At 32.3% G+C, this 57,671-nt stretch carries 43 protein-coding genes (2 of these 43 only partly in view); 29 read left to right on the top strand and 14 right to left on the bottom strand.

Annotation, left to right across the window (positions count from 1 at the left end; all coding sequences use genetic code 11):
• Positions 1-149, top strand: the end of a protein-coding gene (locus tag ABD715_RS12795; protein WP_344788653.1) for an NAD(P)H-dependent flavin oxidoreductase. Its footprint begins 799 nt before the window's first position; 149 of the gene's 948 nt are visible here — the last part of the coding sequence; its start codon lies off the left edge, out of view; it ends in the stop codon at positions 147-149.
• A gap of 141 nt (positions 150-290) precedes the next feature.
• Positions 291-1,475: an MFS transporter gene (locus tag ABD715_RS12790; RefSeq protein ID WP_344788652.1), complete on the top strand. Its 1,185-nt coding sequence runs from the start codon at positions 291-293 to the stop codon at positions 1,473-1,475.
• A 1-nt stretch (position 1,476) separates the two neighbouring features.
• Here the strand turns inward: ABD715_RS12790 and ABD715_RS12785 are convergent, their stop codons facing one another.
• The 8 genes from ABD715_RS12785 to ABD715_RS12750 form a co-directional block, all read right to left on the bottom strand.
• Positions 1,477-2,136 (bottom strand): 3'-5' exonuclease, encoded by a 660-nt coding sequence (locus tag ABD715_RS12785; RefSeq protein ID WP_344788651.1) that lies wholly within the window; start codon positions 2,134-2,136, stop codon positions 1,477-1,479.
• Position 2,137: 1 nt separating this feature from the next.
• The gene (locus ABD715_RS12780; RefSeq protein ID WP_344788650.1) at positions 2,138-4,054 is read right to left on the bottom strand and encodes a DUF294 nucleotidyltransferase-like domain-containing protein; all 1,917 of its coding nucleotides are present in this window, start codon (positions 4,052-4,054) and stop codon (positions 2,138-2,140) included.
• 49 nt (positions 4,055-4,103) lie between these two features.
• Positions 4,104-4,718 (bottom strand): fumarylacetoacetate hydrolase family protein, encoded by a 615-nt coding sequence (locus ABD715_RS12775; protein WP_344788649.1) that lies wholly within the window; start codon positions 4,716-4,718, stop codon positions 4,104-4,106.
• Positions 4,719-5,077: 359 nt separating this feature from the next.
• Complete coding sequence (locus ABD715_RS12770) at positions 5,078-6,187, bottom strand: alpha/beta fold hydrolase (protein WP_344788648.1); 1,110 nt, start codon at positions 6,185-6,187, stop codon at positions 5,078-5,080.
• Positions 6,188-6,243: 56 nt separating this feature from the next.
• Positions 6,244-7,419 carry a DmpA family aminopeptidase gene (locus ABD715_RS12765; protein WP_344788647.1) on the bottom strand — a complete coding sequence of 392 codons (1,176 nt, stop codon included), beginning with the start codon at positions 7,417-7,419 and terminating at the stop codon, positions 6,244-6,246.
• A gap of 445 nt (positions 7,420-7,864) precedes the next feature.
• On the bottom strand, positions 7,865-8,359 hold the full coding sequence (locus tag ABD715_RS12760) for a hypothetical protein (RefSeq protein WP_344788646.1): 495 nt from the start codon (positions 8,357-8,359) through the stop codon (positions 7,865-7,867).
• Positions 8,352-10,139, bottom strand: coding sequence for a hypothetical protein (locus tag ABD715_RS12755; protein WP_344788645.1), 1,788 nt, complete (start codon positions 10,137-10,139; stop codon positions 8,352-8,354). The genes ABD715_RS12760 and ABD715_RS12755 overlap by 8 nt, the downstream gene beginning before the upstream one ends.
• Before the next feature lie 550 nt (positions 10,140-10,689).
• Positions 10,690-11,604: a LysR family transcriptional regulator gene (locus ABD715_RS12750; RefSeq protein ID WP_344788644.1), complete on the bottom strand. Its 915-nt coding sequence runs from the start codon at positions 11,602-11,604 to the stop codon at positions 10,690-10,692.
• A 92-nt stretch (positions 11,605-11,696) separates the two neighbouring features.
• On the opposite strand from ABD715_RS12750, the gene ABD715_RS12745 reads away from it, so the two are divergent.
• Complete coding sequence (locus tag ABD715_RS12745) at positions 11,697-12,284, top strand: NAD(P)H-dependent oxidoreductase (RefSeq protein ID WP_344788643.1); 588 nt, start codon at positions 11,697-11,699, stop codon at positions 12,282-12,284.
• A gap of 129 nt (positions 12,285-12,413) precedes the next feature.
• Here ABD715_RS12745 and ABD715_RS12740 read toward each other — a convergent pair whose 3' ends face one another.
• Complete coding sequence (locus ABD715_RS12740) at positions 12,414-13,070, bottom strand: YceI family protein (protein ID WP_344788641.1); 657 nt, start codon at positions 13,068-13,070, stop codon at positions 12,414-12,416.
• A 157-nt stretch (positions 13,071-13,227) separates the two neighbouring features.
• Between ABD715_RS12740 and ABD715_RS12735 the strand changes: the two genes are divergently transcribed.
• The 7 genes from ABD715_RS12735 to ABD715_RS12705 all read left to right on the top strand — a co-directional run bounded on the left by ABD715_RS12735 (position 13,228) and on the right by ABD715_RS12705 (position 20,514).
• Positions 13,228-13,776 (top strand): nucleotide exchange factor GrpE, encoded by a 549-nt coding sequence (locus ABD715_RS12735; protein ID WP_344788640.1) that lies wholly within the window; start codon positions 13,228-13,230, stop codon positions 13,774-13,776.
• Positions 13,777-13,831: 55 nt separating this feature from the next.
• Positions 13,832-14,953, top strand: a complete 1,122-nt coding sequence (dnaJ, locus tag ABD715_RS12730) for a molecular chaperone DnaJ (protein WP_344788639.1) — start codon at positions 13,832-13,834, stop codon at positions 14,951-14,953.
• 362 nt (positions 14,954-15,315) lie between these two features.
• Positions 15,316-16,242: an ABC transporter ATP-binding protein gene (locus tag ABD715_RS12725; protein ID WP_344788638.1), complete on the top strand. Its 927-nt coding sequence runs from the start codon at positions 15,316-15,318 to the stop codon at positions 16,240-16,242.
• A gap of 3 nt (positions 16,243-16,245) precedes the next feature.
• Positions 16,246-17,559, top strand: a complete 1,314-nt coding sequence (locus tag ABD715_RS12720; protein WP_344788637.1) for an ABC transporter permease — start codon at positions 16,246-16,248, stop codon at positions 17,557-17,559.
• A 1-nt stretch (position 17,560) separates the two neighbouring features.
• Positions 17,561-18,460 (top strand): mechanosensitive ion channel family protein, encoded by a 900-nt coding sequence (locus ABD715_RS12715; RefSeq protein WP_344788636.1) that lies wholly within the window; start codon positions 17,561-17,563, stop codon positions 18,458-18,460.
• A 1-nt stretch (position 18,461) separates the two neighbouring features.
• Entirely contained in the window at positions 18,462-19,346 is an 885-nt protein-coding gene (locus ABD715_RS12710; protein WP_344788635.1) for a DUF6268 family outer membrane beta-barrel protein, read from the top strand.
• A 4-nt stretch (positions 19,347-19,350) separates the two neighbouring features.
• The gene (locus tag ABD715_RS12705; RefSeq protein ID WP_344788634.1) at positions 19,351-20,514 is read left to right on the top strand and encodes a sigma-54-dependent transcriptional regulator; all 1,164 of its coding nucleotides are present in this window, start codon (positions 19,351-19,353) and stop codon (positions 20,512-20,514) included.
• Between the two features lie 39 nt (positions 20,515-20,553).
• Here the strand turns inward: ABD715_RS12705 and ABD715_RS12700 are convergent, their stop codons facing one another.
• Positions 20,554-21,297, bottom strand: coding sequence for a gluzincin family metallopeptidase (locus tag ABD715_RS12700; protein WP_344788633.1), 744 nt, complete (start codon positions 21,295-21,297; stop codon positions 20,554-20,556).
• Positions 21,298-21,430: 133 nt separating this feature from the next.
• On the opposite strand from ABD715_RS12700, the gene ABD715_RS12695 reads away from it, so the two are divergent.
• Positions 21,431-22,309 (top strand): PPK2 family polyphosphate kinase, encoded by an 879-nt coding sequence (locus tag ABD715_RS12695; protein ID WP_344788632.1) that lies wholly within the window; start codon positions 21,431-21,433, stop codon positions 22,307-22,309.
• 202 nt (positions 22,310-22,511) lie between these two features.
• Complete coding sequence (locus ABD715_RS12690; RefSeq protein WP_344788631.1) at positions 22,512-23,072, top strand: hypothetical protein; 561 nt, start codon at positions 22,512-22,514, stop codon at positions 23,070-23,072.
• Between the two features lie 2 nt (positions 23,073-23,074).
• On the opposite strand, the gene ABD715_RS12685 is transcribed toward ABD715_RS12690, so the two are convergent.
• From ABD715_RS12685 to lysA, 3 genes are all read right to left on the bottom strand, one after another.
• Entirely contained in the window at positions 23,075-24,262 is a 1,188-nt protein-coding gene (locus ABD715_RS12685; protein ID WP_344788630.1) for an acetyltransferase domain-containing protein, read from the bottom strand.
• Between the two features lie 226 nt (positions 24,263-24,488).
• Entirely contained in the window at positions 24,489-25,436 is a 948-nt protein-coding gene (locus tag ABD715_RS12680) for a sterol desaturase family protein (RefSeq protein WP_344788629.1), read from the bottom strand.
• A 133-nt stretch (positions 25,437-25,569) separates the two neighbouring features.
• Positions 25,570-26,805 carry a diaminopimelate decarboxylase gene (lysA, locus tag ABD715_RS12675; protein WP_344788627.1) on the bottom strand — a complete coding sequence of 412 codons (1,236 nt, stop codon included), beginning with the start codon at positions 26,803-26,805 and terminating at the stop codon, positions 25,570-25,572.
• 205 nt (positions 26,806-27,010) lie between these two features.
• Here lysA and sucC point away from each other — a divergent pair, with 205 nt between their 5' ends.
• From sucC to ABD715_RS12660, 3 genes are all read left to right on the top strand, one after another.
• Positions 27,011-28,207: an ADP-forming succinate--CoA ligase subunit beta gene (gene sucC, locus ABD715_RS12670; RefSeq protein ID WP_344788626.1), complete on the top strand. Its 1,197-nt coding sequence runs from the start codon at positions 27,011-27,013 to the stop codon at positions 28,205-28,207.
• Positions 28,208-28,388: 181 nt separating this feature from the next.
• Entirely contained in the window at positions 28,389-29,843 is a 1,455-nt protein-coding gene (locus tag ABD715_RS12665) for an arylsulfatase (RefSeq protein WP_344788625.1), read from the top strand.
• Between the two features lie 74 nt (positions 29,844-29,917).
• A complete protein-coding gene (locus tag ABD715_RS12660; RefSeq protein ID WP_344788623.1) occupies positions 29,918-30,967 on the top strand; it encodes a lactonase family protein in 1,050 nt (349 codons plus the stop codon).
• Between the two features lie 61 nt (positions 30,968-31,028).
• Here the strand turns inward: ABD715_RS12660 and ABD715_RS12655 are convergent, their stop codons facing one another.
• On the bottom strand, positions 31,029-33,182 hold the full coding sequence (locus ABD715_RS12655; protein WP_344788622.1) for a T9SS type A sorting domain-containing protein: 2,154 nt from the start codon (positions 33,180-33,182) through the stop codon (positions 31,029-31,031).
• A 506-nt stretch (positions 33,183-33,688) separates the two neighbouring features.
• Between ABD715_RS12655 and ABD715_RS12650 the strand changes: the two genes are divergently transcribed.
• The 14 genes from ABD715_RS12650 to ABD715_RS12585 form a co-directional block, all read left to right on the top strand.
• A complete protein-coding gene (locus tag ABD715_RS12650) occupies positions 33,689-35,215 on the top strand; it encodes a sulfatase family protein (protein ID WP_344788621.1) in 1,527 nt (508 codons plus the stop codon).
• A gap of 7 nt (positions 35,216-35,222) precedes the next feature.
• Positions 35,223-36,833, top strand: a complete 1,611-nt coding sequence (locus tag ABD715_RS12645; RefSeq protein WP_344788619.1) for a sulfatase-like hydrolase/transferase — start codon at positions 35,223-35,225, stop codon at positions 36,831-36,833.
• Between the two features lie 17 nt (positions 36,834-36,850).
• Positions 36,851-38,713 carry a sulfatase-like hydrolase/transferase gene (locus tag ABD715_RS12640; protein WP_344788618.1) on the top strand — a complete coding sequence of 621 codons (1,863 nt, stop codon included), beginning with the start codon at positions 36,851-36,853 and terminating at the stop codon, positions 38,711-38,713.
• 13 nt (positions 38,714-38,726) lie between these two features.
• Complete coding sequence (locus ABD715_RS12635) at positions 38,727-40,556, top strand: sulfatase-like hydrolase/transferase (protein ID WP_344788617.1); 1,830 nt, start codon at positions 38,727-38,729, stop codon at positions 40,554-40,556.
• Between the two features lie 21 nt (positions 40,557-40,577).
• Positions 40,578-43,190 carry a VPS10 domain-containing protein gene (locus tag ABD715_RS12630; protein ID WP_344788616.1) on the top strand — a complete coding sequence of 871 codons (2,613 nt, stop codon included), beginning with the start codon at positions 40,578-40,580 and terminating at the stop codon, positions 43,188-43,190.
• 31 nt (positions 43,191-43,221) lie between these two features.
• Positions 43,222-45,783 (top strand): WD40/YVTN/BNR-like repeat-containing protein, encoded by a 2,562-nt coding sequence (locus ABD715_RS12625; protein WP_344788615.1) that lies wholly within the window; start codon positions 43,222-43,224, stop codon positions 45,781-45,783.
• A gap of 10 nt (positions 45,784-45,793) precedes the next feature.
• Positions 45,794-46,945: a right-handed parallel beta-helix repeat-containing protein gene (locus tag ABD715_RS12620; RefSeq protein WP_344788614.1), complete on the top strand. Its 1,152-nt coding sequence runs from the start codon at positions 45,794-45,796 to the stop codon at positions 46,943-46,945.
• Between the two features lie 4 nt (positions 46,946-46,949).
• Complete coding sequence (locus tag ABD715_RS12615; protein WP_344788613.1) at positions 46,950-47,744, top strand: polysaccharide deacetylase family protein; 795 nt, start codon at positions 46,950-46,952, stop codon at positions 47,742-47,744.
• Between the two features lie 29 nt (positions 47,745-47,773).
• Positions 47,774-49,444 carry an apiosidase-like domain-containing protein gene (locus ABD715_RS12610; protein ID WP_344788612.1) on the top strand — a complete coding sequence of 557 codons (1,671 nt, stop codon included), beginning with the start codon at positions 47,774-47,776 and terminating at the stop codon, positions 49,442-49,444.
• A gap of 10 nt (positions 49,445-49,454) precedes the next feature.
• Positions 49,455-50,870 (top strand): sialate O-acetylesterase, encoded by a 1,416-nt coding sequence (locus ABD715_RS12605; RefSeq protein WP_344788611.1) that lies wholly within the window; start codon positions 49,455-49,457, stop codon positions 50,868-50,870.
• 12 nt (positions 50,871-50,882) lie between these two features.
• On the top strand, positions 50,883-52,364 hold the full coding sequence (locus tag ABD715_RS12600) for a sulfatase-like hydrolase/transferase (protein WP_344788610.1): 1,482 nt from the start codon (positions 50,883-50,885) through the stop codon (positions 52,362-52,364).
• A gap of 135 nt (positions 52,365-52,499) precedes the next feature.
• Entirely contained in the window at positions 52,500-54,953 is a 2,454-nt protein-coding gene (locus ABD715_RS12595) for a T9SS type A sorting domain-containing protein (protein WP_344788609.1), read from the top strand.
• Positions 54,954-55,106: 153 nt separating this feature from the next.
• Positions 55,107-56,873, top strand: coding sequence for a metallophosphoesterase family protein (locus tag ABD715_RS12590; protein WP_344788608.1), 1,767 nt, complete (start codon positions 55,107-55,109; stop codon positions 56,871-56,873).
• 26 nt (positions 56,874-56,899) lie between these two features.
• A protein-coding gene (locus ABD715_RS12585) for a LamG domain-containing protein (RefSeq protein WP_344788606.1) crosses the window boundary here: on the top strand, positions 56,900-57,671 show its 5' portion. The gene runs 479 nt beyond the window's last position; only the first 772 of its 1,251 coding nucleotides appear in the window; it begins with the start codon at positions 56,900-56,902; the stop codon falls past the right edge of the window.

The following is a 57,671-nucleotide window of genomic DNA, read 5'->3' as shown; positions in this document are numbered from 1 at the left end:
AAATGATTCGTTTTTCTATAGGTATGAATGCTACTAAAAATGCAGCAACCAAGGCAACTTATAAAACCGTTTGGGTAGCTGGGCCTAGTATAGAGTATACAACAGAAATATTGCCTGTAAAAAAAATTGTAGAGAAATTGGTTGGTTAGTTTTATGTAATATAAAAAGGCTACCTAAATTTATAATGTTAAATTGTTAAGAGTATTACATCTTTTTATAAAGAGTAATTTGTTTTATGCTGAATTACAATAATTATGAATATTTTTGATGCATACTTTTAATAACAAGCAATGAAAACCTATAAACGAATTCTTATAATTATTGTGTTTTCTCAGTTTTGTTGCACCACGCTTTGGTTTGCAAGTAATGCAGTTATAAATCAATTAATTAGTAATTTTAATTTAAGCCATAATGCTTTAGGGCATTTAACATCGGCTGTTAACTTTGGTTTTATTATTGGTACTTTGGTGTATGCTATTTTTAATTTTGCAGATCGGTTTTCGCCATCGCGTGTGTTTTTTGTAAGTGCAGTTATAGCGTCGCTTTTTAACTTGGCTTGTATTCTAGATTTTAATACATTGTCTACTTTACTGTCTTATCGCTTTGGCACTGGTTTTTTTCTGGCAGGTATTTATCCTGTGGGCATGAAAATAGCAGCAGATTATAGCGAAGCAGGCTTAGGCAAAGCACTTGGATTTTTAGTTGGTGCTTTGGTATTAGGCACTGCATCTCCTCATATTTTAAACGAATTTAGCAGTGCGTTTTCTTGGAAGTTGGTTTTTATTTTAACATCTATTTTAGCTTTATTAGGTGGGGCTTTAATGCAGTTTTTAGTGCCAAACGGACCCTATAGAAAACCTATTGCAAAAACAGATGTAAAAGCTTTTATAACTGTTTTTAAAAATACAGATTTACGAAAAGCTGCTTTTGGATACTTTGGACATATGTGGGAACTTTTTGGTTTCTGGGCTTTTATTCCTGTTATGTTAGTTTCTTTTAATACAGCTAATCCTGCTGCAGAATTAAATGTACCTGTATTATCTTTTACTATTATAGCTATGGGTACCATAGCTAGTATTGTTGGAGGTTACATATCAGAAAAAAAAGGTGTAAAAAACACAGCGCTTTTTGCTTTGGCAGCTTCTTTTTTATGTTGTTTACTTTCGCCTTTATTTTTTAGGTCGCAATCTGTATTTGCTTTTGTAATCTTTATGTGTTTCTGGGGCATGGTTGTTATTACAGATTCTCCAATGTTTTCTACACTTGTGGCAAACAGTGTATCGGCAAAAAACAAAGGAACAGCTATAACCATAGTAAATTGTATTGGCTTTGCTATAAGTATTATTAGTATTCAAATAACATCATTGCTAATAGATCTTGTTAGCTCTAGTTATGTGTATATGTTTTTAGCACTTGGCCCCTTGTTTGGTCTTTTAGCATTTAAAATAAAGAAGTTGAATAAACAGAAAGTTTAATTTACTTCATTAAATAATTCCAACTTAGTTCGTTCTTTTTGCTTAATCTAGAAGATATTTTTAAAAAAACCATAGCAGTAATAAGAGCGTCTCCGCTAGCGGTATGTCTATCTACCATATTAACATTTAGCTCTTTACATAGCTCGTCTAGCGAGTAGTTTTTTAGGTTTTCTTGGTATATTATATGTTTTGATTTTTTGTAAAGATATCCAGTATCTATAAACTTATTTTTTAATTTGCCTAAACCATGGCGTTGTAACATGGCATTAACCATATTATAATCGAACATGGCATGGTGTGCAATTAAAACATCATTCTTTATATAATTTAAAAAGAGCTTAATGGCTTCTAGCTCTTCTACTTTTTTTAAAGAGCCCGTTTTCATTAACCCATGAATTTTAACCGTTTCAGCCTTAAAAACATCTTGTTTTATATAAAGTTCAAAGCTTTTATTTACATGTATGGTTTTATTTGTTAGCGATACAGCACCAATAGAAAGTATTCTATCTAGTTTTTTATCAAAACCGGTAGTTTCGGTATCAAAAGCAATAAATCTAGAGGCTTCAATAGTGTTTTTTGTTTCGTTTTCAAAACAAGCCAAGTAATCTAACCAAAAATCGGGGTAATTTTTCTTCTTTTTACGAAACCAATTAAACTTCATTTTACATTACATTTTTTAAATCGAAACGAAATTTTAACGATTCTTGAATTTCGTTTATGGGTTTAAAGCAGCGTCTTAGCTTTAGTTTTTCTTCTTTTGTTAAAGAGGCTAGTTCAATAAATTTACCAGAGTTATCGTGCAGTAAGCCTTGTTTGGTTCTAAATTTAAGTAAGGCTTTAAAAGCATAGGCACAAGAGTCGAATAATTCTTTATTATTAGGTTCTAATTCTGCCAGTTTCTCAAAACGCTCGTAAGTACTATTTACACCTTTTATTTGCTTACTTAGTGTTAATAAACGAGCTGCATCTATTAATGGCATTAACGCTTTACTTTTTATGTTAAATAAATCTTTTTGATCGCCATTTTGCTCTACCAAAAATTGTTTAAAAAAGCCTAGAGGTGGCGGACTTTTAAGCGCATCTTTACCTAAAAACCTAAAAAATACTGTTGTATTTTTTACAGATTCGTAAATGGTATCTGTTAGCGTGTCAACAAGAGATTTATCACCATAAATGTAATTATAATCAAAGAAAATAGACGAAAGTAAAATGGCTTTTTCATTAGGGTTAAAAATCCAATCTTTAAATTGGGCTTGCCATTCAGACACAGATTTGCACCACTCTGTATTACTCGCCATCATATCGGCTTCGCAATACTCAAACCCAACCTTATTCAGGGTTTTGGTAACATGTCTGGCTAATTCTAAAAAGTAATCTTTGGTTTTTTTGTAATCAGTTTCATCAACATCATCAAAAATAAGCGCGTTGTCTTGATCTGTAAAAAGCAATTGTTCCTTTCTGCCTTGGCTACCTAAAGACATCCACGAAAAAGCAACAGGAGGCTTTGTGCTCATTTTTTTTATGCCCAAATCTATAGCACGCACATTAACAGCATCGTTAATTTTAGAAATAATGGTTACAACATGCGAAATTGGTATATTTTGTTCTAAATAACTTTTTAATAGTGTATTGGCTTTAAGTCTCGCTTTTCTTAGCGATCTTGTGGTTTTGGCACGTTTTATTTCTTTTAAAATTACAGACGGACTATTACCTAGCGTTACTAAAATATCGTGGTGTGTTAAAATACCAATTAATTTAGAGTTTGGTGTGCCATCTCTAGTAATGCATAAGTGGCCAATACTATGTTGTATCATTACCAATTGTGCATTGGCAACCGTAATATCTTTTTTTTCTGTAATAACAGGCGAAGACATAATATTAGTAACAGCTGTTTCTATAGAGAATTTACCAGTCGCAATTTTATTTTTAATATCACTATTTGTAACAATACCAACGGGATGCTTTTCTGTATTTACAACAATAATACATCCAATTTTATGTTCGCACATTTTTAAAGCAGCATCTTTTAGCGATACATTATCTAAACATGTAATAGGCGATTTTGTGTAGTCGGCTGTCTGAAAATTGCCAATATCTTGTGTTGTATTTGGTAAATAATCAACAAAAATCTTTCCGTTTTCTTCTGCAGTATAAGGGTCGTAAGTATTACTAGCAAAAGCAGTAATTAGGTATTTGTAAACCTTAACGTTATTATGTGTAACCGATTTAAAAATCTCTACCGGAATAGCATAAATTATAGATTCTTCGTTTGCGGTAGCAGTAAGTTTGTAGTTTTCTTGGGCAATAAGAGGTCTTACTCCAAAAATATCGCCAGCATCATTAATACCAACAATATGTTTGGCAGTATTTGTGTTGTGATATAAGTTTACAGCACCATTTCTAACAATATAAAAGTGCTCATGAAATCCGTCTCCTTTATTAAATAGCGCATCACCTTTTTCAAGGTAAATAATGTCAACTTGAGTAGCAATTTTTAATAAGCTTTTAGTTTCTATCATATTAAACGGTGGAAACTGTTTTAAAAAGTCTGCCACACGTTCTGCAATCGAGTTTTTCATAAAAATAAAGTACTTAGCCTATTAAAAATTACCAACCTCAAATATGTATTTATATCATTTTAAAATCTAATAATAATTCACCTTCAATAGATGCTTGTAAGTGGTCGCCTTTAAACGTTTGTCCAGCGCCTACAGCAGGAGTTCCTGTAAAAATTAAGTCGCCAGGTTTTAGGGTCATAAAAGTAGAAACAAAGCTAATAATTTCTGCAAAATTGTAAATAATATAGCTTGTGTTACCCACTTGTTTTTGCTCTCCATTAATAAGTAAATCGAAATTAATATTATTTAAATCAGGAAAAGCAGACACTGGTTTAAAGCTGGAAATAGGCGAAGCTCCATCAAAACCTTTAGCCAAAGCCCATGGTTGTTTCTTTTCTCTGCTTGCAGTAAGTACATCTTTAGCAGTATAATCTATACCAATTCCAATTTCAGATATGTAAGAGTTTGCATCTTCTAGAGCAATATCTTTCCCCGTTTTTCCTATTTTTACAACCAGCTCTACTTCGTAAATTAGTTGGTTGGTAATAGACGGAAACTCAACGTCTTTATTATCTGTAACTAAAGTAGTTTCTGGTTTTGTAAATATAAGCTGCACATCATTTTTCAATCCGCTAATTTCAGCTTTATCGCTTACGTAGTTTTTACCAATGCCAATTACTTTCATAATATTGTTTGTGTTTTAATTTGTTGTTTAGTGACTAATTTTAGATGCTAAAAGTAATGAATAAAGTGCTTTTTAGAGATGTTTTTAGTAATAATATTTGGGCATTACCCGAAAAGGGTCGGGCTTTACATTACTAGTTTTGGCTCGAAGCTGCAGCTCGCCAAAAGCTAACCATTGCAATCCCTAATGCAAAAAAAATAGTAAGTGTTTTATTTAATTTTTGCATGTCTATTTTGGTATATTTAAATTTATCTTTTTTACAAAAGTCAAATCTAAAAAAACGTTAACCTACTAAATGTCCAGATCTTAGTGTTAGTAATGTTTTTCGCTATTTTTAAATACATTGTTGCATTTAGTTGTTATTTTTTTAGTATTTCATTGATATATATTGAGCGATATTTTTCTGGATATTCTACCTGTACACCGTGCGTTCCATTTTCAAATAAAAACCATTTTTTAGATGGTGCAATAATAGAATCAAAATACATCTTTGCTACAGGTGTTTCGGTAAAATGGTCATTGTCTCCTTGTAATATATAAACGGGCACTTTCAATTCTGGTACATCACGCATTAAATTTATGCTGATAGCAGTAGATTCTAAAATTTTAGCTGCAGGGTAGTAGGATTCTGGACTATTTATCATATCAGTAAATTTTTCTTTAAACGTCAACCCATTATCTAAAAACATACTTTTAATAAAGTTAAAGTCGGTTTCTAGTTTTATTGGCGCATACTTCATTACAATTTGGCGTTCTATTTTAAAGGCTTCACTTACTGAGTTTTTTGAGTTTTTAACATAAGGTGGTCTTCCAATTTGTTTTAATTGATTGATTGAAACGGTATCATTATGTTTTTGTGATTCTGACATTGCAAACTCGTAAGACAACTCTTCTGAAAGTGATAGATTCGCCATAAGGCCACTACCAATATAGGCGTGGTATAATTCAGGTTGTTTTTTTACCATATAAGCTGCTACCGCAGTTCCCCACGATAAACCTTCGATGTAAATTTTATCTTTTTTAAAAGTCTTTTTTAAGTAATTCGAAAGTTCTAAACCATCATCTACTATATGGTTTAAGGTAATAGACGAATTTGGTATACTGTCATTATAAGCTAGTCCAGAGCCTCTTTGTTCCCAATAACATACTGTAAATATATCTTCTAAATCAATTCCTGAGAGTTTGTAAACTACAGGCAAAATTGGTGCGCCTGGTCCTCCGTGAACTATTAGTAACACAGGATTGGTTTTGTCTTTTCCTCTAATGGTAATTCTTTGTGGCACTCCATTTAAGGTTATATTCTCGTGTGTAGCTATGCTATTTGCAAGTACATTACCCTTTTTGTCTAAAAATGGTTCTTGGTTTCCAGAACTATTAATTCGTATTATTAGTAATACAATTATAATAAATGTAATAATTGCTCCTAGTAAAACCAAAATCCACTTTCCTATTTTCTTTATTATTTTCATATGTTCTTTAATTGGTTTTGTGGTTCTTTTATTATTACAACTGGTGTTGTATTATGTTATTCTTTTATACGGTTATATTTTTTTAAGGTATTAATAAGTAAATCGTGAGGTAAAGCATAGGCTTTGTTTCCATTAATTCCTTCCATAGTTTCTGCTGCTACCATTGCATTAATAATTGCTTCTTCTACAGCTTGAACAGTTGCTTCAAAAACAGGCATTAACTGGTCGTTAGGTAATGATTTAACTGTTGTGGTTTTATCTCGATTAAAAGCGTTTTTATTAGCAGTTGAGAATGCCAAAAAAATATCGCCAGAACCATTACTTCCTCGTCCGCCAACAATTCCAACACCTAACGGAATTCTTTGAGCTACTCTTTTTAATTGAAGAGGCAAAAGAGGTACATCTGTTGCTATAATTACTATAATTGATCCATCTCCTTCTTGTCTTCTTGATTTTGGTGGCGCATTAAATTTATAGTTTAAAGTGTCTTTTAATTCAGCCCCAATTGGAACTCCGGCTATTGATAAGTTTCTTTTGGCTCCGAAATTGGATTGTACAATTGCTCCAACGGTATATGCCGAATCCTTAATTTTAAAAACTCTAGAAGACGTTCCTGTTCCTCCTTTATAGCCCAAACACATCATTCCTGTTCCTCCACCAACATTTCCTTCAGCAATCTTTCCACTTGATGTGTTTTCTATAGCTTCTAATACGTGCTTTTCTTTGACGTGAAAACCATATATGTCATTTAGAAAACCATCATAAGTTTCTGCTACTACAGGATAGGTATACCACCAGTTTTCTCCATTATACCAATCTGTATCTACATACCATTTTAATACAGCGTCTCGAACAACACCAACACTATTGGTGTTTGTAATCATAATGGGCGTTTCTAAAAAACCAGATTCGGTAACCCAAGTTGTGCCCGTCATTTCTCCATTTCCGTTAAGACTATACCAATTTGCATAAACTGGACTAAATTTTTTAGCCTTTCCTCTCGGAAATATAGCTGTAACTCCTGTTCTTATAGGGCCTTTGCCAATAATATTTTCTCCTTCTCCAGAAATTATAGTGCTATAACCTACTTCAACTCCTTTTACATCTGTAATTGCATTAAATTCTCCTGTTTCACCTATAAAAGGAATACCTAAATCTCTTGCTCTTGGTTTTTGAGCATAAGATTGAGAATAAATTAGGGATACTAAAAAAATAATAAATACTCTTTTCATGTTGCTTGTTTTTAATGTGTTACAACCTTTAAGTATAAGGAAAGTTGAGTGTTTGCGTAACGAGGATTTTCCGCAAGAAAATGAGAAGTAAGCAAAGCAAATTACAAGCGTTAGGATTAAAGCTTAAAAATAGTATTTTTTTTACAAATTACTATAAAGTGGTTTTATTTTTTTAAGATTTTTATTACTTTTTAATATGCGTTTTACTATTTCTTCTATAATTTTCTTTTTTAATTATAGAGTAGAGGCGTGTTTTGTTTTTATTCCGCTAAAATTGCGTACTGATTTTTTTGAGCGATCCCTGCTGTATAACGTGTTGGTATATGAAAAGTAGCAGATTTATGGGTGCCTGTTTTCGGATTTGAAAAATGATAACGGAAAAGGACTAAACTTATGATTTAGCCCTTAACTGCTATTTTTTATATACCGTGTTGTAGGCAGTATTTTATATTTCTATAAACGGTGTGTCACTCAAACGAACTTCATGTGCAACAAATTTTCTTTTTTTCTTTTCTGCAACATCAATTATATAAACAACAATTTTCAAACTCCTGCTATCTAAAACTTTCTTCATTTTATCTCCTTCTAGGTCTTTTGGATAAATAACAATCGCTTTATTTTTTCTTAAAAAACGCCTTGTAATTGTTTTTATATCAGCTTGCTTGTCAATATCCATATCTTCAAATGACACATACCTACTTTTAATAAGTAAAAAACTTCTTTGAATTCTTTTGTTAGGATTATTTTCGTTATATATATGTACATAGCTAGTGTCTTTAGTAACTGAGTTTATAGACATTATTCTTTTTTCTAATTGTTTAGAATAGTCAAAGTAAAAATATACCGTATCTTTTCCTTTTAATGTTTTATAATTTTGCCCATTTAGGGTACAAGCCAAAAAAATAAAGCATACCAATAAGTATTTAGCTTTTTTAATCATTACAATTATTTTTTGTTACGCCTTCCGCATTAGTACCAGAATAGAAGTTATATTTATCGAATTCTAAAGTATGGTTTTTAATATTATTTTTGAAAACGGTTGTTTCGTTTAAACCGTCCATAGCTAAATATTTAAAGAAATCATTCCAATTAAAAGGCTCTGATGCATTTGTAACAGAATTATAAAAAGCATCTGCTTCCGCCTGTGTTTGGTGCTGTTCACTAATCAAGTCATTTTTTAATTGAGATATAATGTTTGCCATATTAGGAACTAAATTATTAAACATAAAATGGTGGTCGTCTTGGTTGGCAGGTTCATTAGAAAAAATGCAGCTTTTATTTTCTGAATATATTTGATTAATTAAATCATCAAGTTTCCATGCATTTATTTGTGTTAAGGTAATGGTTTCTTTACATTCCAATTGTTTTACATTTAGATAAGCGTGTATACATTCGTGCAAAATAGATTGAGCTATTTTAATGTCGGACCTAGCGCCATACCAATCTTTATTTAGTTTTATGGTTTGGTTTATTCCTATCACATTACCATTTGATACTAAATGAGATATTACTTGAGTGCTTGCTCCTTTTGTAGGTTCTAAATCTGTTGCGAATTCAAACTTTACATGTAGCCTTTCATTATCCTCAAAAACATTCTTGAATAGTTCTTTGAATTGTGGGCTTTTTAAAAGTTTATTATAAATGCATATAAATAGTGTCTTTTCATGTTCTGGGCTTGTTTCCGAAGGTTTAACAAGTTCTAAATCTACATTAAAAGGGGATGCAAAACTTTCCTCTAAATCTACTTTTTTATCTAACATCATATAGTCAATAGCACTTTTGGTAAACACTTTAGCTTCATCAGACCACATATTTGCCACTCCAAAATAATAGATTTCAAAAACAGTCGATGCATGACTGTTAATCCAGCTATCGTACAAAAGCGGTTTTAAGTTAAGTTCACTTTTTACGATATTTATCTGCATGAGCTCTTCGGCATCGAATGGCGATGGTGTTGGTGAGGTTTTCGAGCCACCTGTACCTCCATAAGTTGTACCGCCAATAGTTACTGTGGCAGTACCATCTGAACTGTTGTAGGTTTTTGTGTCACCGTTATCATAATAAACAGTTTCGCATTCTCTTGAATCTAGAACATAGCCATATACGTCTTCAAAGGTGTTACTTTCCGCATCTCTCATTCTGGAATCAATTATTCGCCATTCATAAGTGTATATACAGCGATAGTAGGACATTGTTCTTGCAAATAGTGAATTGAAAGCCAGGTCGATGGGTTTTATGGAGGTTTTCAATGACAAAGAAGTTAAATCTTTGGTTTTATACTCGTTAGCTGAGTAATCGTACTTTACTAAATAGGCATCGTATTCACCTTGGTCATTTAGTTCAAAAAGTACATTGGTCATCTTTTCGTCTGCACCCTGAACCAATGGGAAGGTATAGGAATGGTAATCGCCATATTCAATATAGGTTGCAGAATCGGTATATACCGTGAAGTCGTATTCTTTGTTATGGATGCTTTTACCAGAGTATTTAGCGGATTTGTTTTCTGAGAGATTGTCTTTAAATTCTTTTAGCTTTGAAACGAGCTTAGAATTTTTCTCAATATTTTCTTTTGAATAATACTTAAGGGTAAATGTCGGTTCTTGGTTTTCAACCTGTAAGGGCTCTTCTAAGGTATTTTCCTTTTCGCAGTTGGTCAGTAAAAGTCCTATTGCTAATAATGTCAATCCAAATTTGAGTAAGTTTTTCAGTTTGTTTTTCATGCGTTCCGTTGTTTAAAGTTAATGATTAATTTTCAATGTGTTAGCATATTGCCTACAACAACAGTATAACCACAACAGTAATAAGTACTAAAGTTTTAATCTGTACGAAAATACTATAATTGACAGAGAAAGCAAGATTTTACCTATTTTAATTATAGAGGTTAATAATCAGCTATGAAAACAATAAGTTCTCAATTTTCCTGCCATCTAAATATCTTACACGTTTATAGGTGTATTCTTCAAAAAAAAACTACTTTATCTATTATAATAAAAACTAAGTAGTATTTATTCTAGAGTTGTTGGTATTAGGGTTAAAATTATCATCGTAATACGAAATAGTCATCATATCCATAATATCGTTTCTAATCCATTTATTAGAATTTATTGCTTAGCCACCCGCTTTCGTCTTCCTGTAAAAGCTATAGCTCCCTATTAATAATTTTTAACGATTTTCTTTTCTGTGGTAACCGCATAAAATGTATTACAACGAGTGCCTTTTTTTTGTAAATAAAAAGTAAATAAGTTGTAAGCAGAAAACACTTTAAGCAGGCTAAAGTGTGTGTTTTTTCATTTTTGTTTTAAAAATGGTTTTAAGTATGTTTAACTCCTTTTTATATTTTAAGTCGGTTCTAGAAGCAAAATACAAGGTGTTACTTGTTTTAACTCTTCCTTCCCAAATCAGTTTAACTTCTTTTTTAGCTATAATATCCTCACATAAAAAATCGGGAACCAAGGCAAGTCCTTTGTCATTACTTAAACACCTAATTATAGAGCTTATATTTGGTAAAATATAATTTGGCTTAAAAGCAGGGCGTTTATTAAAATTTTCGAACCAAAACCGTCTAAAATGTTCCATATCGTTGGATGCGCTATACCATGTGTTTAATTGAAATTCTGTTTCTAAAACTTTCCAGTTTTTTGCTTGTAAATAGGTGTTAATTTTTGAGGTATCTGTATTAATGCCAGCAATTAAAATAATGCGTTCTTCAGAAAAAGCAGTGTATTCTACAAGCGATTTTTTCTCTATATGCTGTCTAGGTGTTATAACTAAATCTAGAATACCGTTGTTTAAATCTTTAATTAAATCAGAATGCGATCCAAACTTGGCTACTAAATCGAAATTTAATTTAGGTATTTCAGGCTCAATAACATGCTGAAACATTTCAGAACACATACCAATATGCAACGATGGATTTTTTTCTTGCGTTGTTTTTTTAAAATGCTGTTCTGCTATTTCTAGCGTTTTTATAGCCTCAATAATGTATTCGTATAAAAATTTACCATCTTCTGTAGGTATCATTTTTCTAGAAGTACGCTCAAATAATTTTTTTCCAACATAAGCTTCTAGGGCATTTAAATGAACACTTACGCCTGGTTGCGAGGCATACAGCGCAACCGATGCTTTTGTTAAAGTACCATTTTCGTAAATAGCTTTAAACGTTCTATACCATTCTAAATTAATCATGCTATTAAAATTTTAATACAAAGGTATTGTTTGTATTATTTTTATAATACATAAATCGCAATTACTTTTGTATAAAATTTATAATACTTAATATGAAAAATATATTTATAATTAATGGCGGACATCCTTTTGCACATTCTGGAGGTAAGTTTAACCAAACACTTTTTAATACCTCAATAGCTTATTTTGAAGGGGTAGAAGGTTTTTTGGTTAAATCGACGCAAGTAGGAGAAGAATACGACCCTAAAGAAGAAGTCGAGAAATTTAAATGGGCAGATTTAATTATATATCACACTCCAATTTGGTGGTTTCAATTACCTTTTGGTTTTAAAAAATATATAGATGTTGTTTTTACTCAAGGCCACGAAAATGGACTGTATAAAAATGATGGAAGAAGTAGATTAAACCCCGAAATAAACTATGGTACAGGAGGTTTAATGCATGGCAAAAAATATATATTAACAACAAGTTGGAATGCTCCAAAAACTGCATTTACCATCGAAGGTGAGTTTTTCGATCAAAAAAGTGTAGACGATGGTGTTATGTTTGGTTTTCATAAAATGAACACATTTACAGGCTTAGAGTTATTGGCAACACATCATTTTCACGACATAGAAAAAAATGCAGATGTACCTTTAGAATTAAAACAGTATAATACATTTTTAAATGGTATTATTTAGTTGGTAAATGGTAGTTTAAATATGAGTAACTATTGGTTTAAGACCGAGTAATTAACATTAATTTTAAATAAAAGCATAAAAAAACCACTTTGAGAAAACAAAGTGGTTTTAATAAATTAACTGTTTTAATTAAGCCTTAGCAGCTTTAACTGTAATTTTTAATTCGATATCGTCATTAATAAACTTATCGCCTAAATCTCCAAAAACAGATTTAGATTTATATTTAATATCCCATTTTGTTCTATCAATAGTAAACGTTTCACTAGTTAAAGTTAATCCGTTAGCATCGTTAGTTACAGAAACAGGAAAAGTAATATTATGCTTTATCCCTTTTATAGATAAGTTACCAGAAAGCATAGTTTTTCCTTCGGCAACTGTAGATCCTGTAATTTCGAATGCAGCATTAGGGTGTGCTTCAACATCAAAAAAATCAGCATCCTTTAAATGTCCAAGTAATTTTCCATTCATTTTGTCATCAGCGGGAATATCTTCAACAACAATAGATCCCATGTTAATTAAAAAAGAACCACTTTCTATTTTATCTCCATTGGCCGATAAAACACCATTCTCTATTTTTATAGTTCCATTATGCGATCCACCTGGTTTATTGCCTTTCCATTGTATAGAAGATGCAGCAGCGTCTGCAATATACTTTTGCGAAGCAGAGGCCTCTGTTTTAACTTCTTGAACTTCTGCTGTAGTGGCTTCTTTAGCCTTATCTTTACAGCTAACAGTAGCAATTGTTAATGCTGCTAAAGTAAAAATTGTTGTAATGCGTTTTTTCATTTTTAGGAGTTTTTGTTATTAACCGATAAAATTATAAAATATGTAGCAGTAATATGTTAAAATAAAAATAAAAAAAAATAATGACATTATGACATTTTTACAATAATGGCAGTACTTTTGCCAACTAATTTTAGTATTTGCATAAATTAAATTTAGCATGAGTAAAAAAGAAGAAAATAAAGATATAGAGAACGAGCAGGTTAATACTGCACAAACAGAAACCGCAGAAGTAGAAGAGCAGGTTGAAGAGCTTACTGTTGAAGAAAAGTTGCAAGAAGAAATAAAACAAGAAAAAGATAAGTTTTTAAGACTTTTTGCCGAATTCGAAAATTATAAAAAAAGAACATCTAAAGAGCGTATAGAATTGTTTAAAACAGCAAGTCAAGACGTCATGGTGTCAATGTTACCAGTTCTAGACGATTTTGAGCGTGCTTTAACACATATAGAAGATGATAAAGAGGCAGAAGAATTACGTAAAGGTGTACTATTAATTTATCAAAAATTAATAACAACTTTAGAGCAAAAAGGATTATCTGTAATGAAGGTAGAAAGCGGAGATGTATTTAATGCAGACAACCATGAAGCTATTACACAAATTCCTGCACCTACAGACGATATGAAAGGAAAAATTATAGATGTAGTTGAAAAGGGTTACGTATTAGGAGAAAAAGTTATTCGTTTTCCAAAAGTAGTAATCGGACAATAAAAAATAAATTTATTAAAGTCCTTTTCTTTTTTTAAGAAGGATTTAAATTCAAGACATGGCTAAAAGAGACTTTTACGAAATATTAGGTGTTAGCAAAGGCGCTAGTGGTGCCGAGATAAAAAAAGCATACCGTAAAAAAGCGATACAGTTTCACCCAGATAAAAATCCGGATGACAAAACTGCAGAAGCTAAATTTAAGGAAGCTGCAGAAGCTTACGAGATACTTAGTGACGAGAATAAAAAAGCGAGATACGACCAATATGGTCATCAAGCTTTCGAAAACGGCGGAGGCGGCGGTGGTTTCGGCGGTGGCGGAATGAATATGGATGACATATTTAGTCAGTTTGGCGATATTTTTGGTGGCGGAGGCTTCGGCGGAGGCGGTTTTGGCGGTGGCGGAGGCCAACGTCGTGTTAAAGGAAGTAATCTACGTATTCGCGTAAAATTAACTTTAGAAGAAATTGCTAACGGTGTCGAGAAAAAAATAAAAGTAAAACGTAAAATTCAAGCACCAGGAACCACTTATAAAACATGTACAACATGTAATGGTACAGGGCAAGTAACACGTATTGCAAACACTATTTTAGGTAGAATGCAAACTTCTGCACCATGTAATGTATGTGGTGGAGCAGGGCAAATAATAGATAAAAAATCTAGTGACGCAGATGCACAAGGTTTAAAAGTAGCAGAAGAAACGGTATCTATTAAAATACCAGCAGGTGTTGTTGATGGTATGCAACTTAAAGTTTCTGGAAAAGGTAACGAAGCACCAGGTAATGGTGTGTCTGGAGATCTTTTAGTAGCTATAGAAGAAATAGATCACGAAAAACTACAGCGTGAAGGCGATAATTTGCATTACGATTTGTATGTAAGCTTACCAGACGCTGTACTTGGTACATCTAAAGAAATAGATACTGTAACAGGTAAAGTGCGTATAAAAGTAGAAGCAGGTGTACAATCTGGTAAAATTTTACGCTTACGCGGAAAAGGAATACCAAGTATAAATGGATATGGTAAAGGCGATTTACTAGTACATGTAAATGTATGGACACCAAAAACATTAAGTAAGCAACAGAAAGAATTTTTTGAAAATATGAGAGAAGATGAGCATTTCGATCCAAAACCAGAAAGTTCAGATAAATCGTTTTTTGAGAAGGTAAAAGATATGTTTTCTTAAAAAACAAGCATAAAATATAAAGAATCCGTACTTGTACGGATTTTTTTATGCCAAAAACTAATTATCAAGATGTTGTCTTAATTAAGAAAAAAAAACTATATTTGGATATCGCTAAATTTATTTTAGTGATAATTTTTCTTTTTCATAGCAATTTTTTTCCCATCCTTAATTTTTTTTGAGGGTGGGTTTTGTTTTTTATAAAATATCTTAATTATTGTTGTATAATTCTAAATTAATTTTATTCAAGATCTAGAAACAAGAGAATAGTCTATCAAATTATTTCTAAAATTATGTATCAAGCACTTCGTTTCTCTTGTTCACATTTAATATATTTACACAAATAAGTACATTAAAAATTAAGAATGAGTAACTTACTGGAAGTTAACGCAGTTTCTAAAAAATTTGGAGATTTTACAGCTTTAAATAATGTGTCTTTAGCTGTGCCTAAAGGAAGTATTTACGGACTTTTAGGGCCAAACGGAGCAGGGAAAACAACACTTATAAGGATTGTAAATCAAATAACGATGCCAGATACTGGTTTTGTTAATTTAGATGGCGAGCCATTACAAGAAAAACATATAAAAGACATAGGGTATTTACCCGAAGAGCGTGGTTTGTATAAGTCTATGAAGGTAGGCGAACAAGCACTGTATTTAGCACAATTAAAGGGGCTTAGCAAAAAAGAAGCTAAAACCCGATTAAAATACTGGTTCGATCGTTTAGAAATTGGAGATTGGTGGAATAAAAAAATCCAAGAACTATCTAAAGGAATGGCACAAAAAATACAGTTTGTTGTTACGGTATTGCATCAGCCTAAATTATTAATTTTTGATGAACCTTTTTCTGGTTTCGACCCTATAAATGCTAATTTAATTAAAGACGAAATTTTAAGATTACGAGAAAATGGAGCTACTGTAATTTTTTCGACCCATAGAATGGAATCTGTAGAAGAGTTGTGCGACGATATTACTTTAATTAATAAATCGAATAAAATTTTAGATGGAAAATTAACCGATATTAAGCGTCAATATAAAACCAATACATACGAGGTAGGTATATCTACTGGTAATTTGTCTCAATTAGAACAAGACATTTCTAGTAAATTTAAAACGACACCTGCTTATTTTAAAACTTTAGGAGGCGAGTTAAAATTAAACATCAAGCTTTCTCAAACAGAAAAACCTAACGATTTGCTTCAGTATTTAACATCAAAAGGAGAAGTGTCTCATTTTGTAGAGTTAATACCAAGTGTAAACGATATTTTTATTCAAACGGTTAAGAATAATTAATTTATGAATCACTTACCACTTATTATAAAACGAGAATATTTAACTAAAGTTAAAAATAAATCGTTTATAATCATGACTTTTTTAAGTCCGATAATTATGATAGCCTTGATATCTGTTGTGTCATATTTATCTCAATTAAATAAAGATAAAGTTCGTGTAATTTCAATTTTAGACGAATCTGGTTTGGTACAAGATGCTTTTACAAGCACAGAACATGTAACTTACCACAAACTTCAAAATTTAAGCCTAGAAGAGGCTAGAGCTTTGGTTGTCGAGGCTTCAAGCTACGGTTTGTTGCATATAGAGAAAGTGTCTGGTTTAAATTCTATATCAAAACATATTAAATTTTATTCAGAAGAATCTCCATCGCCTAGTGTTATTGTAAACCTTGAAAAAATTATACAAGCAGAGCTTACAACTAAAAATAGAAAAAAATTGGGTATTGATGTCGATCAATTAGCAAAATCTAAAATAGGCATAACTATAGTTCAAGAAAATTTTGAAGGTAAAAAAACATCTAAAGAAGAAGGCTGGGTTAATTTGGCTTTTGGTGTTTTAATAGGTTACCTACTGCTAATGTTTATTGTTATATATGGTAATATGATAATGCGAAGTGTTATTGAAGAAAAAACAAGCAGAATTATAGAGGTTATTATATCGTCTGTAAAGCCTATGCAACTTATGTTAGGTAAAATTATTGGTACATCTATGGCGGGTGTAACACAGTTTATTATATGGTCTATATTGCTTAGCTTGTTATTGTTAATTGTGCCTATGTTTTTAGGTATAGATGTATCGGCTATGAATACGCCACAGCAGCAATTGCTAGAGCAAAGCATGAATAGAAGTAGTGGTAATTTAGATATGCAGGGTATTTTTATAGCTATTCAAAATTTACCATTATTAAACCTAATTATAGCTTTTATTTTGTTTTTTATTGGCGGTTATTTATTATACAGTTCGCTTTATGCTGCTATAGGCGCAGCAGTAGATAGTGAAACAGATACGCAGCAATTTATGCCTGCAATTATAATTCCATTAGTATTGGCTTTTTATGTAGGTGCTTTTACGGTAGTCGAAGATCCGCATGGCACGGTATCTACCATATTTTCTTTTGTACCATTTACATCGCCAATTGTTATGCTTATGCGAATTCCTTTTGGTGTTCCGCTTTGGCAACAATTAGTGTCGTTATTAATTTTAATAGCAACATTTATTGGTGCAGTATGGTTTGCAGCAAAAATTTACCGAGTTGGTATTTTAATGTATGGTAAAAAACCGAGTTATAAAGAACTTATAAAATGGATTAAATATTAGTATGATTCAAAATATAGACAAAATTGAAGAAGCAATAACAGAAAGTTCTATTTGGGGGCGTTTTGTAGATTTTTCTAACATACAGCTTTATGTAAACGACGATAAAACCATAAAAATAACCATAGGTTTTGTGCTTTTAGTATGTGTGTTTTTTTTACTTACCAATGTCATTCTTACTTTAGTAAAACGAATATTTACGCGTAAATTGCCAGAAGCAGATAAAGTTAAGTTTACCACAGTATTCTCCTTTTCTCGATGGCTAATTTATCTTATAGTATTATTAGTTGCTTTTAGTACTGTTGGTATAAATGTAAATGCAGTTTTGGCAGCTTCTGCAGGTTTATTAATAGGTATTGGTTTAGCTTTACAAACATTGTTTCAAGATATAATTTCGGGTATTTTTATTCTTGTAGATCAATCTGTGCATGTTGGAGATATTGTAGAGTTAGAAGGTAAGGTAGGACGTGTAGAAGAAATTAAATTAAGAACAACCAGAGCAGTAACCATAGATAATAAGGTTTTAATTATACCAAACCATTTATACCTTACTAATAGCCTTTATAATTGGACCCAAAATGGTACTACAACACGAGAGAGTGTAAAGGTTGGCGTGGCTTATGGTAGTGATGTTAATTTGGTTAAAAAGCTACTATTAGAGGCTGCTTCAAACCATGAAAAGGTACTTAATTATCCTGCGCCATATGTCTTTTTTGAAAATTTTGGAGATAGCGCTCTCGAATTTAGAATGGCTTTTACTATAAACGATAGTTTTCAAGGAGCTATTCCTAAGAGCGATATTCGTTTCGAAATAGATAGGCTGTTTAGAGCGCATAACATATCAATACCTTTTCCTCAAAGGGATATTCATATTATTCAAAAACAATCAGAATCAAAAAAATAATATGAGTTCTAGGTCTAAATATGTTTATTTTATTTTATTTTTTGTTGCACTTAGCAACTGTGCTTTTTCTCAATTAACAGATCTTGCTAGATTAGAATATTCATTTATACCTCAAAGTAATTCAGAAGATAAATATACTAGAATAAGAGCTTCGTTAAACTACCCTATAGCGCTTAAAAAAGATTCATATTTAATAGTTGGGGCAGAGTACAATAAAATTCTATTAAATTTAGAAGAAGATTATCCTTTTAATGCCAATAGTCTTAAAAATATTCATATCGTAGATTTAAATTTAGGCTATACATTTAAATGGAACGAAAAATGGAGGGTAGGTTTTAAGTTAACCCCAAGAATAGCATCAACACTAACAGATAAGATAGTGTCTGATGATATTTTTATAAACGGTGGTGTTTTGTTAATTAAAGACAGAACAAAAGAAGCATCTTTAAAACGCCCTTACCGTTTAATTTTGGGCTTAACTTACAATGCAACAACAGGTCTCCCTTTTCCGTTGCCCTTTGTTAGTTATTTTAGGCAAATAAACGATAGGTGGAGTTTTAGTGCTGGTGTACCAAAATCTAACCTAAAATACGCTATAAACACAAAGAGCAAAGTGTTGGGCTTTGTTGCCTTAGATGGGTATTTGGCACATTTACAAGAAGCAACGCTTATTAAAGATAAATACGTAGACCACGTATCACTATCTGTAATTGTAGCTGGTTTGGGATACGAATATTTATTTTCGAAACATTTGGTAGGGTATTTGTATTCAGGTTATACACTAAGATTAAATAATGTTTTAAGAAACAAAAATAGAGACGAGATTTTTAAATTAAACACTGTAAATGCGTTTTATTTAAGAACAGGAATAAAATTTAAAATATAGAAAAATGCCAAAAATATTAATTATAGAAGATGAGGCTGCTATACGTAGAGTGTTGGTTAAAATCTTATCAGAAGAAAATGATACTTACCAGGTAGAAGAAGCAGAAGATGGTTTGTCTGGAATAGATAAAATAAAAAAAGAAGACTACGATTTAGTACTGTGCGATATTAAAATGCCAAAAATGGACGGTGTTGAAGTATTAGAGGCTACAAGAAAACTTAAACCAGAAACACCAATTGTAATGATTTCTGGTCATGGCGATTTAGACACAGCAGTAAATACGATGCGTTTAGGTGCTTTTGATTACATATCTAAACCACCAGATTTAAACCGACTTTTAAACACGGTGAGAAATGCTTTAGACAGAAAAGAATTGGTTGTAGAAAATAAAATTCTGAAGAAAAAAGTAAGCAAGAAATACGAAATGATTGGAGAAAGCGAAGGTATTTCTCAAATTAAAGATATTATAGATAAAGTAGCTCCTACCGATGCTAGAGTACTAATTACTGGGCCAAACGGAACAGGTAAAGAGTTGGTGGCACACTGGTTACACCAAAAGAGCGACAGAGCGAAAGGTAATTTAATAGAGGTTAATTGTGCAGCAATACCAAGCGAATTAATAGAAAGTGAATTATTTGGACATGTTAAAGGGGCTTTTACAAGCGCAAATAAAGATAGAGCAGGTAAGTTTGAAGCAGCAAATGGAGGTACTATTTTTTTAGATGAAATAGGAGATATGAGTTTATCGGCTCAAGCAAAAGTACTTAGAGCATTGCAAGAAAGCAAAATACAACGTGTTGGTAGCGATAAAGATATTAAAGTAAACGTTCGTGTAGTTGCAGCAACCAATAAGAATTTAAAAAAGGAAATTGCAGATGGTAATTTTCGAGAAGATTTATACCATAGGTTAGCAGTAATTTTAATTAAAGTACCTGCTTTAAACGATAGGAGAGACGATATACCTTTGCTAATAAATCATTTTTCTGCAAAAATATCTAATGAACAAGGAACAGTAAAAAAAACATTTACAGACAGTGCAATAAAATTATTGCAAGATTATGATTGGACAGGTAATATTAGAGAATTAAGAAACGTTGTCGAGCGTTTAATTATTCTTGGCGGAACAGAAGTAAGCGAAGCCGATGTAAAAATGTTCGCATCAAAATAATAAAAAGCGCTCTAAATTTTTAGAGCGTTTTTTTATATCTTATTTATATAAATTTAATTGTGCTAAATACGTCGATGTTATAGTTTTAAGGCTATTAATATAATGAGCCTTTATACTTTCAATATTTTGCTTATTTAGGTCTTTTATAGTTTCAATATTATTGGTAAAGCTATAATTAGAACCACTTACTTTTAAAGTTTCGTTGTAGTTTTTAATAGTAGATGCTATTACCTTTTTGTAAGACGCTACAAGAGTTTCTTTTTCTAACAGCGTTTTTTTCTCTTCTTGCTCGGCAAGCTTTCTCTTAATTTCTTTAGCTTTTTTTTCCAAAGCTTCTTGTTGCTGTTTTAATTTTAACTGTTCGTTTTGTAAATCGTTAAGAGCAACGTTTTCTGTATCATTAGCATTATCAGTGCTTGTACTAACAGAGCATTTATCAATCTCAATAACACTTTCTTTACTAATATCTCTAGCTCGTTTTACATAAAAACGTCCATCCTCCCAAGTTTCTGCACCTTCCACTTTAGCAAGAAGTTCTATAGCTTTATCTGCAAGGTCTGTTGCGGTTTGGCAATCGCACCCACTCATGGCTTTTTTAGACAAGTTAATAGCCTCCAAAGCTCTTTGGGCAGAGTATTTTAAATGACTTACATTGTGGGAGTCGTAAGACTTTTTTACATGCGAATAACCACTAACCAAATAATAATTGGCATCATCGCAATTAGTTTGTGCATTAAGAGTTAAAAAAGACGTTAATATAAAAATTAGGTAAACATTTTTCATAAGGTTGGGGTTAAAACATAAATAGGTTATACGAAAGTATTAAAAACAATAAACATCACGATGTAGTTTGTCGAAAATATGGATTTACTATATTTATAGCATATTATTAATGTTTTGCACAAATTTCTTCCAAATGAAAAATATACAAGTCGACGATTTTAAAGTAACCACAAGTATCAATTTAAAAGATAACTTAACAAAATTCGATTTAGAAGCTCCAAAAGACGATGTAGAAGAGGCTCTTAAAAAGGTGAGTAAAAAATTAGGGAAACTACAAAACACCATGTATGCACACGGTAAATATGCGGTTTTAGTTTGTTTGCAAGGCATGGATACTTCGGGTAAAGACAGTTTAATACGCGAAGTATTTAAAGAGTTTAATGTACAAGGTATTGCTGTGCATAGTTTTAAGGTGCCTACCGAGTTAGAATTAAATCACGATTATTTATGGCGTCATTATATTGTATTGCCACAGCGCGGTAAATTTGGTGTTTTTAATAGAACACATTACGAAAACGTACTGGTAACAAGGGTTCATCCTAATTATATTTTAGGCGAAAATATACCAACTGTAAACTCGCTAGACGATATTAATGACCAATTTTGGGACAAACGTTTCGAACAAATCAATAATTTCGAAGCACATATAGCCAATAGCGGAACCATTATTTTTAAATTCTTTTTAAACCTATCTAAAGAAGAACAAAAAAACAGATTGCTTAGACGTTTAGACAAACAAGAGAAAAATTGGAAGTTTTCTCCAGGAGACTTAAAAGAGCGAAAGCTGTGGGATACCTACCAAGAATGTTACCAAGATGCTATAAATAGAACCTCTAAACCACACGCGCCATGGTACAACATTCCTGCAGACGATAAGCCTACAGCGCGCTATATTGTTGCTAAAATTATGTACGATACACTTAAACAATACACCGATATTAAAGAACCCGAATTGGATGACGATATTAAAGCTAATATAGAACTCTATAAACAACAATTAAATAACGAGTAGTTTTTGGGCGTTTTAACACGCTTTACGTTATATCTTTTTTTGTGTTTAAGTGTTTAGTATAATTTTTTAAGCATATTAAATCATTAATTAAAAGGTATTAATAAGGTTTAGTTTAACAAAAAAAGGATGCCACTACAATCGTTAACGCACAAGCATCATGTTTAATAACTACTTTTAGTGTTTATATTTTAAATAATAACCCATGCAAAAATTACTTTTAATAATTACTATAATATCAATTGTAAATTTAAATGCACAAGATGGTAATACACAAGAATTGCCCTATTACGAAATACCTGAAGCTCCCGAGAATTATACAGCTGGCACTGTAGCTTCTAGAATGATAGATGGGTTAGGGTATAGGTATTATTGGGCAACAAACGGTTTAAGAGAAGAAGATTTAAAGCATAGAGCAAGCGATACAGGTAGATCTAGCCAAGAAACCATCCACCATGTATTCGAACTCTCTAATTTTATACTAAACGCAATAGCAAATAAAAAAGATAAACCAGATAAATTACCCCAATCGTTTATTCAAAAAAGAGCAAAAACACTAATTAATTTTAAAAAGGCTTCAGATATTTTAAAGAACTCAAGCAATATATCAAAATACGACAATACAAGGTTTCCGTTTTGGAATATAATAAACGGGCCAATAGCCGATGCCCTATGGCATTGCGGGCAAATAGTAATGCTTAGGCGAGCATCTGGTAATCCATTTAACTCTAAAGTTGGTTTGCTTTCTGGCAAAGTAAGACAGTAAACTTACAAATAACTTAACCACCATTTATCTTTATTATTTGCCTTGTATGCCATGTATTTTTTACAAAACGGATATAGAAAAGCAATAACCATAATCCAAACTAAGTAAACAATACATAGCGAATAGCCATAATTTAATAGTTTCCCGGTACTAAAGGCGTCTTTAGTTATAATCATATCTTGCCAGTTTCCTCCAAAAAGTACAATGCCTATAATGGCAAATACATGAATAACCAATATGTGAACAAAGTAGTAGAACAAAGGTACTCGACCAAAAACCAATAAGAAGTTTGTTACTTTATTTTTTATAGATTCTATGCCATATAAAAATAACATAGCTGGTCCTAGAGTAATTAATGTATAAGCTAAAGAAGGAGGATATTTAGATACCTTAAAAAAAGACATTATAGTTTTTGCTGTAGTATTTTGTGGTGTCCAAGGCACAGGATCACCATAAACATTAAGCCCTCTTATTAAAAAAAATAGACCAATAGCACCAAATCCTAAATACAAAAGCCATTTTTTTCTTAACGCCACATCAAAATCTTTTTTAAAAAAATAGCCAAAGCAGTAGCCTAAAACCATAATGCCAATCCATGGTATAGCAGGGTAGTAGGCACCAATAGTTTGATCTGGACTTGTATAAATTTGTCCGCCTTGGTGTAAAATATACCAAATAATATCTTCAATATTATTACCTGTTACTTTTATGGTGTCTAGTAAATTATGCCCCAAAACTAAAATAGCACCAATGGCAAGTAGTATTTTTTTTCTAAGAAAAATAAGAAACGAAAGTACAACCATACTTAAGCCAATAACCCAAATAACTTGTAATACAACAAAACTGAAAGTAATATCAAACCACCACAAAAAATTATTAAGTGTAAACTCTAAAAATATTAACCATAAGCCTCTAGTAAATAAAAACTTAAAAAGTGATGGTTTTGTTTTATTAGTACCGTACAAAAAGGCAGCTGTGCCAGCAAGAAACACAAAAATGGGAGCGCAGTAATGCGTTATAAATCTTGTAAAAAATAGAAAAGGTGTGGTGGTTTCAAGATTTGTAGGGTTGCTAAAAAACGATCCGAAATGAAAATAATCTCTTGTATGATCTAAAGCCATAACAACCATAACAATGCCTCTTAGCACGTCTATAGATTCTATTCTGGTAGATTTTATGATAGCAGCCATTATAGTGTATTATTTTTAATGTTTATAATAGTTTTAATTGCGTATAACTTGTAAGTTATAAGGTATACTTGTAAAGTTGTAGATAATGTTAATTTGTGCATACGGTCTTTTTTATTATAATGAAAATATTAAAAAGACTTAGGGAATAAGTTATAAAGATATAAAAAAAACCGCCAAACATAGTTTATGTATCTGGCGGTTTTATATATATTAAAGAAAACTGATTTTAATTAGAAGCAGCAGCTTGTTCTTCTTTCATTTGCTTTTGTACTTGTTTAATGGTAAGTGTGCTACCATCGTGACTCCAACCAGGAGGTCCAAATGCATACATAAATTTATGATACCAATTTTTAGATTTTTTCATGTCGTTCCAAATATCTCTATACTCGTGTGTTAAAATAACAAGCGGGTTATAAGAGTTTGGCGGGTGTGTAACCCCATATTTAATATCTATGTTTTCGTCTAGTTCTTTCCATGTTCCAAATATTTTATCAAAAATATTTAAAAAACCACCATGGTTTTTATCCATATACTCAATGTTTTGAGCATGATGTACTTGGTGCATGGTGTGCGTGTTCATAAACTTTTCTATAAAGCCCATTTTGGGAATATAAACCGAGTGTAATTGAAACTGCCAAAGCGCTTCTATGCCTAGGCAAACTACCAACATTTCTGGAGGGAAACCAATAGCAGGAATCCACATATAAAAGAAAGGTTTGTAAAAAATAGTAAACCAACCGTTTCTTACTGCGGTTCCTAAATTAAAATTATCAGACGAGTGGTGTACAATATGCGCAGCCCATAAAAAGCGCACATTATGGTTTTGTCTATGAAACCAATAGTAGCTAAAATCGTCTAATAATTGGCAAATAAGCCAAATATACCAAGCATATCCAAAAGATTCATATCCCATTATATTGGTACGAATACCATTTACTTCAGGATTAAAAATTTCGTAAACAAAATTAAAAAGAACAATAGCAGCTATGGTTTTTGTTAGTGGTGCTATAATAGCAGAACCAATACCCATAGATAAGCTTGCTCCTAAATCTTTCCAATCGTAAAGCTCTTTGCCTTTTATCTTTTTTTTATGATGCTTACTGTATGATAATTCTAGAAGTATGAGTCCCAGAAAACAAGGAACACCATATACTAAGGGGTTTGTGAAATCCATTTAAAATTTTAAGTTATTTTCAAAAATAGCCCGATTTTCCTATTAAAACAAACTCGTTACCTTATTTTGTTAAATAAAAAACCTCTTTAGCTGTAAAAGCTAAAGAGGTTAGTGTAATTCTGTAAAAATTAGATTACTTAACTAAAACTTTTTCTTTTTTAGTCGAAAAATCTACTTCTACTTGATTCTTTATAATATCATCAAAAGTTTCTCTTTTTCTAATTAAATGCGCTTTATCATTATACCATAAAACCTCTGCAGGTCTAAATCTTGAGTTGTAGTTACTAGCCATAGAGAAACAATAAGCACCAGCATTTTTAAAACGTAAAACATCGCCTTCATTAATTTCGGTAATACGCCTGTTACTACCAAAAGTATCGGTTTCGCAAATGTACCCAACTACCGAGTAAAAACGCTCTCTTCCTTTAGGGTTTGAAATATTATCTATATCATGGTGCGAACCATAAAACATTGGTCTAACCAAATGATTAAAACCAGAGTCTACCTGAGCAAATACTGTAGATGTTGTTTGTTTTACAGCATTTACTGTTGTTAAAAAGTTTCCAGATTCGCTCACTAAAAATTTACCAGGCTCGAAAGCTAAAGTTAATTCTTTACCGTATTCTTTACAAAACGCGTTAAATTTAGCCGATAGTTTCTTACCTAATTCTTCAATATTAGTTTCAATATCTCCAGCTTTGTACGGTACTTTAAATCCAGATCCAAAATCAATAAACTCTAATTTTTTGAATTTTTTTGCAGTCTCAAATAATATTTCACTAGCATATAAAAACACATCAATATCTAAAATATCACTACCGGTATGCATGTGTATACCGTTAATATTCATTTTAGTATTTTCTATAATACGAAGTAAATGTGGTATTTGGTGAATTGAAATTCCGAATTTAGAATCTATATGTCCAACAGAAATATTACTATTTCCTCCAGCCATAACATGCGGGTTTATACGAATACAAACTGGCGTGTTTGGGTGTTTGGTTCCAAATTGTTCTAATACCGAAAGATTATCTATGTTTATTTGTATACCTAATTTAGCAGCCTCTTCAATTTCACTTAAAGACACTCCGTTGGGTGTAAATATTATTTGCTCTGCAGAAAAACCAGCAGCTAAACCTAATTGCACTTCTTGTATAGAAACAGTGTCTATACCAGAACCTAAAGATTTTAAATATTTTAAAACAGATATATTAGATAGCGCTTTTACAGCGTAATTTATTTTAAGATTTTTAACACCTTTAAAGGCGCTAGTTAATCGTTTGTACTGTGTACCAATTTTTTCTGCATCGTAAACGTAAACAGGACTTCCGTATTCTTCTGTAATTTTTAATAACTGACCTTCGTTCATAGTCTTTGTAAATTTTTGGCAAAGATATTTTATTCCTTCACATAAAAAATAAATAAATAAAAAATAATACAAATTAAACATTTTGTTAATTATTTAACAACTCAAAACAGTTGTTCATTATTATTTTGTTAATCATTAAATAAAATATTAGTGTAATTAAACCCTATTATTTACATTTGCTTTTCTTAAAACTATTAAGCGAGTTATGAATTTACACGAATATCAAGGTAAAGAAATTTTAAACAGTTTTGGAGTACGCATACAACGCGGTATAGTGGCTCAAAATGCTAAAGAAGCAGTTGAGGCTGCAAAACAGTTGACAGCAGAAACAGGTACAGGCTGGCACGTAATAAAGGCGCAAGTTCATGCAGGTGGTCGTGGTAAAGGTGGCGGTGTTAAGCTAGCTAAAAACCTAGAAGAAGTAGAACAAATTGCAGGTCAAATTATAGGAATGGATTTAGTAACACCACAAACTTCGGCAGAAGGTAAGCGTGTGCATCAAGTATTGGTTGCAGAAGACGTTTATTACCCTACTGAAGGAGGAGAAACTAGCGAATTCTATGTCTCTGTGTTATTAAACAGAGGTACAGGTAGAAATATGATTATGTATTCTACTGAAGGAGGAATGGATATAGAAACTGTAGCAGAAAATACACCACATTTAATTTTCCATGAAGAAATAGACCCTGCTGTTGGTTTATTACCTTTTCAAGCAAGAAAAATAGCCTTTAATTTAGGATTATCTGGTAACGCCTTTAAAGAAATGACAAAGTTTGTGTCAAGTCTTTATAAAGCTTATGTTGCTTCAGATTCTTCTATGTTTGAAATTAATCCTGTTTTAAAAACAAGTGATGATAAAATAATGGCTGTTGATGCTAAAGTGACTATTGACGATAATGCTTTATACAGGCATAAAGATTATTTAGCTTTACGCGACTTACGTGAGGAAAGCGCTATTGAGGTTGAAGCAGGAGAACTAGGTTTAAACTACGTAGATTTAGATGGTAATGTTGGATGTATGGTTAACGGAGCTGGTTTAGCAATGGCAACTATGGATTTAATTAAGCAAGCTGGTGGAGAACCTGCTAACTTCTTAGATGTTGGTGGTACTGCTGATGCTGCTCGTGTAGAAGCTGCTTTTAGAATTATATTAAAAGATCCTGCTGTAAAAGCAATTTTAATTAATATTTTTGGTGGTATTGTACGTTGCGATAGAGTTGCTCAAGGTGTAGTAGATGCATACAAAAATATGGGAGACGCTATTAAAGTTCCAATTATTGTACGTTTACAAGGTACAAATGCAGATATTGCAAAAGAACTAATTGACAATTCTGGATTAGATGTACTTAGTGCTACAGAATTTCAAGAAGCTGCAGATAAAGTACAAGCTGTATTGGCTTAAATACATTAAGGTAGTATTTGTAAATACAAATTTCTACTTGGTTAATAATTAAAAGGTTGCTAGTTTTTAGCAACCTTTTTTTATTTTATTATGACGTAGCAATACATAATAATTACTGTTAAAGACTTGTTGTTTTAGTTATGTTCTAAATTTGTGTTGTAATTAAATGAATTTTATCAATATGAAAAAAAAAATCTTATTTATTATAACTGGACTTGTTGTTTTTGGTTGCGTAAACCTTAAAAAAGAAACACCTGTGTTAGCCTTAAAAAAACAACCTAATATTATTTATATTCTTGCAGATGATTTAGGTTATGGAGATTTAAGCAGTTATGGGCAACAAAAGTTTGAAACACCAAATATAGATAAGATGGTTGCAAACGGAATGAAGTTTTCTCAACATTACAGCGGGACTTCGGTTTGTGCACCTTCTAGGTCGTCTTTAATGACAGGGCAACATACAGGGCATACACCAATTAGAGGTAATAAAGAGCATGGCCAAGAGGGGCAAGTACCGTTAACAGGAAGTTATATAACTATTCCAGAGGTTTTAAAAAAAGCAGGTTACGTTACTGGAGCTTTTGGTAAGTGGGGTTTGGGGTATATTGGATCTGAAGGAGATGCTACAAATCAAGGTTTTGATGAGTTTTTTGGTTATAATTGTCAACGTATGTCTCATCGTTATTACCCAACGCATGTTTGGCATAATCAAGACAAAGTTTTGTTAGAAGGTAACGATTGGACCAAAAAATCGACCTATGCTCCAGATGTTATTCAGAAAAAGACTTTAAATTTTATAGAATCTAATAAGGATAAACCATTTTTTGCCTATGTACCTTTTATTTTGCCTCATGCCGAAATTATAGCGCCAGAAGAAGACATGAAAAAGTATATAGGTAAGTTTGAAGAAACACCGCATACTATAAATTCTGATAATTATACATCAGATTATGGACCAAATTTAGTAACAAAACATTATTGCCCGCAAGAAACACCACATGCAGCGTATGCAGCTATGGTAGATAAACTAGATAGGTATGTTGGGGAGATTGTAAACAAAGTTAACGAGTTGGGCATTGCAGATAATACTATTATTATGTTTGCAAGCGATAATGGTCCACATGATGAGGGTGGAGCAGATCCTGAGTTTTTTAATTCTGCAGGTGGTTTAAAAGGTATAAAACGCGATTTGTACGAAGGCGGAATTCGTTCGCCTTTTGTGGTTGTTTGGCCTAATAAAATTAAAGCAGGATCTAAATCTAATCATATTTCTGCCTTTTGGGATGTTATGCCTACACTTGCAGACTTAGCAGGTGTAGAAACTCCAAGCCAAAGCGATGGAGTCTCTTTTTTGCCAACTTTGCTTGGAGAAGATCATCAAAAAGAACATGATTATTTGTATTGGGAGTTTCATCAGCGTGGTGGTAGAAAAGCTATTCGAAAAGGAAAATGGAAAGGTGTAATTTACAATGTATTGAATAAAAACAAAGCTACTTTTGAGTTGTATGATTTGGATGTAGATCCTTCAGAATCAAATAACTTAGCATCTTTATTTCCAGAAGTAGTTTTAGAGCTTAAAACATTAATAAAAGAGGCTAGAGTAGAGTCGCCTTTGTTTCCTTTTGAGAACAAATAAAGACTAATAAAAATAAGAAATCCTCTATTTTAGATTAAATATTTTTAAGACATTTACCATACAAATAAAAGTAGATGATTTTAAATTTTTTTATTGGTTCTTATACAAAAATGATTTCTCCAGTTTTTGGAGGTTCTGGAAAAGGTATTTATTCTGTTGCATTAAATACAGAAACAGGACATTTACAGGTTTTGCATAAAACAAAGGTTGTTAACCCAGCGTATTTAGCTATAAGCAGTAACAATAAATTTTTATATACTATAACAGAGGTTCTGGCTAAAGACAAGCCTAAAGTAATGGCTTTTAGAATTAAAGATGATTTTTCGTTGGAGTATATTAACGAGCAATTAATTAGCGGGGATTTACCATGCCATATTACTTATGCAAATTCTAGTGTTATTGTGTCTTGTTATGGCTCGGGTAATGTGCTTCAGTTTAATGTTAATTTTAATGGTGAGTTGTTACCTTTTATAATAAACCATAAGCATTTAGGTAAAAGTATAAATACCAAAAGGCAAGAAAGTGCACATGCGCATCAATCTGTAGTTTTGTCTAATAATAAAGATGTTTTTGTTCCAGATTTGGGAATAGATAAATTAAAAGCATATGTTTTTATTAATGGAAAATTGCAACTAAACAATAAAAAAGATATTAATATAGAGCAAGGTAATGGACCTAGACATGTTGTTTTTTCTAAAAACGGAATGCTTGGTTATTTATTAAATGAATTAACAGGTAATATATCTGTTTTAAAGTTAGGTAAAGATGGTTTTAAAAGTATAGATACATATAAAACATTACCACATTCTTTTGCCAAAACTCCAAGCGCTTCTGCTATAAGGTTACATCCTAATAATAAATTTTTATACGCAGCTAATAGAACACAAGAAGCTATATCATTATTTAAAATTAAAGGAGAAGGCTTGGAGTTTGTAAGCTACACCTATACAAAAGGCAAGACTTTACGAGAGTTTAATATAGCTCCCAATGGTAAGTTGCTAATAGCTTGTTTACAAGACTCTAATGATGTTATAGTTTATAAAATTCTAGAAGATGGTAATTTAAAAGAGCTGTTTAGTACACAAGAAGTACTTTCTCCGGTTTGTATTACTTTTTTTAAGTAGAAAAGCGTTGTTTAAAAAAGATTTTTTACAACGCTTTTATTTTATTGTGTATTGTTAAGCTTTAGTTTTTTATAAACTTACGTGTTTGTATTGTGTTATCTGTTAAAATTTTAAGTAAATAGGTGCCACGAGATAAGTTTTTAACATCTATACTTACTTCTTTATTAGTAGTTTTATCAAGTTTAACTGTTTTTACTAATCGTCCTAAAATAGAATATATGTTTAAAGTGATTTGGTTAGTGTGCATAGAAAATTTAACAGTTAAATTATCTTGTGTAGGGTTTGGGAATAGTTTAAGGTCTGTGTGAGTTAAAAAATCATTAGTACTTAAAGGTTCTCCAGTATCTTCGATGGCATTAACACCTGCAGTCCATGCGGTGCCTCCAAATTCGTAAGCTCCAATGTCTGGAGCAGTACCTTTGTAAGGTTTTGTAAAACCAGAAATACCCATGGCTTGATCTACTACAGAGCTGCCAGATTTTGGCATAAAATTTTGAGTATTTACATCTTCAAAAGGAGATGTCGTAGTTATTAAATTGCTTTGAATATCAAAAGCATTAGAATTTGCTTCGCTAAACCAATCGCCTGTACTTGCAAAGTTATTGTAAACCTTGTTGTTTTCTTGTGTATACCCGTTTATCCATGTGCCAGTAGCGTTTTGTGGGTTCCAAAGGGTGTTGTGAAAAAAGTCTAAATAAGTGTTGTTCCAGTTTACTTGGTATCCAGTCCATGATACATTCCACACAACATTATGGTGCACGGTATAACCTTTACTATTGTTATCTAAGTAAATACCCGCAGCTTTTCCTGGTTTGCCCACTTCGTGCGAATAGCTTGGAGCGGTGGAGTCGTGAAACCAATTGTGATGTATTTCTGTATTTTTTAAATTGCTATTTCCAACGGTGTAAAACACACCAGAATCACTATTTATTAGCTCGGCATGAGATACGTCGTTATAAGCTATTTCACAATTCTCGCCATTAACATACATACCGTCTCTACCAGCGTTTACAATTGTATTTTTTAATATTTTAACATTGGTAGCGCTCGATCTAATAGGTGTTGCGTGTATGCCTACATAGTCTATATTACTAATATAATTCTCTTCTATTACAGTGTTGTGTGCACCTGCCCATTTTTCTATGCTAATACCATTTACAGAGCTATGGTTAATGGTACAGCCTTTTACTAAAGTATTTTCTCCTAGAACGCGAATAGATGCTTCGCCAACATTAGCTCCTGTATTGGTTAAACTGTCATGACCTTCGCTGCCATGTGTAATTTTACAGTTTAAAATAATATTATTATCTGCGCCATTATAAATTTCTATACTTCCTCCAAAAATGGAGATACCTTCAATTTTAATATAATCACCTTTTAATTCTACAGCAAACTTATTTACAGCATATTCTACCGTATTATTGGCGGGCATAGCTCCATTTTCAGTTTGAAAATAAAGGGTATTTGTTGTGCTATCGTAATACCATTCTCTGGCATAATCAAGAGCTTCTAATTTATTAAATAAATACAATTGTCCTCTATTGTTATTAGGGTTGTTTCGCCATACAGTAGGGTTATGAGGTGTAAAAGGCCATTTGTTTATATCGACACCTGTATGGTTTATTGTAGATGTTGTACTACTTGTAATAGTTCGGGTCCAGCTAGCGCCAGAATGTGCACCTAAGTAATAAACTAAACCACCTGTCCAGTCTATATTGGGTATGTTGTTTGCTAAAAATTGAGATCCGTCACCTCCAGTTACAGGTACACAGTCTATAGTCCAACGGTTATTATCTGTATTGTTTGGCCACCTTGCTAAATCCATATATTCCTTATTATGGTATATGGCTCTAAACCTACTATCTATAGACATATTAACATTGGCCTTGTAAATGTTTCCACTATGTTGTTGCCAACCATTAACGGTATTTGTAGCTTTTATTTCTACAGTTTCACCTTCGGCAGATTTAAATGTAAGATAATTGTTTACAGTTCCGTTTTTATTTATAATTAAAGGCTCATTATAAACACCTGCTCTTATAATGCACACATCGCCTGCAGACATAACAGATACAGCTTTGCTAAAAGTTTTATATGGATTGTTTATCGATCCATCATTACTATCATTTCCGTTGGTTGCCACATAAATATTTTGCCCAAATATCAATTGTAATGGGTATATAATTATGAAGAATAAAAGCGTAGTTTTTTGCATTTTTAAGTCATTTTGTTTGATTTCAAAATTAACCAAGTTATATATTTATTTATTGATTAAGAGTGTTATTTACTATTACAAATGGTTAAAAAGTATAATTAAAAGCAGTTAAGTTTATGTCTTCATATTTAAAACCTATTTTATATATGAAAACAGGGGTAGTTAATTTGATGCTAAAGAGTATTTTCTAAATCACGATAATTTCATAAGCAATAACTTATTGATTTGTAGATGTTTGTGTTGTTTTTTGTAAGGCTTAGGTAAAGTGTGTATATTATGTGTATATACTATACAAAGCTTAAAAAGAACATCCCTTGCTGTATAATGAACATATCGTATTATAATAAATAAGAATTTGGGGTAAAATAGCATAACTAAATCTTTTTTAGCGTCTGTATGCATTAATATGGAAGCATGTATAATAAACTTAAGTGTTGTTAAAATAGATTTTATATTAAAAAAATGTTTTTTAATAAGGTAAAAATTCAAGTATAAAAATTTAAAAAATGGTTTTAAAAAAATCGATATTAGTATTACTTTTTTCTGTGTTATTATTTACAAACTATGTAAATGGGCAATCAAACAAACCTAATGTAGTCGTTATTTATTTAGACGATTTAGGTTATGGAGATTTAAGCGCATATGGTGCTACCGAGTTAAATACCCCAAACATGGATGTATTAGCAAATAAAGGAATTAAATTTACTAATGGTTATGCCACATCTGCCACTTGTACACCAAGTAGATTTGGTTTGTTAACGGGAGTTTATCCTTGGAGAAATAAAAAAGCAAAAATCCTTCCAGGTTCTGCGCCTTTAATTATTACAACAAAACAGGAAACCTTACCAAAAATGTTTAAGCGTGCAGGTTATCAAACAGCTATTGTTGGTAAATGGCATTTAGGATTAGGAGCAGGAAATGTTGATTGGAACGCACATATTACCCCAGGGCCAAACGAAGTAGGTTTTGATGAAGCATACATTCTGGCAGCTACGCAAGATAGAACACCAACAGTATACATAAAAAATGGGCGTGTAGATGGTCTAGATCCTAAAGATCCAATTTTTGTAAGCTATAAGAAAAATTTTGAAGGAGAACCAACTGGTAAAGACAATCCAGAGTTAACAACAATGAAATGGCACCATGGGCATAACAATAGTATTGTAAATGGAATTCCTAGAATTGGTTATATGAAGGGTGGAGAAGCAGCAAAATGGAGCGATGTAGATATGGCAGATCATTTTCTTGTAAAAGCCCAAGAATATGTAAAAAATCATAAAAAGGAACCTTTCTTTTTATACTATGCTTTACAACAACCGCACGTTCCAAGAACACCGCATCCACGTTTTGTAGGAAAGTCTGGAATGGGACCAAGAGGCGATGTTATTTTAGAGGCCGATTGGGTAATTGGTCAATTCATGAAAACTTTAAAAGACGAAGGACTTTTAGAAAATACACTTATTATATTTTCTAGCGACAACGGTCCTGTTTTACAAGATGGTTATTATGATAATGCTATCGAAAAATTAGGTAAGCACACACCAGCTGGGAAATTAAGAGGTGGTAAGTATAGTTTATTTGATGCTGGTACCCGTGTTCCTTTTATGGTGTATTGGAAAGGAACGGTAAAACCACAAGTATCTAACGCTTTGGTTTGTCAAATAGATCTTTTAGCATCTTTAGCAAGTTTAACAGGCGTAGATGCAGATGTAAATGATAGCGAAGATATTTTGTCAACATTACTAGGTAAAAGTAAAAAGGGAAGAAAAAGTTTAGTGTTAGAAGCTGGTTCTAAAACAAGCTATAGAACAGGAGATTGGGTAATGATTCCTCCTTATAAAGGTATCGCTGTAAGCAAAAATACAAGTTTAGAAACTGGAATAAGTCAAGAATACCAACTTTATAATTTAAAAAAGGATGTTTCTGAAGAGCATAATTTGGCAAAGTCAAACCCAAAAATGCTTAAAAAACTTTTAGCCGAGTTTGAGGAAATAAGAGGGAAAGATTATTCAAATATCAAGAAAAAATATTAAGAGACATATGAGAATTTTAGGAAGAACCTTAGTTGTTGTAACTGTGTTATTTTCAATAGTTATAAAAGCACAAAATAAGAAACCCAATATTGTTTTACTTTTTGCAGATGATATAAGTGCAAGAGAGTTGCCAATTTATGGAGCAACAGTTTGGAGTCCGCCAGAAGGAGGAACAACTCAAGATATTCAATACAAGGCAAAAACGCCCGTATTAGATAAACTTGCCGAAGAAGGGTGTTATATAAAAACAGCTTGGGCATCTACAGTTTGTGGGCCTAGTCGTGCCATGATGATGACTGGACGTTATGCACATTTGCATAAATGGTGGCATAATAAAGACAAAGGAAAAGCTCCTAATGGCAAAGGGACTTGGGATTTATATGAAAGTTCTCCCCATTCTATTGCTCATGTAGCAAAAGCTGGTGGGTACGCAACGTTTTGGGCAGGGAAAACCCAAATGAATATTGAAGGGTTTCCTTTTGACGAAGGTTGTTTTACTCCTGGAGAAGGTTCTTATAACAAAGCAATTCATACCACAGATTTTAGGTTAGAAACTAGAAAAGAAAACGGTAAAAAATTAATTTACAATGCAGATACCAATAAACCTATTCATAAAAAAAGTTATGTACAGTCTGGTTGGTATTGGCAACCACACGTGCAATTAATGAATCATCCTAAGGCTAAAGAAAAATATGTTTGGTGGCCTAATGATGAGGCGTCTAAAAACAGGTTTGGACTTCATACTTTTGGCCCAGATGTAGAGCTCGAATTCACATTCGATTTTATAGAACGTAAGGCAAAAGCAAACGAACCTTTTTTTGTATATCACACAAGCCACTTAGGGCATGATGCTTGGGATTTTTTAAATCCAAACACTAAAGGTAAATGGCCTGGGACACCAAAAATTAGTTGGGATGGTAAAAAATATACACGTACAACACCAAAGGTAACAGGAGATAATGGTGTTTATAATGATTATGGAACAATTACAGAAAATGGAATTCATTCGCATGTTAATTATCTAGATTATCAGGTATGGCAATACATGAATAAATTTAAAGCGTTGGGTATAGAAAATAATACCATCTTCATTTTTTGTGCAGATAATGGTACTAGTGGTTATGGAAAATCAAGCCCAATTTCTCAAAAAGGAACGCATGTGCCATTAATTATATATGCACCGGGAATGAATTTAACAAAAAAAGGTGCTCAGGACGCCTTAGCTAATATGTCCGACTTAATTCCAACAATTGCAGATTTGGGAGGTGTTAAAATTCCAGACTCTTATGAAATTAATGGCGAGAGTTTAATACCTTTTTTAACAACAGACAAACCTAAGCATAGAGAATGGATTTATGGTTACCATAAAGAAACAACCATAATTAGAGGCGATTTGGTAATGAAAGATGGAAATAACGTATGGTACGATGTTAGTAAGTACCCTAAAGACTTAATAAGTTTTCCAAAAATTAAAGATTGGAGTAAAGTGTCTGAAGCTCACAGGAACGAACGCGATGTTTTAAATAAAGTTGTTCCAAGATTCGATCTACATGCTACAGCTCATGATGCCCCAAAAGGAGGATATGGCAAAGTAGATTCATTAGTAAAAAATAAATAGTTTTTTAAATATAGTTTATGAAAACAAATTCAAAAATAATTCTATTTCTACTGTTAGCTATAGGCTTTAACAAGTATAAAGGATATGCGCAAGCACAGCAACCTAATGTACTTTGGATTTTAACAGACGATCAACGTTATGATGCTATTAGATCTTTTAATAAAATACTTCATAATAGAGAAATGAGTGCCCTAGGTTATGTAGAGTCTCCACAAGTAGATCGATTGGCAGATATGGGTACTACCTTTATAAATACCTATTGCCAAGCACAAGGTTGTGCACCTTCAAGAGCATCAATGCACACTGGGCGATATCCGTTTCGTTCTGGAATTTATCAGTTCGAATATTTTAATAATAACACTACAAATTCTTACCCCTTACTGCCAGAAGAAATGGTGGATTTGGGTTACCAAACTATGCATGTGGGTAAACTAGGTTTACGAATAAGAACATTAAAAAATAACAATGCTGTTAAATTCCCTGTTTATCAAGTAGACATTGATTCTAAAATTATTGAGAATGAAGGCTTACCAGAATGGGGAAAGCAATCTGTAGTAAATGAAGTAAACGGAGTTAAATTAAAACAACCATTAAAAAATGTAACCTACTTTAAAGATGCAGATGGTACAATATATTACAAATCTGAAAAATTAGAAAAAGCCAATCCTCAATTAGCAGGTATGGCTAAGGAAGCATATGATAAATATGAACTCTTTTATAAGTATAACAAGAAAAAAGGTATGCCACAAAGTGTTTTTAATAAAGGTGTTTTGGCAGGTGTTAGTCCACAACCTTATGGAAAAACACGAGACGGACACTATACAACAGCTTTTGTAAACTTTCTTAAAAATGAAAACAAACAATTTAAAGTTGGTAGTGTAACTTTTGATGGAGCTAACTCATCAAAACCGTTATTTGCTCATATTGGATATGATTTTCCGCATACGCCTGTATTACCTCCTAAAGAATATCGTGATCGTTTTCAGAAGCATGCTTATAAAATTCCAGAATTGACAGATCAAGAATTTAAAAAAATGGCGAAAGCTTTTCAAAAGCGCGTAAATTCAAGTTATTCTGATGACTTTACAGATGAAGAAAAACAAAAAATGGTACAAGATTATTATGCGTTTTGTGCCTACGGCGATGCCTTAATAGGGGATGCTGTAGATGCTTTTATAAACTATAGTAAAAATAAGAAGCAACCTTGGATGATTGTTTACGTTTGCGGAGATCATGGTTGGAAATTAAACGAACATGGTGCTATTACTAAAAACACACCTTGGGATGTAGATAGCCATAACCCAATTATTGTGGTGTCTTCAGATAAAAATAAATTCCCTGCAGGTAAAGTAGTTAAAGATTTTACAGAGTTTGTAGATATTGCTCCAACAATTTTAAATGCTGCTGGCGCTAATATAAAACAAAAAAAATACAGCTATTTAGATGGCTTAGATTTAGCTAAAGTAGTTTCTGGTAAAGCTCCTAAAAGAGATTATGTAATAGGGGAAAGTCATCACGCTATTGGACCAAGAGCATATATTAGAACAAAAGACTTTATGTTTTCGGTTAAAACGCGTCCAAATTCTAAAAGAGGAGTAAACATGGATTGGGCTATGAGTGCTTCTTACATAGACTTAGACCCCGCATTGTATAACACAACTTTAGATCCGAATGAAATAAATAATCTTGCTTTAAATCCAGAGTATAAAGAGGTTGCTATAAAAATGAAAAAGAAACTTTTAGATATAGTTATTGGCGATGGTAGAGCAGAAATAAATTGGGGAGGAGATAATTATGGCAAGAGTACTAAAGCAATAGGAACAAAAGTACACCGTAGCAATTTTGCTTCAGGAGCTCATGATTTTAAGTTGAAATTGTAAAACATTGTAAAGAATGAAAAATAAAATATTTATAGGACTACTAATTTTATTAGGATTGGTAAAAAATACATTTGCCCAAGAGCAACCAAACATCCTTTGGATTGTAACAGACGATCACCGTTACGATGCTGTTCGTTCATTTAATAAAATGCTAACAGGAAACGAAATGAGTACGTTAGGTTATGTGGAGTCTCCAAATATAGATCGTTTAACTAATATGGGAACTACATTTATAAATACTTATTGTCAAGCCTCAGGATGTGCACCCTCTAGGGCATCTATGCATTCTGGAAGATACCCATTTCGTTCTGGTGTTTACGAGTTTGAGTATCATCATAATAAAGCAGAACATAGTGAACCAACGTTTCCAGAACAATTGGCCAGTTTAGGGTACCAAACTTTAAGAATTGGTAAGTTAGGGGTACGATTAAAAACTGTTGAAAATGGAAAATCAAAAAATTATAATATTTATCAAAATAATATCGATTTTAAACAATTAAGAAAAGATGGTTTTACAGGATGGGGTAAAGATTGGTTTTATGAAATGGATGGTAAAAAGTTAGATAAACCATTTAAGAGTATGGAGTACTTTGTAACTCAAAATGGTGAGTTTGAATATATATCAGAACGATTAGAAAAAGAATATCCTAAATATAAAGGAACAGCTGCAAAGGCTCATAAAAAATACGATTTATTAAGACATTATAATAAAAAGAAAGGTCCGCAAACACCATTTTCTCCAGGTATTCTAGCAGGTGTAAGTTCAAGAAAAGCAGGAGAAACAAGAGATGGGTTTTACTCTAAAATATTTGAAGCCTATTTAAAAAATGAAAACGATAAATTTTCATTCGGCTCTCAAACAATTAATGCTATAAACGAAGAAAAACCACAGTTTTTCTATATAGGCTTCGATTTTCCCCATACACCGGTTTTACCACCAGCATCTTACAGAGAACGATTTAAAAAGTATACATACAAAGTGCCTAATTTTAATGAAAAGGAATTAAAATCAATGCCTAAGCAATTCTTAAAACAGGTAAAAAGTAGTTATACAGATCATTTTACAGATGAAGAAAAACAAAAAATGATTCAAGACTATTTTGCGTTTTGTGCTTATGGTGATGCTTTGGTTGGTAAATCGGTAGACGATTTTATAGCGTATAATAAAAAGAAAAATAAGCCATACTTAATCGTTTATGTCAATGGAGATCATGGTTGGAAATTAAACGACCATGGTGCTGTTTCTAAATTTACACCTTGGGATATTGATTCTCATAATCCTATTGTTGTTATTTCTTCAGATAAAAATAAATTTCCAGAAGGCAAGGTTGTACGAGAGTTTACAGAGTTTGTTGATGTAGCACCTACCATTCTAGCTGCTGCTGGTGCAAATATTAAAGACGAGAAGTTTAGTTATTTAGATGGTATCGATATGGCTAAACAAGTTTCTAGACAGGCACCAAAAAGAGATTATGTGGTTGGAGAAGCACACGCTGTAACAGGGCCTAGAGCTTTTATTCGAACTAAAGACTACATGTTTTCTATTCAAACACGTCCAGATAAAATTAGAGGAAAGCATATGGAATGGGCACTTAATGCATCATACCAAGATTTAGATCCGGCATTGTACGATATGAAAGCAGATCCGCATGAAGTAAATAATTTAGCTTTTGATAAAAAATATCAAAAAATAGCTAAAAAAATGAAAGAAAAACTTATAAATATTGTACTAGGAGATAACAGAGTTGAAGTTGGTTGGGGTAAAGGAAGTCGTGTTACAGGAACAAAGGTTTATAGAAGTAATTTTGCCCCTGGTTCTCATGATTATAAGTTGAAGCTTTAATAGTTTATAAAAAAAACAGCAATGAAAAAAAATGTGATTTTAATGTTGCTTTTTGCTTTATGTATAAAGGCAAATGCTCAATTATCAAAAAAACAAAAGAGTTTTTTTAAGAAAATAAAAAATGAAAGAGTTATATCTAATCAATCTGTAGAGTGGAAAAATTTTGGTCCAGGTATGTCTGGGTATAACGAAGAGTTTTGGTGTCACCCAACAGATCCTAATGTTATGTTTATGGGGCCAGATATGCATGTAAGTTTTGGTACTTGGGATGCTGGTAAATCTTGGCATACTATTAAAGATTCTGATGGTAATGGTACCGATATGGAACGTGTGCTTGATATTGTGTTTTCTAAACAAAATCCAAATTTTGGCGTAGCTTTAGAACGAGCAGGAGGAGTTTATACTAGCGAAAATAAAGGTAAAAGTTGGAAGGAAATTTATAAAATACCTAGAGAAAAAGGCAAACATGTTAGTAACGCGCATACCAAAATAGCAATACACCCTAAAAATGATAAAGAGTGGTTAATTGGTGCTGGCGATTTTTGGAATGTAAAGAATAACCATAGAAGTTTAAAAAATATTCGAGGTGTATTTCATAATAGAGCAAGTTATGGATACATTTTAAAAACAGTTAATGGAGGTAAATCATGGACAAAGATTGCTACCAATATTTCTGAAGACTTAGATGTAGCTAGAATTATTTACCACCCTAAAAATCCTGATCACATTTTTATTGCTACCAATTACGGTGTATATACTAGTAAAAATAGCGGGAAAACTTGGGAGCCTTCAAATACAGGCTTGCCAAATAACTTACCAAGAGATTTAACATCGTTTTACAATGAAAAAACAGGAGAATTTCAATTGTATTTAATCGAGCAAACAGTATACGAGAAAAATGGAAATACAACTACAGCGAAAGGTGGTGTTTATAAAAGTTCTAATAATGGTAAAACTTGGCAAAATATTACAGGGAATTTGTATATCGATTTAAACGAGATAAGTTTTTCTCCAGAAATAGATAGGTATTATAATACAATTGCAAATTGGTTTGGAGAGTCTAAAAAAAATATTAAATCTAGTTTAAAAACATTACCAAAACAAACTTTGCCTGTTTTTAACCGTTTGGTAGTAAATCCTTTAAATAAAGATGAGATTTATGTAGCTTTTAATAAAAAGCACGATAAAACTTTTGGACCAGGAGATCTTTGGAAAACAGAAGATGGAGGTAAAACATGGATTGCATGTGCAAGACAAGGCCAATATTGGAGAAGTAAAAAAGATACAAATTATTGGTCTGCTAGAAATAACCCAACAGGAACCAATGTTGCGTTTGCACATTTGCAAACGTTTATGGACAATCAGCCAGCTCGTTCGGGTAATCGTATGCTAGCTATTAATGTTAAGGGCGAGGTCTTTATAGGCATAGATCAACAAACATTAAAATCTGTCGATCATGGTAAAACCTGGAAGCAGGTAGATGATTATGAAACATCTCCAGGAAGTAAAAAATGGATAGGTCGTGGTGGTAGTGATTTACCTGGACGATACATGCTTCACGAAACAGGTATAAAAGAAAGACGATTGTTAGCAAGTGGCGAACATGGCTTGTGGCAAACAACAGATTTAGATGGTTGGCCAAATAAGCAAGCTGTAGCTGTAGAGCAAATAGACGGTCAAGTGCATGATCACAGTGGTAATCATGGTCAACATTCTACAGCAACCATGGCTGTTCATCCTAAAGATCCAAACACGATTTACTCTTTGGCATGGAGGCAAGAGCACAGAGGTAAATTAAGAAAAACTACAGATGGAGGGAAAACATGGGAGAATATTTCTACTATTTTAGAAGGAAGTAACCCTAGTTACAGAGGATTAGTACCTCAATATTCTTTAACTATAGACCCCAATAATCCTAAAAATATGTATTTCTGTACTATTAAGAAACCAATAGCTGAAGTAGGAGATGGTACAGCAACATTAACAAAAGGAGGTTTAGGTTTTTACCGTTCTTTTGATGGAGGATATACTTGGGAGTTAAGTAATAAAGGCTTCCATAAAGGTGCAAGTGTGCGTAGAATACAATTAGATCCTAAAAATCCTAATACAATTTATGCAGCTCTTAATGATAACGATGGAGGTCTATATAAAACAATAAATAAAGGCTCATCATGGTCTAAAATTAAAATCCCGTCAGAAATTAAGGCTGTAAATAATGTTTTTGTAGATAGAAACAGTCAAAACATATACATAGCCACGGGTAGACGAACAGGTTCTTATGAAGAAGGAGGAGTATGGAGAAGTAAGGATAAAGGTAAATCGTGGAAACAAATTTTTAAAGCACCTTTTGTATGGCAGGTAGAAACATCTCCTATAGACGAAGATATTATTGTAATTAGTGTTGCAGGACAAGCTGGTAAAGCGAGAGATCAATTTAAAAATCCAGGCGTTTATCTATCTCAAGATGGGGCCAAAAGTTGGATAAAAATTAATAAAGGTTTAGGGCAACCAAACAAAATAGTAGATGTTAAACCCGATCCATACAATAAAGATGTGCTTTGGTGTGCTTCGTGGGGTTGTGGTTGGTTTGTATCATATTTAAATGGAACGACTAACGGTTGGTTAAAGGACTAAAGCTATACTTAAAAATTATAATTTATTGAAAATGAATAGAGTTATATTAATTATTGCTGTTTTATTATTGAATTGTTCTGCGAATGCACAACTTGATAAAGCGTATTTTAAAAAGTTGCAATCTCAAGAAGTTGCATCATCAAATTTGGTAGATTGGCGACAAGTAGGACCAGGAATGTCTGGGTATTGTGAAGAGTTTTGGTGTCATCCAACAGATAAGAATGTTATTATGATGTCTCCAGATATGTATAATACTTATGGCTCTTGGGATGCTGGAAAAAGCTGGAAAACCATTAAAAATGCTAACGGAATAGGTAAAGACTTAGCTAGAGTAAGACGATTTACTTTTTCTCATCAAAACTCGGCTTTCGGTTTTGCCATTTCTAGTGGGGGCAAATTATATAAAACACTAGATACAGGAAGAAGCTGGGAAGAGGTTAAATCGTTTAAAGGTCGCCTTTCAGATATTGTTGTAGATCCATCAAACGATAAAAATTGGTACATAGGTATAGGTGATTTTTGGAATGTTAAAAAGAATTGGAGACATCAAAATGGACAAGTAGGTAGATTGTATCCTAATACAATTTTTCGAAGTACTAATAAAGGTAAAACATGGGAAGAATTCAAGATAGGAAAGTCAAAGACCATCGATGTAGGAAGAATTGTTGTTAATCCTAATAATTCAAAAATACTTATCGCTGTAACAAATGAAGGGGTTTTTAGAAGTAACAATCAAGGGGAAACATGGAAATCGAGTGCAGTAGGACTTCCAGTTAATCGTCCTAGAGATATCGACTTTTATTTTGATAAAAAAACTAAAGAGTTTATAGTTTATTTAATAGATCAAACAGCATTTATTCCAAAAGGCAACACCGTAAGTACAAAAGGAGGTGTTTATAAAAGTATAGATAGTGGTAAGACTTGGCAAAGTATAACAGGTAATTTAGCTGTAGATATGAATCAGATTTCTAGTAAAACTGTACATAATAAATACTGGAATTCTTTGGCGTTTTGGTTTCAAACTAATGTAAAAGATGTTAGAGCAAAGTATGCTAAATTACCAACAGAAGTGTTGGATATTTGGCATCGTATTCAGGTAAATCCTAATAATAAAAACGAAATTTATTTATCGCATAATAGTAAGCACGATAAAGCTTTTTTACCTGGTGGCGTATGGAAATCTAACGATGGCGGAAAAACATGGAAAGCGGTATCTAGAGAGGGGAAATACTGGTTAGATGGTCAAGATAAAGCATATTGGCAATCTAGAAATAATCGAGTAAACATGAATACAACTTTTGCCCATATGCAACCAGAAATGGATAGAAGAGAAGAATCTTGGGGAAATCGTTTTTTAGAATTAAGTGCTGATGGAACTGCTTATATATGCTTAGATCAACAAGTGTTGCAATCTAAAAATGGAGGCGAAACATGGGAGCAAATTGATGATTATGAAACCGCTCCAGGAAGTAAGCATTGGGTCGGTCGTGGTGGAAGTAATTTACCAGGAAGAACCATGTTATTAGAAACAGGAATAAAAGATAGGTATTTACTATGTAGTGGCGAGCATGGTTTATGGCAAACTACATCGCTAGATAATCATCCAGATAAAATGGATGTGGCTGTAGAGCAGATAGAAGGACAAATTCATCATGGTGGCTCGCATTCTGCTGGTACTGTAGCGGTACATCCAAATAATCCAGATATTATTTATTTTATGTCTTATAGACAGAATAATAGAGGTAAAGTGCGTAAGTCTGTAGATGGAGGAAAAACATGGGAAAACATTGCTCATATTTTTGATGCCGATGTACCAACACATATGCGATTGGTGTTTGTAAACTCATTAACCATAGACCCAGTAAACCCAAATAACATGTATTTTTGTGCAACGCGTAAACCAATTTCGCAGGTTGCAGGACCTTATGCAAAAAAACTAACTAAAGGAGATTATGGTTTTTATCGCTCATTCGATGGTGGTTACACTTGGGAGTTAAGCACAAAAGGTTTACATAAAACAGCAAGTTTTAGACGCATGGTGTTAGATCCGGAAAATCCAGAAACCTTATATGCAGCAGTAAATGATGAACAAGGAGGTTTGTATAAATCAACTAATAAAGGGGGCGATTGGAAAAAAGTTTCTATTCCTGACGAGATACAATTTGTAAACAATGTTTTTATAGATAGAAAGACAAAGCACATGTTTATTTCTTGCGGAAATGAGGAGGCTACAGATTTAGGTGGTGGCGTTTGGAGGAGTAAAAATAACGGAAAGTCTTGGGAGCGTATATTCCATATGCCTTATGTATGGCAGTGCGAAACATCGCCGGTAAATCCAGATATTATTACTGTTTCTGTGCCATTGCCGCCTAGAACAAAAAATAAAAATGCGATGTTAAATCCAGGAGCTTATCTGTCTTTGGATGGAGGTAAATCTTGGGAAAAAATAAATAATGGATTAGGCCAACAAGACCGTATTGTAGATATTAAACCAGACCCATATAGAGAAGATGTGTTTTGGTGTTCTCAAAAAGGTAGTGGTTGGGCCATTGGTTACTTAAAGGGGGTAAAAAAAGGTTGGTCTAAAAAATAAAATAATTGTTATGAAAATATATTTAAAAATAGTATTAGTTTTCTTTTTAAGTGTTAGTGCTTTAAGTGCAAAAACCATTAAAATATCAACTCAAACAGGAAGTCCTGTAGAAAAATTAAATAATGCTTACAAAAAGGCTAAGCATGGCGATATTATTTTAGTCGATGTAGATATTATTTTTACGAAAAGCGATAAAGATTTTCTAATAAATAAAGAGGGTATTACTTTTATTGGAAAAAATAAAAAAGATGGCAGCAGATTCGAAATACGAAAAGAGATAAAAAAAAATAATCTTATTGTATTAAGAGCTGGTTTTACAACGTTCGAAAATATTTCGTTTAAAAATGCTACTAACCTTATAAGAGTAGAATCAAAAGGGAAAGTGTTTTCTAATATCACTGTTAAAAACTGTGTTTTTACTAATGGCGGTTATACCGGTGTAGACTTTAGAGGCGATTTTAAAAATATTTTAGTTGAGAATACAACTTTTAACGACTGTAAATTTGGAGTACAAACCATGGACTCTGTTATATTAAAGAATTTCTTGGTAAACCGTTGTGTTTTTAAAGGTGGCGATCATCAAATTAGTATAGATAATGCCTTTGCAGATACTCATTTAATCGATCATTCAGATATCATAATAGAAAATTGCGAATTTTACGTAGCAGCTAGATTTAATATAGCTTTAGCTAATACTCGAAATGCAATAATTAGAAATAACTCTAGAATGGATGGTGGCTTGCAAAAGTATTCTCAAGCGATTCATATAGAGCATGATACTAGAGATGTCTTAATTCAAAATAATACCATGAGAAACGATGTTGGTAATGCTATTATTATTTTTTCAACAGGTTACACGGGTCATGGCAATGGGCGTAAAATTCCTAATGAAGAAAAAATAGACTTTGGCTCTAGCAATATAACATTAGATGGTAATACTATTACTTACAGTAAGCAACATGCCATTGCTATTGGTTACGGTAAAGGTTTTCTTAAAATAAAAGGGAATAATATTATTAATTCTGAAGAGCGCATTATATCTGCCTACAATACTAAAAAAACAATGACATTTGATATAGATAAAAGTGTTTTAATGAACAATGTGAAATTTAAAGATATACCTAAAGTAGAATTACCAAACTACTTTTTTATTAAAAATTAGTAACTTGAGAGTAACTTTATTATGTTTAATAAGTATCTTTTTCCAAAAGGGTATAGCTCAAAATAGTACAAGCTGGAATGGTAAATCTTGTGCTGTAGTTTTAACTTATGATGATGCCCTAAACCAACATTTAGATTATGTTATTCCAAGTTTAGATGCTTACAACTTAAAAGGAACATTTTATATTATTGGTAGTTCAGATTGTTTTAATAAACGGAACAAAGAGTGGAAATTAGCATCGAAAAATGGTCACGAATTGGGTAACCATACTTTAATGCATCCTTGCGCAAGACCACACAGTAAGACACCCATTTCTCCAGAAAAAGATTTAAATAATTATACTTTAAAAAAGGTGGTTTCAGAAATAAAAGAAACCAATAGGCTTTTAAAAGAAACTGATGGAAAAACAGAACGTTCTTTTGCTTTTCCTTGCGGACAAAAGAAAGTGCATGATACCTTGTTTTATAATTATGTTAAAAATGATTTTGTTGCAGCTCGCGGTGTTAAGCGCGATTTAAAATCTATAAATGAAATTGATTTAGATAACGTAAATGCCTATGGGATGAAAGGGCATACGGCAACCGAAATGATTGGGTTGGTAGATGAAGCTATAAAAAACAATAAGCTTTTAGTTTTTTTATTTCATGGTGTTGGAGGCGGAAGCCCTTTAAATGTTGAAAATGTAGACCATCAAAAATTACTAAAATATTTAGATTTTAAACAACATGATGTTTGGGTAGCACCAATGGTAGAAATTGCTAAATACGTAAAATTACAATCTAAAATAATAAAAGATTAATTTTAAAACTAATAACAAATAAAATACAAATGACTAAGTTACTAAGTGCTTTTCTTATAACTGTTTTTTTTGTTCAAAGTAGCATAGGACAAATTACTGTATGGAATATGCCAAAGGCTAGTGAAACTATAAAATCTAACCAGTGGGAGGTAAACGATGTGGTTTACAAAACAAAAAAAACGGTTACTAATCCTTTTGCAAAAAAAGTTTTTGCAGTGGTTATTGGTGAAAATAACGAACAACGTGTTCCTTTATTTTATAATGGAAATAACGAATGGGTGTTTAGGTATTCGAGTTCTACAATAGGGAAAAAGTCTTTTGTTATAGAGTCCGAAATAAAAGATTTAAACGGTATTAAAGGACGATTTCTTTTTACAGAAAATAAGAAAAAAGAACGTCATGGCGGTATTGTTAAAAGCGAAAAAGATAAAAGGCATTTTTATTACGAAGATGGTTCGCATTACTTTAACCTTGCTTTCGAGTGTGATTGGTTGTTTGCTCTAGATTATGGCAAAAAAGAAATACCTAAAACAGAACATTTGCTTGGTTTGATTAACGAAAACGGATTTAATCAAGTGGTAATGAATGTTTATGCCTACGATCCCGATCTAGACTGGGTTAAAGACGAGAAATTAAAAGCTAATCCGCAACACGATTATGGACAAAGAGAAGATATATTTCCTTTTTTAGGCTCTAATTCTAACCCCAATTATAGCGCATTAAATGTCGATTTTTTTAAGCATTTTGATAAAGTTATAGCTAAAATGCACGATAACGAAATTGTAAGCCATTTAATGATTTATGTTTGGAACAAAAGAGTTGCATGGCCAGATGCAGGATCAGAGGCAGATAATATGTATTACGATCATGTTATTAAACGTTATCAGGCTTTTCCAAATATTATTTGGGATGTATCAAAAGAAGCTGCATCAAAAATAGCAGTTGGTCAAAACAAAAATATTGTAGAACACCTTGAAGAGCGAATAGTGCGTGCAAGAAAATTAGATGCATTTAATCGTTTGTTATCGGTACACGATTATGGGTTTTGTAGAAAACATAAGGATGATGTCGATTTTATTTCTACACAAGATTGGAAATTATCTTTATACGAAAGCATGTTAAAGGTATATAATCTTTTTCCAGATAAGCCCGTATTTAATATAGAACATGGCGGTTACGAGGAGTCTCCTTATAACGTTTTTCCAGGAGGTTATTCAAACGCAGAAGCATGTTTAAAAAGGAATTATTTATGTCTTTTTGCAGGTGTTTATACTACGTATTATTGGCAAGCAACTTCTTGGAATGCTATTATTCATAATCCATTCGAGCAGCCAGAAGGTTTTAAAAAACCACATTTCGATTATTTTAAATACATGCGAAAGTTATTTAATACAGTGAATTTCGAAAAGTTTAAACCAAGTACAAAATACAATCCAAGATCTTATACTTTAGTAAATAATGAAGAAGGCGTTATAATGCAATATATGCCTAAAGAAGTACATAGCGATGATATTAAAAGGCATTTAGATACAGATTTCGATTACCAAAATGCAACATCACAATGGTTTAATACAATAACCGGTGAGTTTACAAAAGAAGAAAAATTGGTGTTCGAGCACAAATATGGTTTTTGGGATTATAGACCGTTTAGAAACGAAGCCGATGCTATTCTAATTATTAGAAATTTAAAACAAAAGTAGAATTATTGCTATGAAAAATACAATGCTAAAGTACTTATTATTTATCTGTCTTCCTATAACTTTAGGACTAGAAGCTCAAACAAAATTTGCTTCTGTTTTTGGAGATCACATGGTTTTACAACGAAACACTAACATTAAAGTTTGGGGTACAGATGCACCAAATACAACGGTTAAAATTACTGCCAGTTGGGGTGTTAGTAAGAGTGTAATAACCGACGCTAAAGGAAAATGGTATGGTACACTAAAAACAACCAAAGCTGGTGGACCTTATGTTTTAGAGGCAAAAGGGTCTGGAAATGCAGAGCTAAACGATATTCTTTTAGGAGAGGTTTGGTTATGTGGCGGACAATCTAATATGGCAATGAAACTAAAAGGAGGTCCGGGGCAGCACATAGAAGGTAGTAATGATATCATTTTAAATAGCACGAATTCTAATTTAAGATTTTTCACTGTTAATAAGGCGGTAAGCGAAACACCATTAAATAGTTGTGTTGGCGAGTGGCAAGTATCTCGACCTAAAACAGCTGCCGAATTTAGTGCTGTAGGTTATGCTTTTGGGTTAAGACTTCAAAAATATTTAGGTGTTCCCGTAGGTTTAATTTCAAGTAATGTTGGCGGTACACCTGCTCAAGCATGGACATCTAAGGAGGTAATCGTTTCAGAATTTCCAGAGTTTAAAAAAGATTTTTCTAAGGAAATAAATACAAAATCTGCAACAGTATTATACAATGGGATGATAAAACCATTAATTCCTTTTACCTTAAAAGGAGCTATTTGGTACCAAGGAGAAGCTAATAGGTGGAATGCAGAGCAATATTCGAGATTGTTTCCCGCCATGATAAAAAATTGGAGAACTCAATGGAATCAAGGTGATTTTCCATTCTATTTTGTGCAATTAGCACCTTATATACATGGTAAAGAAGGTTGGGTAAAACTTCAACAAGCGCAGTTAAAAACAATGTTAACAGTTAAAAATTCTGGCATGGTAGTTATTAATGATATAGGTGCTAAAACTAGAATTCATCCACCAAAAAAGAAAGAAGTTGGAGAACGATTAGCATTATGGGCTTTGGCAAAAGATTATGAGGTTGAAGGTATTGCATATTCAGGACCTACTTTTAAGTCGATTAAAATTGAAAAAAATAAAGCATTTATTCGTTTTGAAGAAGCACCATTAGGTATAACAAGTTTAGAAAAAGAATTAACCAATTTTGAAATTTCTGATGAAAACGGTAAATACCATCCTGCAAAAGCTAAAATAATAGAAAAAGGCATGGCATTACAAGTATGGAGTGATAATGTGTTGCACCCCAAACATGTTCGTTATGCATGGAAAAGCTATGTAGAAGGCAGTTTGTTTAATACAGCTGGTTTGCCCGCTTCTAGTTTTTGTACAGAAAATTGGGATGTTATTTTAAAACAATAAATCAAAATACATATGATTATTACTTCGCACTTAAAAACATGTTTATTATTGTTGTTTATAACAATATGCTCTTTTGCTCAAAAAAGTGAAAAGCCAAATATTATTTGGGTTATTACAGACGAACATAATTTTAGAACCCTAGGATGCTATAGAGATTTAATGGAACCTGAACAGGCTAAGCAGTGGGGAGACAAAGTTGTAGAAACACCAAACTTAGATTGGTTGGCAAATAATGGAGCATTGTTTACTAGTATGTATGCTGCTTCTCCAGTTTGTTCTCCATCTAGAGCAAGTATGTTTACTGGGCAATATCCGCAAACGGTAAATATGCCAGTAAATAATAATGTCCTAAATAAAAGTTACCCAACAATAGCAAATGTTTTAAATAAAGAAGGCTATAATACAGGATATATTGGTAAATGGCATCTTAGTGGAGACGCTAAACCAGGTTGGGCGCCAGAGGTAAGTCATGGTTTTAAAGATAATCGTTATATGTTTAATAGAGGGCACTGGAAAGTGTTTGGAACAGAGGAAGATGGTACACCTTTTATAGCTGCCAAAGATAAAAAAGGAAACCCCAGTTATGGCATGCAAGGCGCAAATAAAGATTCTTATTCTACAGATTGGTTAATGGATAGAGCAGTAGATTTTATTGATAAAAATAAAAAACAATCATTTTTTTGTGTGGTGAGTTTGCCAGAACCGCACGGACCAGATGCTGTAAGAGCCCCTTACAATACAATGTATAAAGGTGTAAAATTCGATATGCCTAGAACCTTTACAGAAGGTAGAACAGAGCATTCTCCAAAATGGAGAAAACCTTTAGGTAAAAATTATAACGAAACTAAAATGCAAAATATGATTTCTACATATTTTGGATCGGTAAAATGTATTGATGATAATATAGGAAAACTAATTAACTCTCTTAAAGAACGTGGTATTTTAGAAAATACAATTATTATGTTTTCTTCAGATCATGGCGATTTGTTAGGCGAGCATAATCAAATTAATAAAGGAGCTCCTTTTGAAGGTTCTGCTTTAATACCTTTTATTATTTATCATGGTAAATCTATAAAGCCTAAAACCATTGTTAAACAAGCGGTAAATAATACAGATTGGATGCCAACATTTTTAAGTATGGCAGGTGTTAAAAATCTGCCTAAAACAGCAGGAAAAGATTTAAGTCAACTTATAGAAAACCCAAATTTAAAAACAGAGAATAATGTTACATTTAGTAGAATTCACAAAAGTTGGGTAGCAGCTATTACCAATAGATATAAGTTAATAATAGATGTTTCTGTTAAGTCGCAACCTTGGCTAATAGATACAAAAAAAGACCCAGACGAGCTTATAAATCACTTTGGAGAACCAGCTTATAAAGACATAACCAAGAACTTAGCTAGTAAGTTAAAAGACTACACTATAGAGCAAAACGATTCTTTTAAAGATAATAAAATATTCAAGCAGAAATTAAAAAAATCGCTGGAGTATTAGTCTAAAATACGGGGTTGTAGACACTGTATTTTATCTTGACAATACAAAATTGTTGTTTTTTAGTATTTCTGTTGCCTTTATTAGTTCGCTAAATGAGTATTTTTTGCCATGCGGTTCTTTAATAAAGTGTAAATTATGAAATTATATAGAACAAACTTTAAGATGAAGGTGTTGTTTTTTGTTATACTACTATTTAGTATGTATTCAAATAGTCAAACTGTTTTCGAAGAAAATTTTGAAAGTAAAAACAATGCATTTAATTTAGAAACTGACGGTTATGTACTTTCTAAGGCAGATAATTATACAGGTACTGTAACCGCAGTAGTTAGAGAAAATAACGGTAATAAGTATGCAAGAATGGTAGCGTCTCCTAATGGAGGGGCAAAAATGCAAATTGTTAAAACAATAACTGTTGAAGCTGGAAAAAATTATGTTTACGAACTTGATACTAAAGGCCCATTTAAAAGACATATAAGAATATATACTTTAAACGATGAACTGATAAGTGCTTCTCCAGATTATAAGCCTACTACAACTGCAGAAGAAGCACAATGGAAAAAATTAGAAACTACTTTTGTTGCTGGCGCGGGTGTTACCCAAGTAAAAATAGGGCTTTACCATAATTGGTCTGGAACCATTGATATCGATAATATTAAAGTAGAAGAAACCATAAGGCAAACAGCGTTTTATTTAAGTAACGCAGGAGACGACAGTAACAAGGGTACTATTGATGCACCATGGAAAACTTTGTCAAGAATAAGTGCTAATTCTTTGTTCCCAGGTGATGCGGTGTATTTTAATCGTGGCGATCGTTTTGATGGACATTATGTTGTTAATGGTTCTGGAGAAATTGGTAATCCTATTTTAATTTCTGCATATGGTACAGGAGAAAAACCTATTATTACTGGCGAAGTTGGTTCTGCTGGTGGAGGAGATTATGCCGAAGCCATTTTAATAGAAAATTGTGATAATCTTATTTTAGAAGATTTAGAAATTCAAAATGAGCGCTTAGTAACACGTTCTGGTGTATCTGATACAGATGCCTTTGGTATAGCTATACACAACAGTAGTGATGCTGTTATGGAAAATTTTGTTTTTAGAAATTTAACTTTAAAAGATGTTTTCGCTGTACAGCCTATGCTAGAGCCAGAAGATTTTGATGCTATTCAAGTTTCTGGTATACGTTTTACATGTAGTAAAAATACAGAAGTTGGTAAAGAAAAAAACATTCAAAATATACTTATAGAAGATAGTTACTTTACAAATTTGCAAAGGTTTGGTATTCAATTTAAACATAGCGGAGGTAATAATGGTGTAGGTAACGATGCCATTAATAAAATTAAGGATATTATAGTAAGAAATAATGAGTTTTACTATAATGGAGGTACAGCAGTGCTCCCAAACCGTACTTATAACTGTTTAATAGAGAACAATATTTTTGATCATCCAGGAGCTACAACAGATGCTAGAATGCCAGGGAGAGGGAGTTCGGTTTGGAATATTTGGTCTGTAAACACCGTAGTACAATATAACATGTGTTTAAGTACTAGAGGATATTTAGATTCTTATGGTATACATATAGATATTGAGAACGAAAATACGTTTGTGCAATATAATTACATGGAAGACTGCGAAGGTGGTTTTGTAGAAATTTTGGCTGGAAATAAAAATGCTGTATATAGATTTAACGTGGATGTAAATAGTGGTTTTAGGGTGCACGATTGGAATAACGCAAGTAGTACTATTTATGTATATTCAGATCGTTGGAAAGAGCCAAACCAAGCAGCGTTAAATTTATGCGATGGGGTCTATATAAATAATAATACTATTGTAATAGACCAAGGCATAAAAACTAATGGAGATCCTTATACAACTGCTATTACTTTTGATTCTAAAAATACGTTTGTTTATAATAATATTTTTTCATCTACCAATGGAGCGGGTATGGGCGAAAGAAATTTTGCCATACGAGATAATAATACACCGTTTACGGTAACCAATAACCTTTTTGAAGGTACTGTAAATACTAGTTGGGTAAATATGGATAAGAACTCACAAATAGGAGCAAGTCGTTTTACAGGTATAGGAGACAATAAAAAGGCTTATCAAGTATTCGAAAATAGTCTGGCATTAAATAACGGTACACCTATTCAGGGGCCCGTTTTACCAGGAGCAGGAACAGGTGTTTTCGAAAATGTGCCTGCTTACCCTAATGTAGATTTTTATGGAAATCCAATAGATTTATCATCTGGTACTCCTAATATCGGTGCATATAACGGAAAAAGTAATGCAGATATTTTAAGTAATAGTACGTTTAATTTGGTATCTAAAAATACTTGGCTAGTATATCCTAGCGCAGATAATTTAAAACTACATATTGGTAAAGTTTCAGGAGTATTAACTAGTAATATAGAGGTTTCAATAATTAATTTAAAAGGTCAAATGGTTCAAGAAGAAAGTCTAAAAGTCATTCCAAATAAAAGAGAATTCATATTAAATGTTAACGAAGGATTAGCTAATGGTATCTATGTTCTAACTATAAAGAGTGAAGGTGTTTCGCATAGCAGAAAAATACTTTTGAGAAAATAAATTATTCATTATATAATATAAAACTTCAATATAGTAATAGTAAAAACAAAATTAACTAACACTAAATAATAAAGGGCAATAATAAAAAAAACATTATAAAACTTTGAAAGTATTCTGGTTGTAGCATGTTTTTAGGACATTAAATAAAAAAATATGAAAAAGTATATTATAATTTTAATAGTATTAATGGTTAATAGCATTTCTGCTCAAAAAAAGAAAAATAAGCAAATTTGTTTTGCACTATATACAGTACACGAGAATACATTAAAGTTAACAGCGCAATTTTATCCTATAAAAAATTACGATCCGTTTCGGGCATCACTACAAATTAAAAACGGTAATACATGGGAAACAGTACAGGTGTCTGAAATTATTTACCCAGGATATACAGCACATTTTAGAATAGAAAATTGGGATGATACCTTAGAAAAACAATATAGAGTAGCTTATAAAAACACATTTTTTTATAATGGTGTTATTAAAAAGAATCCAAAGGATAAACAAGAGCTAGTTATGGCTGCATTTTCATGTTGGTCTACCCATCAAAAACATGGAGGTAATGGCCCTGCTTTAGATATTATTAATAATTTAAAACAATTAAAGCCAGATGTGTTGTTTTTTGCAGGAGACCAGGTTTATGACCATAGTAACCATTATGGTAATTGGCTAAAATTTGGAGAGACTTTTGGAGAAATAATAAGAAATACACCAACTATAACAATACCAGACGATCATGATGTGGGGCAAGGCAATATTTGGGGAGATGGCGGAAGAAAAACAGAAAGTAGAGATGGTAACAAAGGTGGTTATTACATGCCTGTAAGTTATATAAAAGAGGTAGAAAGAGCACAAACAAGTCATTTACCAGATCCATACGATCCAACACCAATAGAGCAAGGTATAGGTGTTTATTACACAGATTTAAAATGGGGAGATATTAGCTTTGCCATTCTAGAAGATAGAAAGTTTAAGTCTGGACCTAGGCGAGTTTTGCAAAAAAAACGTTTTCAAGATACTCGAAATATGGATGTTAAAGAAGCAACACTTTTAGGAAATCGTCAATTGAGCTTTTTAGAAGATTGGACAACCGATTGGGAAAATGCACAAATGAAAGCAGTATTGTCGCAAACTATTTTTACAAATCTAGCAACACATTCGCCAACAATAGATAAAAAACAGAAATACAGTGTAGATTCTAACGGTTGGCCTCAAGCAGGAAGAAATAAAGCGTTAAGTGTTATACGTAAAAGTTTTTCTTGTATGATAGCTGGCGATCAACATTTAGGCTCTGTTGTGCAACATGGTGTAGAAAATTGGAATAACGCTGGCTATTCTTTTGCAGTTCCTGCTGCTGCGAATTATTGGTTAAGATGGTGGAATCCGGATAGTAAAGGGGCTAATCATATTGAAGGTATGCCTAATTATACTGGCGAATATAAAGATGCATTTCACAATAAAATAACGGTTCATGTGGTAGCAAATCCAACACATACAGATAACGAACCTAAAACAGATTTATTAAAAGGACGAGCTGCAGGTTATGGTATTATCCGGTTTAATAAGTTTAAAAGAGAAGTAACATACGAGTGTTGGGAGCGCAATGTAGATATGTTTGCTAAAGGGAGTAAGCCATATAAGGGTTGGCCAATTACGTTTTCTCAAATCGATAATTTTAATATAAAGGATGGTTTCGAGCTTCCTACATTTAAAATTTCAAAGCAAAATCAAGTTGTAACGGTTAGAAATAACTTTACTAAAGAAGTAGTTTCCTCTTTAAGAATAAAAGGTTTAGAGTATCAGCCAAAAGTTATGCATGGCGGGGTTTATACTATTGAAATAGGAGAAGGAGACAAAACAACTTTTTATTACGATGTCGAAGCGCTTAAAAGTAATAAGAAATCAATACAAGTTTCTCTATAACAGATTTAAATTAAAGTAATTATATAATGAATTTTAAAAAAATAACAGCATTTATAGTATTGGTATGTATAGGAAATTTAATTTATGTACAAGCTCAATCTGGGCCCCCAAAACCACCAATAGGTAAACGTTGGGTACTTAATCCAGATTTTTCTGATGAGTTTAATGGTACAGAATTAGATACCGATAAATGGTTAGATAATCACCCAACATGGAAAGGAAGAGAACCAGGTTTATTCATGTCTTCTCAAGTATCTGTTAAAGATGGTTACCTTCAAATTAGAGGAGAGAAAATGAAAAAAGACACCATTATTAATGCCTATAATAGAGAAATGATTTTTAATGTTAAAGGCGGTGCAGTGGTTTCTAAAAAAGCTGCTTTTTTAGGGTATTACGAAACAAAAATGAAAGCAAGTGCAACAACTATGTCTGCAACATTTTGGTTTTCAACATCAAAAACGTCTATAGGCCCAAACGATTGTGATAAATACGGTTTAGAATGGGATATCCAAGAATGTATTGGTAGAAAAGGCGATTTTAAAGGTAGCTTTTTTGCAAGCGGAATGCACTCTAATGCTCATTTTTGGTATACAGATTGCGAAAAGAAAAAGCATGATTATAGAGCAGCGCAAGTAAGATTTGAAGATGATGAGGTAGCCTCAAAAGATTTCCATGTTTATGGAGGTTGGTGGCGAGACGAAAGCTCCGCTAGTTATTATTATGATAATAGAGCACCTAAGCATCAATACTTTTATGATAAAGTAAAGAAAAAACCTTTCGATAAACCTATGTATATGC

Origin of the sequence: Postechiella marina, from assembly GCF_039538365.1 — a bacterium.
GTDB lineage: Bacteria > Bacteroidota > Bacteroidia > Flavobacteriales > Flavobacteriaceae > Postechiella > Postechiella marina.
This window is presented reverse-complemented; position numbering and strand designations above follow the sequence as displayed.

Excerpts from the sequence above, each read along its gene's own strand:
- ABD715_RS12740 (WP_344788641.1), bottom strand. The coding sequence starts at position 13,070 with ATGAAAAAACGCATTACAACAATTTTTACTTTAGCAGCATTAACAATT.
- ABD715_RS12655 (WP_344788622.1), bottom strand. The coding sequence starts at position 33,182 with ATGCAAAAAACTACGCTTTTATTCTTCATAATTATATACCCATTACAA.
- ABD715_RS12765 (WP_344788647.1), bottom strand. The coding sequence starts at position 7,419 with ATGAAAAGAGTATTTATTATTTTTTTAGTATCCCTAATTTATTCTCAA.
- ABD715_RS12785 (WP_344788651.1), bottom strand. The coding sequence starts at position 2,136 with ATGAAGTTTAATTGGTTTCGTAAAAAGAAGAAAAATTACCCCGATTTT.
- ABD715_RS12750 (WP_344788644.1), bottom strand. The coding sequence starts at position 11,604 with ATGATTAATTTAGAATGGTATAGAACGTTTAAAGCTATTTACGAAAAT.
- ABD715_RS12780 (WP_344788650.1), bottom strand. The coding sequence starts at position 4,054 with ATGAAAAACTCGATTGCAGAACGTGTGGCAGACTTTTTAAAACAGTTT.
- ABD715_RS12590 (WP_344788608.1), top strand. The coding sequence starts at position 55,107 with ATGAAAAAGTATATTATAATTTTAATAGTATTAATGGTTAATAGCATT.
- ABD715_RS12685 (WP_344788630.1), bottom strand. The coding sequence starts at position 24,262 with ATGGCTGCTATCATAAAATCTACCAGAATAGAATCTATAGACGTGCTA.
- ABD715_RS12610 (WP_344788612.1), top strand. The coding sequence starts at position 47,774 with ATGACTAAGTTACTAAGTGCTTTTCTTATAACTGTTTTTTTTGTTCAA.
- ABD715_RS12725 (WP_344788638.1), top strand. The coding sequence starts at position 15,316 with ATGAGTAACTTACTGGAAGTTAACGCAGTTTCTAAAAAATTTGGAGAT.
- ABD715_RS12660 (WP_344788623.1), top strand. The coding sequence starts at position 29,918 with ATGATTTTAAATTTTTTTATTGGTTCTTATACAAAAATGATTTCTCCA.
- ABD715_RS12650 (WP_344788621.1), top strand. The coding sequence starts at position 33,689 with ATGGTTTTAAAAAAATCGATATTAGTATTACTTTTTTCTGTGTTATTA.
- sucC (WP_344788626.1), top strand. The coding sequence starts at position 27,011 with ATGAATTTACACGAATATCAAGGTAAAGAAATTTTAAACAGTTTTGGA.
- ABD715_RS12630 (WP_344788616.1), top strand. The coding sequence starts at position 40,578 with ATGAAAAAAAATGTGATTTTAATGTTGCTTTTTGCTTTATGTATAAAG.
- ABD715_RS12600 (WP_344788610.1), top strand. The coding sequence starts at position 50,883 with ATGATTATTACTTCGCACTTAAAAACATGTTTATTATTGTTGTTTATA.
- ABD715_RS12735 (WP_344788640.1), top strand. The coding sequence starts at position 13,228 with ATGAGTAAAAAAGAAGAAAATAAAGATATAGAGAACGAGCAGGTTAAT.
- ABD715_RS12760 (WP_344788646.1), bottom strand. The coding sequence starts at position 8,359 with ATGATTAAAAAAGCTAAATACTTATTGGTATGCTTTATTTTTTTGGCT.
- ABD715_RS12755 (WP_344788645.1), bottom strand. The coding sequence starts at position 10,139 with ATGAAAAACAAACTGAAAAACTTACTCAAATTTGGATTGACATTATTA.
- ABD715_RS12680 (WP_344788629.1), bottom strand. The coding sequence starts at position 25,436 with ATGGATTTCACAAACCCCTTAGTATATGGTGTTCCTTGTTTTCTGGGA.
- ABD715_RS12665 (WP_344788625.1), top strand. The coding sequence starts at position 28,389 with ATGAAAAAAAAAATCTTATTTATTATAACTGGACTTGTTGTTTTTGGT.
- ABD715_RS12720 (WP_344788637.1), top strand. The coding sequence starts at position 16,246 with ATGAATCACTTACCACTTATTATAAAACGAGAATATTTAACTAAAGTT.
- ABD715_RS12770 (WP_344788648.1), bottom strand. The coding sequence starts at position 6,187 with ATGAAAATAATAAAGAAAATAGGAAAGTGGATTTTGGTTTTACTAGGA.
- ABD715_RS12640 (WP_344788618.1), top strand. The coding sequence starts at position 36,851 with ATGAAAACAAATTCAAAAATAATTCTATTTCTACTGTTAGCTATAGGC.
- ABD715_RS12690 (WP_344788631.1), top strand. The coding sequence starts at position 22,512 with ATGCAAAAATTACTTTTAATAATTACTATAATATCAATTGTAAATTTA.
- ABD715_RS12705 (WP_344788634.1), top strand. The coding sequence starts at position 19,351 with ATGCCAAAAATATTAATTATAGAAGATGAGGCTGCTATACGTAGAGTG.
- ABD715_RS12745 (WP_344788643.1), top strand. The coding sequence starts at position 11,697 with ATGAAAAATATATTTATAATTAATGGCGGACATCCTTTTGCACATTCT.
- ABD715_RS12790 (WP_344788652.1), top strand. The coding sequence starts at position 291 with ATGAAAACCTATAAACGAATTCTTATAATTATTGTGTTTTCTCAGTTT.
- ABD715_RS12620 (WP_344788614.1), top strand. The coding sequence starts at position 45,794 with ATGAAAATATATTTAAAAATAGTATTAGTTTTCTTTTTAAGTGTTAGT.
- ABD715_RS12700 (WP_344788633.1), bottom strand. The coding sequence starts at position 21,297 with ATGAAAAATGTTTACCTAATTTTTATATTAACGTCTTTTTTAACTCTT.
- dnaJ (WP_344788639.1), top strand. The coding sequence starts at position 13,832 with ATGGCTAAAAGAGACTTTTACGAAATATTAGGTGTTAGCAAAGGCGCT.
- ABD715_RS12595 (WP_344788609.1), top strand. The coding sequence starts at position 52,500 with ATGAAATTATATAGAACAAACTTTAAGATGAAGGTGTTGTTTTTTGTT.
- ABD715_RS12715 (WP_344788636.1), top strand. The coding sequence starts at position 17,561 with ATGATTCAAAATATAGACAAAATTGAAGAAGCAATAACAGAAAGTTCT.
- ABD715_RS12605 (WP_344788611.1), top strand. The coding sequence starts at position 49,455 with ATGAAAAATACAATGCTAAAGTACTTATTATTTATCTGTCTTCCTATA.
- ABD715_RS12645 (WP_344788619.1), top strand. The coding sequence starts at position 35,223 with ATGAGAATTTTAGGAAGAACCTTAGTTGTTGTAACTGTGTTATTTTCA.
- ABD715_RS12635 (WP_344788617.1), top strand. The coding sequence starts at position 38,727 with ATGAAAAATAAAATATTTATAGGACTACTAATTTTATTAGGATTGGTA.
- ABD715_RS12775 (WP_344788649.1), bottom strand. The coding sequence starts at position 4,718 with ATGAAAGTAATTGGCATTGGTAAAAACTACGTAAGCGATAAAGCTGAA.
- ABD715_RS12710 (WP_344788635.1), top strand. The coding sequence starts at position 18,462 with ATGAGTTCTAGGTCTAAATATGTTTATTTTATTTTATTTTTTGTTGCA.
- ABD715_RS12625 (WP_344788615.1), top strand. The coding sequence starts at position 43,222 with ATGAATAGAGTTATATTAATTATTGCTGTTTTATTATTGAATTGTTCT.
- lysA (WP_344788627.1), bottom strand. The coding sequence starts at position 26,805 with ATGAACGAAGGTCAGTTATTAAAAATTACAGAAGAATACGGAAGTCCT.
- ABD715_RS12695 (WP_344788632.1), top strand. The coding sequence starts at position 21,431 with ATGAAAAATATACAAGTCGACGATTTTAAAGTAACCACAAGTATCAAT.